The 56644-nt window shown below is 58.5% G+C and carries 53 protein-coding genes; 26 read left to right on the forward strand and 27 right to left on the reverse strand.

The genetic code is table 11. From position 1 onward, the window contains the following. Window positions 1-572 precede the first annotated feature (572 nt). The 3 genes from KY379_RS10655 (at window position 573) to KY379_RS10665 (ending at window position 2379) form a co-directional block, all read left to right on the forward strand. Entirely contained in the window at window positions 573-911 is a 339-nt protein-coding gene (locus tag KY379_RS10655) for a zinc ribbon domain-containing protein (RefSeq protein WP_071890582.1), read from the forward strand. Window positions 912-965: 54 nt separating this feature from the next. Then, window positions 966-1871 carry a cation diffusion facilitator family transporter gene (locus KY379_RS10660; RefSeq protein ID WP_010951438.1) on the forward strand — a complete coding sequence of 302 codons (906 nt, stop codon included), beginning with the start codon at window positions 966-968 and terminating at the stop codon, window positions 1869-1871. 157 nt (window positions 1872-2028) lie between these two features. Then, the gene (locus KY379_RS10665; protein ID WP_011953105.1) at window positions 2029-2379 is read left to right on the forward strand and encodes a DUF3147 family protein; all 351 of its coding nucleotides are present in this window, start codon (window positions 2029-2031) and stop codon (window positions 2377-2379) included. Window positions 2380-2411: 32 nt separating this feature from the next. Here the strand turns inward: KY379_RS10665 and KY379_RS10670 are convergent, their stop codons facing one another. Then, on the reverse strand, window positions 2412-2738 hold the full coding sequence (locus KY379_RS10670) for a DUF2790 domain-containing protein (RefSeq protein ID WP_011953106.1): 327 nt from the start codon (window positions 2736-2738) through the stop codon (window positions 2412-2414). 689 nt (window positions 2739-3427) lie between these two features. Between KY379_RS10670 and KY379_RS10675 the strand changes: the two genes are divergently transcribed. Together KY379_RS10675 and KY379_RS10680 are read left to right on the forward strand one after the other, a co-directional pair. Next, a complete protein-coding gene (locus KY379_RS10675; protein WP_003253457.1) occupies window positions 3428-4102 on the forward strand; it encodes a heavy metal response regulator transcription factor in 675 nt (224 codons plus the stop codon). Beyond that, window positions 4099-5517, forward strand: a complete 1419-nt coding sequence (locus KY379_RS10680; RefSeq protein ID WP_011953107.1) for a heavy metal sensor histidine kinase — start codon at window positions 4099-4101, stop codon at window positions 5515-5517. The genes KY379_RS10675 and KY379_RS10680 overlap by 4 nt, the downstream gene beginning before the upstream one ends. Window positions 5518-5574: 57 nt before the next feature. Here KY379_RS10680 and KY379_RS10685 read toward each other — a convergent pair whose 3' ends face one another. Then, complete coding sequence (locus tag KY379_RS10685; protein ID WP_010951442.1) at window positions 5575-6162, reverse strand: hypothetical protein; 588 nt, start codon at window positions 6160-6162, stop codon at window positions 5575-5577. A gap of 266 nt (window positions 6163-6428) precedes the next feature. On the opposite strand from KY379_RS10685, the gene KY379_RS10690 reads away from it, so the two are divergent. Further along, complete coding sequence (locus KY379_RS10690; protein ID WP_010951443.1) at window positions 6429-6650, forward strand: hypothetical protein; 222 nt, start codon at window positions 6429-6431, stop codon at window positions 6648-6650. Between the two features lie 82 nt (window positions 6651-6732). Here the strand turns inward: KY379_RS10690 and KY379_RS10695 are convergent, their stop codons facing one another. Genes KY379_RS10695 through KY379_RS10705 form a run of 3 tightly spaced genes read right to left on the reverse strand, consistent with a single transcriptional unit; the run spans window position 6733 to window position 9549 of the window. Continuing rightward, complete coding sequence (locus KY379_RS10695) at window positions 6733-8187, reverse strand: ArnT family glycosyltransferase (protein ID WP_261239779.1); 1455 nt, start codon at window positions 8185-8187, stop codon at window positions 6733-6735. Next, entirely contained in the window at window positions 8181-9164 is a 984-nt protein-coding gene (locus tag KY379_RS10700) for a glycosyltransferase family 2 protein (RefSeq protein ID WP_010951445.1), read from the reverse strand. Before KY379_RS10700 ends, KY379_RS10695 begins: the two co-directional genes overlap by 7 nt. Next, window positions 9130-9549, reverse strand: coding sequence for a GtrA family protein (locus KY379_RS10705; RefSeq protein WP_010951446.1), 420 nt, complete (start codon window positions 9547-9549; stop codon window positions 9130-9132). Before KY379_RS10705 ends, KY379_RS10700 begins: the two co-directional genes overlap by 35 nt. A gap of 257 nt (window positions 9550-9806) precedes the next feature. On the opposite strand from KY379_RS10705, the gene KY379_RS10710 reads away from it, so the two are divergent. From KY379_RS10710 to KY379_RS10725, 4 genes are all read left to right on the forward strand, one after another. Beyond that, a complete protein-coding gene (locus KY379_RS10710) occupies window positions 9807-10775 on the forward strand; it encodes a LysR family transcriptional regulator (protein WP_011953108.1) in 969 nt (322 codons plus the stop codon). 210 nt (window positions 10776-10985) lie between these two features. Beyond that, a complete protein-coding gene (locus KY379_RS10715) occupies window positions 10986-12293 on the forward strand; it encodes an OprO/OprP family phosphate-selective porin (protein ID WP_009395904.1) in 1308 nt (435 codons plus the stop codon). A gap of 298 nt (window positions 12294-12591) precedes the next feature. Then, window positions 12592-13617, forward strand: coding sequence for a hypothetical protein (locus KY379_RS10720; protein WP_011953109.1), 1026 nt, complete (start codon window positions 12592-12594; stop codon window positions 13615-13617). A gap of 127 nt (window positions 13618-13744) precedes the next feature. After that, a complete protein-coding gene (locus KY379_RS10725; RefSeq protein ID WP_010951451.1) occupies window positions 13745-13969 on the forward strand; it encodes a hypothetical protein in 225 nt (74 codons plus the stop codon). A gap of 92 nt (window positions 13970-14061) precedes the next feature. Here the strand turns inward: KY379_RS10725 and KY379_RS10730 are convergent, their stop codons facing one another. From KY379_RS10730 to KY379_RS10750, 5 genes are all read right to left on the reverse strand, one after another. Continuing rightward, window positions 14062-16059: a heavy metal translocating P-type ATPase gene (locus KY379_RS10730; protein WP_010951452.1), complete on the reverse strand. Its 1998-nt coding sequence runs from the start codon at window positions 16057-16059 to the stop codon at window positions 14062-14064. A 202-nt stretch (window positions 16060-16261) separates the two neighbouring features. Further along, window positions 16262-16585: a DUF2790 domain-containing protein gene (locus KY379_RS10735; RefSeq protein WP_003253432.1), complete on the reverse strand. Its 324-nt coding sequence runs from the start codon at window positions 16583-16585 to the stop codon at window positions 16262-16264. Window positions 16586-16747: 162 nt separating this feature from the next. After that, window positions 16748-19909: a CusA/CzcA family heavy metal efflux RND transporter gene (locus KY379_RS10740; RefSeq protein ID WP_010951454.1), complete on the reverse strand. Its 3162-nt coding sequence runs from the start codon at window positions 19907-19909 to the stop codon at window positions 16748-16750. Window positions 19910-19933: 24 nt separating this feature from the next. Next, window positions 19934-21184: an efflux RND transporter periplasmic adaptor subunit gene (locus tag KY379_RS10745; RefSeq protein ID WP_012269854.1), complete on the reverse strand. Its 1251-nt coding sequence runs from the start codon at window positions 21182-21184 to the stop codon at window positions 19934-19936. 68 nt (window positions 21185-21252) lie between these two features. Next, window positions 21253-22524 (reverse strand): TolC family protein, encoded by a 1272-nt coding sequence (locus KY379_RS10750; protein ID WP_010951456.1) that lies wholly within the window; start codon window positions 22522-22524, stop codon window positions 21253-21255. 403 nt (window positions 22525-22927) lie between these two features. On the opposite strand from KY379_RS10750, the gene KY379_RS10755 reads away from it, so the two are divergent. From KY379_RS10755 to KY379_RS10765, 3 genes are all read left to right on the forward strand, one after another. Further along, window positions 22928-24271, forward strand: a complete 1344-nt coding sequence (locus KY379_RS10755) for an OprD family porin (protein WP_003253422.1) — start codon at window positions 22928-22930, stop codon at window positions 24269-24271. 489 nt (window positions 24272-24760) lie between these two features. Further along, window positions 24761-25435, forward strand: a complete 675-nt coding sequence (locus tag KY379_RS10760) for a heavy metal response regulator transcription factor (protein WP_003253420.1) — start codon at window positions 24761-24763, stop codon at window positions 25433-25435. A 117-nt stretch (window positions 25436-25552) separates the two neighbouring features. Further along, window positions 25553-25876: a hypothetical protein gene (locus tag KY379_RS10765; RefSeq protein ID WP_010951457.1), complete on the forward strand. Its 324-nt coding sequence runs from the start codon at window positions 25553-25555 to the stop codon at window positions 25874-25876. A 101-nt stretch (window positions 25877-25977) separates the two neighbouring features. Here KY379_RS10765 and KY379_RS10770 read toward each other — a convergent pair whose 3' ends face one another. From KY379_RS10770 to KY379_RS10785, 4 genes are all read right to left on the reverse strand, one after another. After that, window positions 25978-26505, reverse strand: coding sequence for a hypothetical protein (locus KY379_RS10770; RefSeq protein WP_012269855.1), 528 nt, complete (start codon window positions 26503-26505; stop codon window positions 25978-25980). Window positions 26506-26694: 189 nt separating this feature from the next. Further along, window positions 26695-28092, reverse strand: coding sequence for a hypothetical protein (locus KY379_RS10775; RefSeq protein WP_223296393.1), 1398 nt, complete (start codon window positions 28090-28092; stop codon window positions 26695-26697). Between the two features lie 81 nt (window positions 28093-28173). Then, window positions 28174-28575: a hypothetical protein gene (locus KY379_RS10780; protein WP_012269857.1), complete on the reverse strand. Its 402-nt coding sequence runs from the start codon at window positions 28573-28575 to the stop codon at window positions 28174-28176. A gap of 769 nt (window positions 28576-29344) precedes the next feature. After that, a complete protein-coding gene (locus KY379_RS10785; protein ID WP_261239944.1) occupies window positions 29345-30214 on the reverse strand; it encodes a DMT family transporter in 870 nt (289 codons plus the stop codon). A 119-nt stretch (window positions 30215-30333) separates the two neighbouring features. Between KY379_RS10785 and KY379_RS10790 the strand changes: the two genes are divergently transcribed. Continuing rightward, window positions 30334-31722 carry a PLP-dependent aminotransferase family protein gene (locus tag KY379_RS10790; RefSeq protein ID WP_261239790.1) on the forward strand — a complete coding sequence of 463 codons (1389 nt, stop codon included), beginning with the start codon at window positions 30334-30336 and terminating at the stop codon, window positions 31720-31722. Window positions 31723-31926: 204 nt separating this feature from the next. Beyond that, complete coding sequence (locus KY379_RS10795) at window positions 31927-33537, forward strand: MFS transporter (RefSeq protein WP_261239791.1); 1611 nt, start codon at window positions 31927-31929, stop codon at window positions 33535-33537. A gap of 65 nt (window positions 33538-33602) precedes the next feature. Here KY379_RS10795 and KY379_RS10800 read toward each other — a convergent pair whose 3' ends face one another. Together KY379_RS10800 and KY379_RS10805 are read right to left on the reverse strand one after the other, a co-directional pair. Further along, window positions 33603-33998, reverse strand: a complete 396-nt coding sequence (locus KY379_RS10800; RefSeq protein WP_261239794.1) for an RcnB family protein — start codon at window positions 33996-33998, stop codon at window positions 33603-33605. Window positions 33999-34135: 137 nt separating this feature from the next. After that, complete coding sequence (locus KY379_RS10805; RefSeq protein WP_261239800.1) at window positions 34136-35440, reverse strand: sigma-54 interaction domain-containing protein; 1305 nt, start codon at window positions 35438-35440, stop codon at window positions 34136-34138. 223 nt (window positions 35441-35663) lie between these two features. On the opposite strand from KY379_RS10805, the gene KY379_RS10810 reads away from it, so the two are divergent. From KY379_RS10810 to KY379_RS10820, 3 genes are read left to right on the forward strand one after another with little or no spacing between them, the layout of a single operon-like run. Continuing rightward, on the forward strand, window positions 35664-36548 hold the full coding sequence (locus KY379_RS10810) for an MBL fold metallo-hydrolase (RefSeq protein WP_133325675.1): 885 nt from the start codon (window positions 35664-35666) through the stop codon (window positions 36546-36548). Between the two features lie 36 nt (window positions 36549-36584). Further along, window positions 36585-37856, forward strand: coding sequence for an FAD/NAD(P)-binding oxidoreductase (locus KY379_RS10815; RefSeq protein ID WP_261239801.1), 1272 nt, complete (start codon window positions 36585-36587; stop codon window positions 37854-37856). Next, on the forward strand, window positions 37853-38671 hold the full coding sequence (locus tag KY379_RS10820) for a sulfite exporter TauE/SafE family protein (protein WP_261239802.1): 819 nt from the start codon (window positions 37853-37855) through the stop codon (window positions 38669-38671). Before KY379_RS10815 ends, KY379_RS10820 begins: the two co-directional genes overlap by 4 nt. Here the strand turns inward: KY379_RS10820 and KY379_RS10825 are convergent. Then, window positions 38660-39547 (reverse strand): LysR family transcriptional regulator, encoded by an 888-nt coding sequence (locus KY379_RS10825; protein WP_133325681.1) that lies wholly within the window; start codon window positions 39545-39547, stop codon window positions 38660-38662. The genes KY379_RS10820 and KY379_RS10825 overlap by 12 nt on opposite strands. A gap of 119 nt (window positions 39548-39666) precedes the next feature. Here KY379_RS10825 and KY379_RS10830 point away from each other — a divergent pair, with 119 nt between their 5' ends. Further along, entirely contained in the window at window positions 39667-41313 is a 1647-nt protein-coding gene (locus tag KY379_RS10830) for a GMC family oxidoreductase (protein WP_261239803.1), read from the forward strand. Window positions 41314-41409: 96 nt separating this feature from the next. Continuing rightward, the gene (locus tag KY379_RS10835) at window positions 41410-43029 is read left to right on the forward strand and encodes an MFS transporter (protein ID WP_133325685.1); all 1620 of its coding nucleotides are present in this window, start codon (window positions 41410-41412) and stop codon (window positions 43027-43029) included. A 190-nt stretch (window positions 43030-43219) separates the two neighbouring features. Here the strand turns inward: KY379_RS10835 and KY379_RS10840 are convergent, their stop codons facing one another. The 4 genes from KY379_RS10840 to glyQ all read right to left on the reverse strand — a co-directional run bounded on the left by KY379_RS10840 (window position 43220) and on the right by glyQ (window position 47578). After that, on the reverse strand, window positions 43220-43990 hold the full coding sequence (locus KY379_RS10840) for a lysophospholipid acyltransferase family protein (RefSeq protein WP_133325687.1): 771 nt from the start codon (window positions 43988-43990) through the stop codon (window positions 43220-43222). A 61-nt stretch (window positions 43991-44051) separates the two neighbouring features. Continuing rightward, complete coding sequence (gene gmhB, locus KY379_RS10845; protein ID WP_196171447.1) at window positions 44052-44579, reverse strand: D-glycero-beta-D-manno-heptose 1,7-bisphosphate 7-phosphatase; 528 nt, start codon at window positions 44577-44579, stop codon at window positions 44052-44054. A 3-nt stretch (window positions 44580-44582) separates the two neighbouring features. After that, entirely contained in the window at window positions 44583-46634 is a 2052-nt protein-coding gene (glyS, locus tag KY379_RS10850) for a glycine--tRNA ligase subunit beta (protein WP_133325691.1), read from the reverse strand. After that, entirely contained in the window at window positions 46631-47578 is a 948-nt protein-coding gene (glyQ, locus tag KY379_RS10855; protein WP_133325693.1) for a glycine--tRNA ligase subunit alpha, read from the reverse strand. The genes glyS and glyQ overlap by 4 nt, the downstream gene beginning before the upstream one ends. An 83-nt stretch (window positions 47579-47661) precedes the next feature. Here glyQ and KY379_RS10860 point away from each other — a divergent pair, with 83 nt between their 5' ends. Both KY379_RS10860 and KY379_RS10865 read left to right on the forward strand, forming a co-directional pair. Continuing rightward, window positions 47662-48213 (forward strand): DNA-3-methyladenine glycosylase I, encoded by a 552-nt coding sequence (locus tag KY379_RS10860; RefSeq protein WP_133325695.1) that lies wholly within the window; start codon window positions 47662-47664, stop codon window positions 48211-48213. Window positions 48214-48254: 41 nt separating this feature from the next. Beyond that, window positions 48255-49142: a lysophospholipid acyltransferase gene (locus tag KY379_RS10865; RefSeq protein ID WP_133325697.1), complete on the forward strand. Its 888-nt coding sequence runs from the start codon at window positions 48255-48257 to the stop codon at window positions 49140-49142. Window positions 49143-49266: 124 nt separating this feature from the next. Here KY379_RS10865 and KY379_RS10870 read toward each other — a convergent pair whose 3' ends face one another. The 6 genes from KY379_RS10870 to KY379_RS10895 are packed head-to-tail and all read right to left on the reverse strand — an operon-like array spanning window position 49267 to window position 53999. Continuing rightward, complete coding sequence (locus tag KY379_RS10870; protein WP_133325699.1) at window positions 49267-49575, reverse strand: tetratricopeptide repeat protein; 309 nt, start codon at window positions 49573-49575, stop codon at window positions 49267-49269. Between the two features lie 13 nt (window positions 49576-49588). Further along, the gene (gene trkA, locus KY379_RS10875; protein WP_133325701.1) at window positions 49589-50962 is read right to left on the reverse strand and encodes a Trk system potassium transporter TrkA; all 1374 of its coding nucleotides are present in this window, start codon (window positions 50960-50962) and stop codon (window positions 49589-49591) included. A 23-nt stretch (window positions 50963-50985) separates the two neighbouring features. Then, a complete protein-coding gene (gene rsmB, locus KY379_RS10880) occupies window positions 50986-52296 on the reverse strand; it encodes a 16S rRNA (cytosine(967)-C(5))-methyltransferase RsmB (protein WP_261239822.1) in 1311 nt (436 codons plus the stop codon). Further along, on the reverse strand, window positions 52293-53225 hold the full coding sequence (gene fmt / locus KY379_RS10885; protein ID WP_133325705.1) for a methionyl-tRNA formyltransferase: 933 nt from the start codon (window positions 53223-53225) through the stop codon (window positions 52293-52295). Before fmt ends, rsmB begins: the two co-directional genes overlap by 4 nt. A 59-nt stretch (window positions 53226-53284) precedes the next feature. Further along, on the reverse strand, window positions 53285-53791 hold the full coding sequence (gene def / locus KY379_RS10890) for a peptide deformylase (protein ID WP_051097836.1): 507 nt from the start codon (window positions 53789-53791) through the stop codon (window positions 53285-53287). 4 nt (window positions 53792-53795) lie between these two features. Next, window positions 53796-53999 (reverse strand): hypothetical protein, encoded by a 204-nt coding sequence (locus KY379_RS10895; protein WP_196171450.1) that lies wholly within the window; start codon window positions 53997-53999, stop codon window positions 53796-53798. Between KY379_RS10895 and dprA the strand changes: the two genes are divergently transcribed. From dprA to KY379_RS10915, 4 genes are all read left to right on the forward strand, one after another. Further along, window positions 53998-55095 (forward strand): DNA-processing protein DprA, encoded by a 1098-nt coding sequence (gene dprA, locus KY379_RS10900; protein ID WP_261239826.1) that lies wholly within the window; start codon window positions 53998-54000, stop codon window positions 55093-55095. The genes KY379_RS10895 and dprA overlap by 2 nt on opposite strands. Before the next feature lie 40 nt (window positions 55096-55135). Next, window positions 55136-55693 carry an L-threonylcarbamoyladenylate synthase gene (locus KY379_RS10905; RefSeq protein ID WP_133325709.1) on the forward strand — a complete coding sequence of 186 codons (558 nt, stop codon included), beginning with the start codon at window positions 55136-55138 and terminating at the stop codon, window positions 55691-55693. Between the two features lie 380 nt (window positions 55694-56073). Further along, window positions 56074-56358: a type II toxin-antitoxin system Phd/YefM family antitoxin gene (locus KY379_RS10910; RefSeq protein ID WP_261239828.1), complete on the forward strand. Its 285-nt coding sequence runs from the start codon at window positions 56074-56076 to the stop codon at window positions 56356-56358. After that, the gene (locus KY379_RS10915) at window positions 56324-56632 is read left to right on the forward strand and encodes a Txe/YoeB family addiction module toxin (protein ID WP_261239829.1); all 309 of its coding nucleotides are present in this window, start codon (window positions 56324-56326) and stop codon (window positions 56630-56632) included. The genes KY379_RS10910 and KY379_RS10915 overlap by 35 nt, the downstream gene beginning before the upstream one ends. Window positions 56633-56644: the final 12 nt, after the last annotated feature.

The following is a 56644-nucleotide window of genomic DNA, read 5'->3' on the forward strand; positions in this document are numbered from 1 at the left end:
CGCTGACGACTCATGGCACCTCCTATTTGGGCCTCATTATGAGGCTTGGAGGTGTCTACGAAACTAGGGGCGATTCAGTCATTATCAAACTCTGGAAGCTGCTTATCCATGGCGGTAGCTATGGAGTTAGCGGGAGCTACAAGGCAAACCGTCGACAGATGCTGAGCGATTGCGCAATGTGCGGAGCGTCAGAGGCCTTAGGCCCCTAGGCGTTGGGGACGCTTAGTATGTGTGAGGCATAGGGATAAAAAGAGAAATGAATCTCGCTGAGCGCATTATTTCCGGGACCTGATAACGACACGATGACCTCGGGATTACAATGCTGACAGAAATCCAATTACTGCTGTTTTGATTGTCATTGATCACGCTATGATCAAAATTAGGGGGATACTACCCACCAAAAGCAATGCTCCGCTCAGCTAGATAAATTTAATTTCACAAACAAAACGGTTTCGTTTTGTCGTAGGCTAATTTTGAACTTTCAATTCAACTTACAAGTCTTTCTCGCGAGCAGAATATTATTTTCAACTTTTGCTCGTTAATATGTCACCCATCAATGAGGGGCGAATACCATGAGCTTTTTCAAAAACATCCTGGGCGGGCACCATGGCCGTGGAAACCACGGTGGAGGCAAGCACCACAGCGGGGGACATGGGGCCGAGCAATATGATCGCCATGGCCGGCAGCAGGGCTGCGACGGCGGTAATCAGGTGTATGACGGCGGGCGCCCTCCCACTCCTGCCCCCATCAAAGATCTGCAGGGCTGCAGGCAGTGCCGGACGGCCAACGATCCGTCAGCACGCTTTTGTCTAAACTGCGGAACACCGCTATCGAGTGGTTGCACCGCCTGCGGCTCGCTGCTGAGTGCAGGAGCAAGATTTTGCAGTCACTGTGGCCAAGCGACGCTCTAAGGCTAGGTAGACAGGAAGGCCAACGAGACCACAACCCTGCGCAAGGAGAAATACGTGGGTTCAAATCATGACCATGGCAGCGCTGCAGTACGCGAGGGGCATCAGAAGAAGCTAATCATGGCGCTCGGCTTGACTGGCAGCTTCATGATTGCAGAAGTGATCGGTGCGTGGATTACCGGCAGCCTGGCGCTGCTGTCGGACGCATCTCACATGTTCACAGATACTGCCGCCTTGGCGATCTCACTGATTGCACTTCAGATAGCCAAGCGGCCGGCGGATCAGAAAAGAACCTTCGGCTATGCGCGCCTGGAAATTCTGGCTTCGACGTTCAACGCCGTGCTGCTCTTCCTGGTGGCGATGTACATCTTGTATGAGGCCTACCAGCGCTTCTTCATGCCGGCGGAGATCGCTACCGGAGCGATGATGTGGATCGCAATCGCCGGCCTGATCATCAACCTAATTTCGATGCGCCTTCTGGCATCTGCGAGCAACGAAAGCCTCAACGTCAAAGGAGCCTACCTCGAAGTTTGGAGCGACATGCTCGGCTCGCTTGGCGTAATCATCGCGGCACTTATCATCCGCTTCACCGGCTGGACCTGGGTCGACACGATTGTCGCTGTGGCGATCGGCCTTTGGGTTCTGCCGCGGACGTGGCAGTTGCTTCGCGAAAGCCTGGGGATCCTCATGGAGGGTGTCCCGAGGGGGCTCGACGTTACGGCAATCGAGGCCACCATCCTCGGAGTAGATGGCGTGACGGACGTTCATGACTTGCACGTGTGGGCTGTCAGCAGTGGCAGTAACGTGATGACGTCGCACGTAGTGGTTCGGGATTCTGCAGATGGGGATGCTGTGTTGGCGGCCGTCGTGGATGCTGTCAGCGATGCATTCGAAATCCATCACTGCACCATCCAGATCGAGCGGGCAGCTTTCCACGAGAGCGTTCCCTCACCCTCGCACTGACCGATCGGTAAACACCATGCAAACACATCACCCTCCTGGCTGAGGGTGATGTTGCAAAAAAAATGCGGTGAGGGATGCCGTAAACGGCAGGAGCGCTTCAAGGGGGTTGGTGAATGGCTTCGCCTGCCCTCGTCAACAACCTCCAGAAGGCTCAGCGATGGCCTGGATCATCACGAAGTACCTACTCACTGCCGGTATAGTGATTCTCGTGTCAGAGCTGGCGAAACGCAGCGACAAGCTGGGCGGCTTGGTCGCCGCCCTACCCTTGGTCACGGTCGTGACGTTGGTCTGGCTCTATTTAGAGAACCAGAGCATGGAGAAGATCTCCAACCATGCTTGGTACACGTTCTGGTACGTGCTTCCGACCCTACCGATGTTTATTGCTTTTCCATTGCTGCTACCTAAGCTCGGCTTTTGGCCGACACTGATCAGCAGCATCCTCATCACAATGGCCAGCTTCGGAGGCTTCGCCATACTGCTGCGCCGGTTCGGCATTGAGCTTCTATGATCCGGTGGCCGCAGGGATCATCTTGATGAGTCTTAACGGCTATTAACACACTCGCCCTTCACCAGGTAGCGAACCATGTGCAGTTCGCCTTTCGAGTCTTCGTAGGTCATCATGCTTCTTACATTACCGCAGTACCGCACACTGGGTGATACATACACCAACTTACCAACGTCCAGGTCCATGCCATAGGCGTAGTCTTCTAGTTGAGGCATGGGCTTTTTTACGCGTTGAGCATAATCCGCTGTAGCCTCTCTAGCAGTACGCTCGATGCGTTTATTGATCTCCATACCGCTTTGGGCATTGGCTGTTAGTGATGTAAAGAGCAAAAACACGGCGATCGCTGATACAGTAGTGTTCATAAGAAGTCCCTTAATAAAAAAGCGCCCGTAGGGGGGCGCTAAAATTCACCTACCAAAGGAGCGTATGGTTTACAGGTGAATGCACTGGCGCGAACAACTGCTCGGTGCTCTTGCCAAGCTGCTTTGAAATGAGACAATTTCCAAAGCAGCGATGCCTCTTCCGCTGCCCTTAAACTAGCAAAGGAGGCTAACACCAAGATGATCGGGCAATTACAATTTGGACATGTAATAGATTGTAAGATAATTATTCGAGAGAATATCGAGCCGCCACGTGAACTAATTTGCAGAAAGGCGCTGCGGTTTGCGGCCGTGCATGGGGTCTGCCTGCGTGGCGCCCTCGATCCAAGGCCAGTACCAGTCCTTGCAAGCTAACGACCGAAATGCTGCCTGTCCTGGCCGATTCCACCTGCCAGGCGAATCTGTCATACACCGCCGCAGGCCCCAGAATCCGCTATGCTTAGGGGTGGAGCCTGCATGACTGTCAGAAATCTTGCGGCTACATTACAAATTTGTAGGATTTCGCCGCGGCCAGCTTCTTCGCGTTAAGATTCAAGCGTCCTCAGGTGACCCGGCGTATGGACAGAGGTAGCGACTACCACATGCCATACCCTCAGCCAAACTTTCGAACAGCCTGCAACCATAATCTTGGCGGATTAGGCCAACTCCTTCCTCACACCTTGAGATAAGTTATGCGCGTTCTAGTTGTGGAAGACGAAATTAAAACTGCCGAATATCTTCAGCAGGGCCTATCCGAAAGCGGGTATGTCGTAGATATCGTGCACAACGGTGTAGATGCTCTGCACTTGTTCAACACTAATGTCTATTCGTTGGTCCTCCTGGACGTGAACCTCCCGGGTATCGACGGCTGGGACCTGCTGGAAACCATCCGTAAGACCAGCCGGGTCCGCATCATCATGCTGACCGCCCGCGGACGCATCAATGACAAGCTCAAGGGCTTGGACGGCGGCGCGGATGACTACCTTGTGAAGCCATTCGAATTCCCTGAGCTGCTTGCTCGCATCCGTTCGCTGCAACGCCGTGGTGATGAGTTAGTCGAGAAGAGCTCGCTGAAAATTGCCGATCTGGAACTCGACTCCGTCCGCCATCGCGTCTTCCGCGGTGGCACACGCATCGATCTCACCACCAAGGAATTTGCGCTTCTGCACCTGCTCATGAGCCGAACGGGCGAAGCGCTGACTCGCTCTCAGATCATCTCGTTGGTCTGGGATATGAATTTCGATTGCGACACCAATGTCATCGATGTAGCCATCCGGCGCTTGCGCTCGAAGATCGATGACCCGTTTGAAACCAAGCTCATTCACACGCTTCGTGGCGTTGGGTACGTTTTTGAGGAACGCGCATGAGGCCATTCAGCCTGGCTGCAAAGCTGGGGTTAAAAGTTGGGTTGATGAGCGCAGCGTTGCTGCTTCTGTTCGCCACCTTTGGCTATCTGATGGTAGGCAAGGCTCTGGAAAGAAATGCCAGAGCAGACCTGGAAGTAAAGATGGCGGGGATGGCTCACAACCTGTCCACCATCCCGGACATCTCCGGCGTCAACGCGGATGCGCATCAGCTTGTCGATTTGGTCATGGGCCACAACAACCTGTATGTGAGCATATTCGATACCTCACAGAATCAGACTCCCCTGCTCTCGATTGGCTCGAAACAGGTCAATCTGGAGGTGCACAAGTTTCAGCCGGCGGCCCAGCCCAAAGAGCACGAATGGCGTGATACGCAGGACCGTCCTCTGCTGAGTGCTTCTCGAATCATGCGTTTGGGCGATGGAACAGAGGTCAGCGTCTATATGACCATGGACCAGTCATCCAGTGAGGCGCTGCTCGATGCGTTGCTGACCTGGGCCTTGATGATGTCCCCCGTCATCCTCGCACTGATCTTGGCCATTGGCTGGTGGACTGTGCGCAGAGGCCTGCTACCACTGACCAAGTTCCTCAAGATCGCCTCGAAAATCTCAACCGAGAGCCTCGACCATCGCCTTCCAACTGATGGGATGCCGGCAGAACTCAAAATGCTCGCCGACGGCATCAACATCATGCTGGCTCGCCTGGATGATGGGGTTCAGCAGCTCTCGCAGTTTTCTGACGACCTTGCTCACGAACTTCGAGCACCGCTTTCCAACCTGATGGGCAAGGCCCAGGTTGCCTTGACCAGAGAACGATCGCTTTCCGAGTACCGGGAGGTTCTGGAGTCGTGCACAGAAGAGCTGGACCGCATGAGCCGCATGGTTTCCGACATGCTGTTCTTGGCCCAGGTCAGTCATCCAGCATCAATGGTGGAGTTCGAATCCGTCTCCTTGGTCGACGAGGTTCAGCGAGTGTGCGAGCTCTTCAGCATTTCAGCAGAAGAAGGCGAGATTCAGCTGCAGATCTCCGGCAGTGATGACGTGGTGCGCGGGAATCGCCTGATGGTTCAACGTGCCGTCTCGAATCTGGTCTCGAACGCGATCCGTTACTGCCCTCGCGGCCGCACGGTCTACGTTAAGGTGCAGCATAGTGCGAGCGGTACGACGTTGAGTGTCGGCAACCCCGGCCGTGGTATTGCCAAGGAACACCACGCGCACTTGTTTGAGCGGTTCTACCGTGTGGACAAGAGCCGAGCACGGAGCGAAGGCGGTACCGGTCTTGGCTTGGCCATTGTGCAGTCGATCATGAGTCTGCACCAGGGATCGGCGAGCGTGGAGGTGACCGAAGAAAACTTCACCTGGTTCCACCTTCACTTTCCGGAAGCCCAGCAAATGCAGCCGGCAATGACCGCCGCTTAAATTGCGCAGACACGATTAGGCCCGTCAATCGACGGGCCTTTTGTTTGCCTCAATGCATCAGTGCCGAAGGACCACAGGGTCCATGGGCGACCGCAGAATCACCGACTTAATAATCTTCTGTTCGTCAGGATTGGCGTTTTTCCACAGGTGTGAGAAGTACTGAGCATTCACTTTCTCTTGAGCACTTACGCTGCCGGCGGCATCGATCAGGCGCATGGTCGAGTAGACACAGATCAGCGCCAGAATGAAGAACGCCGTGGCGACCACCATCACATAACGCTTGGCCAGCACCGGTGCCCGCTTGAGCTCCTGGATAGAGGCGTCCGCCGCCTTTGTCGCTGCTGTAAGCTCCGAGATCAGTGGCTGGATGGCGGTGTCGACTCCGCGGCATGCAGCTGAATACGCTGATGCAGCGGCGCGCAAGGCAACCTCCTCCGCGTTCGACCAAGCCTTCTCCGCCTTTCGCACCTCCTCCTGAATCTGCCGGCCGACAGCGTCCACCTGCTCCACCAGTTCGTTCGACCTCTCCAGAACAGCGCTGGAGGTGCGCGTCTGCGAGGTCAGCTCATCGAGCTGGACAGTGAGTTTTTCAGTGCAGCGGCGAAAGTCACCGATAGCAACTGCCCAGGGCTCTATGTCATTCATGGCTATCTCCTAGGGCGGCCAACAACGCCGCGCTGAATTAACGCGCTAGATATCAAAATTGTAATTTAAGAGAAAATTCGAAGTCGCCCTCGACAGTGCCGAGATAGACATGATCCTTCCAGATTTGAAGATTTAACGCATCCTATCTGCAGCCAAAATTACGGAATTGTAATTATTGACTCACCTTGTCGTTAGCTTCGCGTTCCTAAACTACAAACCAACAAAGGCCGCTAATCAGGTTGGCCTAGTATGAACCGAGGTTCACAATGAAATTTGTCAAATCTATCGCTATTGGCAGCCTGCTGCTGGGTCTCATGGGTACCGCTTACGCTGAAGGCGGCTTCGAGCGAACGAAACAGTTCAACGAGAACTTCCGAACCGAACAGGCTCGCCTATGGAGCGATGACTCTTCGGACCAGAACAAACAACAAGTCGCTCAAGAGCAAAAGAAAGAAAGCAAGGATGGTAAGGAACAAGCCGACAATTAATCGGCGGTTAAATAGGACTTCAAATGACGAAAGAAATCGACAAAAAAGCCAGGGTAAAACCTGGCTTTTTTGTGCTTGGAATTTAGCCTTCGTTCTTGCGAGGCGTTTCCGCATTGCTTTCTCCGGCCAGACCCTCGGCACCTTGTGCGGGGCGTTTCCAATGGCACAGCAGGAGCTGGCTGGCGTTCGCTTCGGTGATCGATGTGCAAGCTAGATCAGCGGGCAGACCATCCTTGCTGTCTCGCAAGCGCCTGGACAGATAGAACGAGCCATCCCGCGGCCACTTGGCAGGATCCTTGATGTTCTCGGACTTCCCGCTGCTGTAAAACTCCGACGAGTATGAGCGGCGGCCAGGATAGATCAGGGGAGCGGAATGAGCAGACTGCACATTGAGCCAGGCTTGAACCACATCCCGCTGATTCTGAGGGCGCTCCTCTAGTACCCCGGCGTAGATGATGCCCGCACCGATGATTGGCAACACCAATGCGCTCGCAGCGGCAGCCCAGGTGGTCTTCGGGCCAACTTCGCTGACCCGTGCAGACAGCAGCAATGCCCACGCTGGCAGCGCGGGTAGCAGGTAGGTCCACAGAATGTTGCCTGCAAATGTGAAGAAGACCGGTGTCGCCAAGGCCCACAGCCAGAGGTAGGCTTTGAAGCGCTGCATCGATCCACGCTTGCGGATCAACAGTGGTAGAAACAAGGCCCATGGCAGTAGCGACAATCCGAGCTGGATCCAGATGCTGCCGTACGGCTTGGCATGAGCACTACCATAGAGGTCCCCTGCCCAGTTACTGACGACGTAGCGGCTCCAGTGCTCACCAACGAAGAAGTACTCCATGAAGCCGGGCGTTTTCATCTCGGCCGCGACATACCATGGCACGGATATACCGAACATGAGTACAAGGCCGCTAATCCAGGGAAGCCTCAGTACCCGTCCCCATTCCTTGTAGATAACGAACCAGGCGAATGCCGGCGCCCCCATAAGCACCAGGGTCAGCGGCCCTTTGGCAAGCAAGCCCAGCCCGAGACCTGCGAACATCAGGTAGGCATCCGCCTTGCTGGCGCACTTCATCCAACGCCAGAAACCGTAGCTGGCCAGCAGAATCGAGAACGACAAAACAGGGTCAGTCAGCACAACACCGCTGGAGACCAGGCCAAGTGTGGTGCTGGAAAAAATAATGGCAGCCCAGATGCCGGCGTTACGAGAAATCTGCTGCGTGCCGAGTTTGATGATGATGAAACAGCTTGCCAGGTGGAGTAGCCACGCTGGGAAGCGCGCAGCGAACTCGTTAACGCCGAAGACCGTCATGCTCGCGGCCTGGGTCCAGAAGGACAACGGAGGCTTGCCCCAGAACGGTACCCCGTAGTCGAACATGGGCGTGATCCAGTCATTCAACTCGACCATCTTGCGAGCCATTTCAGCGTAACGGGCCTCAGATGTGTCCATCAGCGGGTAGATGCCCAGCCCCACCAAACGCAATAGCAAAATCAAACCCAGGACCCACCACAGCGTCCTCTCGTTCTTCAGGTTCAGCATTTCTTACCCTCGATCGAAGCCATCGAAGGGTGGAGTGACACGGGATCTGCCTTGTTGCTGTGCTTCAGGAAATAGAGAGGCCGGCGCTTCACTTCCGCGAGTGTCACGCCCAGGTACTCCCCCACCATGGCGACACCGACGCACATGAATGAAGCCATTCCGACGATCAGGTGATGGATGTCGAAACTGCCTGCCACAAGCGACGCAAGCATGTAGCAGATGCTGGAGACGAAAAGACCGAAACTGATGAGGCTGAAAATGCGCAGTGGTTTGCGAGAGAAGCTGACGATGCTCTCGATGGCCAGATTGAACAGGCCAGCTGCATTCCATTTGGTGCTCCCGGCATGGCGAACAGTGCGATTGTAGGGCAGTTCGATGGTACGAAAGCCTACCCAGCCGATCATGCCTTTGAGAATCCTGGAGCGTTCATCCAGGGCCCGCAGGGCTGCCAGCGGCGCAGGCCCAATCAATCGGAAATCGCTGACATCGGCCGGCATGTCCACCTTCTCCACCAGGCGCTGCATGACCCAGTAGTAAGCCCGGGCACTCATGCGCTTGAACCACGAATCACCGATTCTCAGGTTGCGCTGCATGTTCACCACGTCGTAGCCGCGTTGCCAGTAGTCCACCATGGCCGCGATGAGCTCTGGTGGATCCTGCAGGTCGACATCAATGAAGATCAGCGCACTGCCACGGGCATGGTCTATCCCGGCGCTCAGTGCAGCCTCTTTGCCGAAGTTGCGACTCAGGGACAGGCAACGTACAGATGACCCATCCTGATAGTGGCGAAGAATGTCGGCCGTCCGGTCATTACTGCCGTCGTCGACATAGAGGATTTCGCAGGAGACGGGTAAGCGCTTCACCACGCGGGTGATTCGCTGGTGGAACTCGGGGATGGTTTCCTCTTCCTGGAAGCAAGGGACCACGATGGTTAACAAGGGATCAGGGCGCTCGGGAAAGCGATGTAATGTCTGCATGATTGAATGTCCAAAAACGATGTGCAATGAATCCAAGTGCAGTGAGGCTTAAGGTCACTACGACTTGGGAGATGAGCGGTGACAGATTCGACTTGATGAGGAACCACATACCCACGCCATTGCCGAAGTTTGTGGTTAACGCGACCAGTGCAAACCTGACAGGCTGAAACTTACGAGAGCCATCTGCCACAAAACAGAGCGCCCTATTTCCAATGAAGCTCGCGATTGCGCCAACCATGCCGCCACAGATACTGGCCAGTAACGGAGTAACGAATTCTGTCGTAACCAGCAATAGGAACACCGCATAATGGACTCCCGTTGCTATGAAGCCGATCCCCAGATAACGAATCAGTAAGGTAGTAAGAGGTGGGGTTTGATTTTCCATGCCCAAAGCCTATGGAGGCAAAGGTGAAAAAATAGTGAACTAAATGTAAATGCGTAATTAGCCGAATCTATATATGGTAAGTAACAAGTCGGCGCACTAGGCTAGCACGCTACAATATCAGAGGGATTGCCTGAAAATTACGCTTTCGAAATAAAAGCCTTCCGATAACGCATGCATGACCCGTGGATTACAATGTTGACAAGATAAGGAAACACCGGGTGGCATTGAGATAGATTCCCCGAATTAAGGGGGACCTAATGGTTACACAAAATGAAACATATACAAGCAGCGTTGTTCCTTACAGCCCTGACATATTGGATGATTTGCCAATTGATGATCAGCTGGCCGTAGAGTTTTTCGCAACAGCACGTTGTGCCAGTTTCAAACAGGCTGCCCGAGGGCTCAATGTGCCAGTGGTAGGCCTGCGGAAACGCTTGGAGAAACTGGAAGAGCACATTGGTGCTCCCGTGTTTGTCTACAAACACAACAAGCTTGCCCTGACCCGCACAGGCGAGAGGGTCAGCCATTACCTGTGCCAGCTCTTCGGCCCAGACGGCCTTGGCAAGTCCGGTGAAAAGGAAGTCCCCAGGCTTACCATCGCGATCACAGAGCCAGTGCTGAACGACATCGTAAACCGCGATCTAGTCGCCTACGTGCGTGATCATGCCGAAATGCAGCTGGAAATCCATTCAGAATGCACAACGCAGATGCTTTCTGAGTGTGAAGTCGATGTGGGTATCGCTTTGGTGAGCCCAGATGATAAAGGCGCGCTTGATCGCCATCCTACGTATAGGTTTGAAAGGCTTGGCCGGATTGGGCACGCCCTGTTCATTTCCAGCCGCTATTCAAGAAGCGTCACCCTTCCAGTGGAGAGCTTGGATTTGCACAACTTCATGCTCGTTGTCCCTTGGGATGAAGAGATCTTGGCGGGCTCACGAAAGTGGGCATCGATAATGGCTGAGCATCAGGGCGGTACCACTCGGGTCAAGAGCTACAACCTATCACGAGGCCTTGTCGTTGGCGGTGCGTGTATTGGAGTGCTGCCCGACTACAGCCGAAAACTGGAGAGAAATATCCTACCCGTGCCGGGTTTCCTGGACGACCTGGAGGAGAAAGATGTCTATCTTGTTATCAAAACGAAGCTTGTCCGCAATCCGCAGGTTTTGGAAATTCGAAGATTGATCAAGAAGAGCTTCTTTGATAAGAAGGACTGGCTTGTTCGGTAACAGTTTTGTTAGGTTTCAAACTCCTCCGTTAACACTACAGAAACACAACTGTCATATTCGCTTGCAACCTAGTCAGAGTGCTTAGAACAAAGGCATCTTGTTACAGCGGGTGACAACCGTGGCCTGCTCCCATCTGCAAGATAAATTTAGGCCGGCGCAGGGCGAAATATAACGTCGGTAGCTAAGCACTTAACATACGAGAGGCAAGCAATGATCCGTTCTTCGAACATGCGGGAAAAGCTGTTGGCTGCCGCAATAATAGGCACATTTTCCTCGCAAGCATTCTCCGGAACAGTAACCACTGACGGAGCTGACATCGTTCTGAAGACCAAGGGCGGTCTTGAAGTATCGACTTCTGACAAGGAATTCAGTTTCAAACTGGGCGGCCGAGTTCAGGCCGACTACGGCCGTTTCGATGGTGTCTTCACCAAGAATGGCGATACCGCTGACGCAGGCTACTTCCGTCGCGCCTACCTTGAGCTCGGTGGCGTGCTGTACCGCGACTGGAAGTATCAGCTCAACTACGACCTTTCCCGCAACACGGGCAACGACTCCGACGGCTACTTCGACGAAGCCAGCCTGACCTACACGGGTTTCAAGCCGGTGCAACTGCGCTTTGGCCGTTTCTACACCGACTTCGGTCTTGAGAAAGCCACCAGTTCGAAGTGGACCACCGCCATGGAGCGGAACCTCTCGTACGACCTGGCGGACTGGATCAACGACAACGCCGGCATGGGTGTTCAAGCCACCAGCACCATCGCTGACATGGCTTATGTTTCCGGTAGCGTTTTCAGCGAAACCAATAACAACTCGGATGGCGACAGCACCAAGCGCTACAACGTACGTGGCGTGTTCGCACCGCTGCACAGTGATGGCAACGTCCTGCACGTCGGTGCTCAGTACGCTTACCGCGACCTCAAAAACAGTGCGGTCGATACCCGGATTCGTTCGCGTCTGGGCGTCCGCGGTGTAGATACCAATGGCGGCGGCGATGCCGGCACCAACGGCAACCGCATGCTGTTTGGCGGTGCTGCTGCACAAGATGGCCTGTGGAAGGACGACTCGGTCTGGGGTCTCGAAGGTGCCTGGGCCACCGGCCCGTTCTCGGTTCAAGCGGAATACCTTCGCCGCAAGCTGAAAGCTGACCAGGCCAACAACGACATGAAGGCCTCCGGTTACTACGCCCAGATGGCTTACACCCTGACCGGCGAGCCGCGTATCTACAAGCTCGATGGTGCCAAGTTCGACACTATCAAACCAGAGAACAAGGAACTGGGGGCCTGGGAAGTCTTCTACCGCTTTGACGATATCAAGGTCGAAGACGGCAACCTGGTCACCGCGGCGGACCAATCGAACGAGCGCAAGGCCAAGAGCCACACGGTGGGTGTGAACTGGTACGTCAACGAGGCGGTGAAAGTCAGTGCCAACTACATCAACGTGCGCACCGACAACAACGAGAACACCGTGGGCGACGACAGCGGCAATGCCATCGTGACCCGCCTGCAATACGTCTTCTGATCCCTCTCATCAGTCTGACGTGAGAAAGCCGGAAGCGCTCAACGTGCTTCCGGCTTTCCTGTTTCTGGAGGTGATCAAGCATGGAGCGCCCTCCTCCTACCTGCTTTCGCTTACCGATGACCGCTCTTGCCAAAGCTCGGCGAATCTGATGTGATTGCCGCGTCGGGCTTTGCATGGTGGCCGTGCAAGCAAATCAAACCTGACTCCTATTCATGATTGAACCTGATTCGACGTCCAGCTTCGCGTCTAACGGCCCTACAAGCGCAGCTACCCCAACGTCGCTCATTAGGGGATAGTCATGTCTGCAAAAAAGCTGCTTCAACCTCTCGCTGCTCAGCTGCACGCCTCGTTCTCGGCTTCTGGCCGCCCGTACTCTCATCTGCACCTCCACCAGCTGTTCCACGCGGCCATCGGCTCCGTTGCACCGCAAGTTGCCATCCAAGACAAGCTGCCAATTCAGGTCTGTCGTGACAACGAGACACGGCAGTACAACCTCTACGCGGCGGTCGAGCGGGCGAAAACGTGCTTAGGATTGACCGATCTTCAAGCAGTCGGTGTGGCTGAAGAAGTCATTGAGGTGCTACGAACTGCGGGAATCGGCGTGAACCAGGTTCGCCTGCTCCTTGACCCCTCCTTCAGCTCGAAGACTCGCAAAAAGGCCTTCAAGGCTCTCTGCAAGAACCTGGATCTGAACGAGCTAGGCGATCGCTTCGTCCCCAAGACTGCCACGTTGGCCATCGCTGCTGGTATTGCGCCGCCTCCCAAAATGTCGTGGAAGGATCGCTTCGCCCTGGCTGCAAATTCCCCCATGCGGGGGCCAAGCGAGCTCATCAGCATGGTCAACCGGGATGAGTGTTATCTGTGGGTATTCCCACCGACTGACCATCATGCGACGGCTCCAGCGACGCATGACCGTTTCTTTGGTGAAAAGACCCACCCGAGCGCAGAAATGGGCATGGGGTTCAGCATCATCGATTCCGGCTGGACCCGCCCCAAGTACCCGCTATCCAGGCAGTCACAAGAGACCTTCATCCAGTATTCGCTTTCTGCGCCGATGTGGTCCTGGCGCGCACAAAGTGACACCTGGCGCCTGGGAAACATCCTGCGTTCAAGAATCCTTGACGGGGCTCCTTGGCATAACGAGCCTCTGAGTGACGTGCTTCCGAGCGGCCTTAAATCCCTGCCCCGGATCTATGGGTGCGAAACCTGCCGAACGCTGTTCATTGAGAATCACAGCGACTACCCGGATGTACCCACTCAGTGCCAATGCGGTGAGGCGAGCAGCACGGGTGACCAAAACGAGTCATCTGCTCTCAATAGCTGATTTTCCTTACGGTGGCGGGCTGAGCCCCCCGTTAGGGATTGGCTATGGGAGCGGGATTCGCTCACCCCAAACCTGAAGGCGCCGCCACCTAACCGAGCGATATGAGCTGAATGCTCGCGGAGTAGATATGCAAAAGAGTAAAAACAAACAGGACACCCTGGCGGCGATCAATGCGCTTGTCGAGATTGCGTATGATCAGGGATTTGCGGACGGACACGGAGTCGGCAATCAAGTCGGTTTCGTAGCCGGTGTCATGAGCCTCAAAGCTGCATTGGCCTGCGGCTTACGGCATGGCTCACCTGAGTGCGGAAAGGCCCTTGAAAGCCTCAAGCGCATCGGGATCGACGAGTGAGAGAAAAGTACGGGTCGTGCGCTGATCGCGCACGACCCGTACTTCTACTTCAGGTCATTTCCCTGCTTAGCTTCATGATTGAAGCTCAGGGATCAGGTGCTTCTGCGGTAGGCCAACAGGCGCAAGGCGTTGAAGACGACCAACAGTGTGGAGCCCTCATGGATCGCAACAGCGGCACCAATGCTCAAGCCCATGATGGTGGACGGAACCAGGATGGCCACAATCCCCAAGCTGACGAACAGATTCTGGTGGATGATCGATCGCGTGTGACGGCTCAGCCCCACCGCAAATGGGAGTTGCCTGATGTCGTCAGCCATAAGCGCGATATCAGCCGTTTCCAGGGCAACATCAGATCCAGCAGCCCCCATTGCGATACCAACGCTCGAACTGGCCATGGCAGGGGCATCATTGACGCCGTCACCCACCATGGCCACCTTGGCGCTAAGGCGCAGGTTTTTGATGGCCTTGACCTTGTCTTCCGGCATCAGGTCTCCCCACGCTTCATCTAAGCCAACTTGTTTGGCTACAGCCTCTGCAACGCGGTTGTGGTCTCCAGAAATCATGACCATGCGTTCGATGCCCATCTCTCTAAGCTTCTGGAGTGCCTCTTTGGCCCCCTCCCGGGGTGTGTCCAATAGCCCGATAGCGCCCAGATCCTTGTCAGCACGCCGTACCACCATGGTGGTACGGCCTGACTGACGTAGACGCTCCGCAGCCTCCAGGGCTGCCTTGCTGAGTGCGGGAATACCATTGGTACCGAACATCTCGACCTTGCCAATCCAGACGAACTGCCCATCAAGCTCAGCACGCACGCCGCGGCCAATCATGTTGCTCATGTTCTTGGCTTGGAATCGGCGCCGTGTGCCAATCATCTCTTCACCGTCACGCACAATTGCCGCAGCCAGCGGATGGTCGCTCATCGACTCCACAGCGATGGCGACGTTTAGCAGATCCTCGATCTGCGTGCCGCCTATGGGTATTACATCGGTGATACGTGGGCGCCCTTCGGTCAGGGTACCGGTCTTGTCGAATGCCATGGCATTCAATGATCCAAGCTCTTCAAGTGGCGCACCGCCCTTGATCAGCACGCCACCTCGGGCTGCCCTGGCGATGCCAGAGAGAATGGCGCTTGGTGTAGCGATCGCGAGCGCGCAGGGGCTGGCTGCAACCAGTACGGCCATCGCCCGGTAGAACGAGTCACGGAACGGCTCGTCAAGGAAAATGCCGGCAAATAGCAGCCCGACTACCAGCAGTAAAACCAACGGGACGAATATGCGTTGGAAGCGGTCCGTGAATCGCTGGGTCGGTGACTTCCTGACTTCGGCTTCACTGACCATCTTGATGACCCGCGCCAAGGTACTCTCCGTAGAGCGCCGGGTTACCTCAACCTCGATGAGCGTTTCGCCATTGATGGTACCGGCGAAGACTTTCGAGGCTGCATCCACTGCATCTGGCTTGCTGCGTGCGAGTTCGGCATCAGGAACAGGTTGCTTGTCCACGGGGACGCTCTCACCGGTTACTGGCGCCTGGTTGATACTTGAGGAGCCTACGACTACAAAACCATCGGCCGGCAGGCGGTCATTGGGGCGCACGATGACAACGTCACCGGGAACCAGCAGCTCCACGGGCATCTCCACCGTGCCATTTGCTCTGCGTACGATCGCGGTGGCTGGTGCGAGCTTGGACAGTGCCTCAATCGCTTTCTTGGCCCGCCCCATCGCGTAGCTTTCAAGGGAATGCCCCAGACTGAACAGGAACAGCAGCAGAGCCCCCTCCGCCCAGGCGCCGATGCTCGCGGCACCGACTGCGGCGAGAAGCATCAGCGAGTCGATCTCGAAGCGTTTCTGACGGATGTTGGTAACCGCTTCCTTAGTGGTGAACCATCCACCGAACACGTAGGCCGACACGTACAGAATCAGAGGCAGACGATCAATCAGGCCAAGTTTTCCTGCGAGAGCTCCGGCACCCAGGAGAGCACCACAGATCAGCGCGAAAATCAGCTCTGTGTTCATTCCAAAAATGCCGCCATGCTCATGGCTATGACCTTCATGCCCGGCTTGGTCATCAGGGCGTTCAAGCAAACTCTTCATAACTCGTCCCTTCTGGGGTCAAGGCTTCCAATTGCCCTCTGCAGTTGGGGAGCCGTCTCTGTTGGTTGGCTAAGATCTATTGCACGGTTTGCCCGAGCCCAGGCGTTAACATTTCGAAGCTATGGGGTATCGGGCGTAATAAAAAATGCCAGGCACTGCCTGGCATTTATGAATTCTCTAATTGTTCTGTTCAAATCGTTTACTACTTGTTGTTGATGCATTGCGAATACATCGAGTAACGAACAGTCTTGAGCGTGCCCTGGGAGTCCTCGAAGGTCATCAACCGTGGATAGACCTGGCAGGTACGGGGGTCCTGCGACTGACGTACGAATTTCGCAACGTCTATCTTCATGCCATATTTGTAATCCTGAATCTCTGGCATTGGCTTGCCATTTTTCTCCGCGTACTTGGCCACTGCGGTCTGGTGTTCCTTGGTGTATTGAAGCTGCTTGCTCTCGGAGAAAGTGTTGGCCTGCGAAGCCACCGAGAAAACAACAAGTGCAGCAGCGATAATTAGCTTTTTCATAAAACCCTCTCAATTTCAAAACTTCTCGGGCGTAACCTTAGCAATGCATAGGCATCACCGGCATGACGAGAAACTTACAATTTTGAAAGGTAAGTGCATCTACTTCACTTTAAACAAAAAAGCCCACAACACGTGTTGTGGGCTTCTCTTTAGCGGAGGCTGTTAGCTAACCACTTCGGCCTCGTCGCCGTCTTCATCCTTGCGGTGTGCCCAGTGATACAGGGCAGGCAGTACCAGCAAGGTCAGTGCGGTGGAGGACAGGATCCCGCCAATCACCACCGTCGCCAATGGCCGCTGAACTTCGGCACCGGTGCCGGTGGCCAAAGCCATCGGGATGAAGCCCAGGGACGCTACCAAGGCTGTCATCAGAACAGGTCGCAGACGGGTCAATGCACCTTCATCGACTGCCTGTCTGAGCGTTCGTCCCTCCTCCCTTAGCCCGCGGATGAAGGCAATCATCACCAGGCCGTTCAGTACTGCAACGCCGGACAGTGCAATGAAGCCGACACCTGCCGAGATCGACAGTGGGATGTCCCGCAGCCACAACGCCACAACACCACCGGTGAGTGCGAATGGAATACCGGTGAAGACCAGCATGCCGTCCTTCAGGTTGTTGAACATCAGGAACAACAAGGTCATGACCAGCAGCAAGGCGACTGGAACAACGATCTGCAGGCGTTTGGCAGCCGACTGCAGCTGCTCGAACTGGCCCCCCCAAGTCGTCCAGTAGCCCGCAGGGATTTGCACCTTCTTGTCCAGCGATGCGGTCGCCTCCTCAACGAAGGACCCCAGATCGCGGCCTCGAACGTTGGCGCTGACGATAACCAGACGTTTGCCGTTCTCGCGGCTGATTTGGTTCGGGCCCAGTTGCAGGTCCAGATTGGCGACCTGGGACAGCGGGATGAAGCCGATCTGATTGGCACCCTGTGCCGCATTGGCAGGTACCGGGATCAGCAAGCTGGACATACCCGCTACGTCGGTGCGAACGGTCTCTGGTAGGCGTACTACCATGTCGAACCGACGGTCGCCCTCATACAGCGTGCCGGCCTGACGGCCACCCACGGCGATAGCGATCGAGTTCTGAACATCCGCGATGTTCAGGCCGTAGCGTGCTGCTTTTTCGCGGTCAATGTTGATGGTCAGCACCGGCAGGCCGGATGTCTGCTCAACTTTCACTTCCGATGAGCCCGGGACCGCTTTGAGCGCTGCCGCGATCTTGTTGGCGGTGTTGTTGAGCACGTCCATGTCATCGCCGAAGACTTTCACAGCGACGTCACTACGCACGCCCGAAATCAGCTCGTTGAAACGCAGTTGGATTGGCTGCGACAACTCGTAGTTGCTTCCTGGAACACCCGCTGCGGCCTTCTGCACTTCAGCAATCAGCTCATCACGAGGCTTCTTCGGGTTAGGCCACTGATCCTGAGGCTTGAGCATGATGTAGGCGTCAGAGGCGTTCGGCGGCATCGGGTCAGATGCAATTTCTGCGGTACCCGAGCGTGCGAACATCCGCTCAACTTCAGGCACCTGCGCAATCACCGCTTTCTCCAGACGCTGCTGCATCTCGACAGATTGAGTGAGGCTCGTTCCAGGCACACGCATGGCCTGCATCGCAAAGTCACCCTCACTGAGGCTTGGGATGAACTCGCTACCCATACGACTTGCCAGCAAACCACTGAGCACGACCAAGGCTACTGCGGCCGAGAAAGCGATGTTCCGATGTCCCAGCACCCATTGCAGAACCGGTTCATAGCGCAGTCGAGCTGTGCGCATGACCACGCCTTCCTCTTCCTTCACCTTGCCAGTGACGAACATGGCAATAGCTGCAGGAACAAAGGTAACGGACAGGACCATTGCACCCAGCAGCGCCATCACAACGGTGAAGGCCATCGGGTGGAACATTTTGCCTTCGACGCCGGTGAGGGCGAAGATCGGCAGGTACACCACCATGATGATCAGCTGACCGAAGATCAGCGGCCGGCGAGCTTCTCGCGCCGCGGCAAAGACCTCGTGGAAGCGTTCGGTTTTGGTGAGCATGCGGCCATGCTTATGTTGCGCATGAGCCAGTCGACGGATCGCGTTTTCTACAATAACCACGGCACCGTCGACGATGATGCCGAAGTCGAGTGCCCCCAAACTCATTAAGTTGGCACTGACCTTGTTGTTGAACATGCCTGTGAAGGTGAACAGCATGGACAGCGGAATCACCATCGCGGTGATCAGAGCCGCACGGATGTTGCCGAGGAACAGGAACAGAATGGCGATAACCAGGATCGCGCCTTCCACCAGGTTCTTCTTCACCGTCGCGATGGCTTTTTCAACCAGGTTGGTACGGTCGTAAACAGTCACAGCCACCACGCCCTTTGGCAGGGTGCGGTTGATGTCCGCCAATTTGGCGGCGACAGCTTGAGATACGGTGCGGCTGTTTTCACCAATCAGCATGAACACGGTACCGAGCACGACTTCGCGGCCGTTCTCAGTAGCAGCACCTGTACGGAGCTCTTTACCGATGCTGACGTCAGCAACGCTGCTGATGCGAATCGGTGCACCATCCACACTGGTGATCACGATGTTGGCGATGTCTTCGATATTGCCTACCTGACCCGGTGCACGGATGAGCAACTGTTCACCATTACGCTCGATGTAGCCGGCACCGACGTTGGCGTTGTTACTTTCCAACGCTGCGACCAGGTCATTGAGTGTCAGCTTGTAGGTAGCCAGGCGCTTTGGATCCGGCGCAACCAGGAACTGCTTGGCATAACCGCCGATGGTATTGATCTCGGCCACACCCGGGACGTTACGCAGCTGAGGCTTGATGATCCAGTCCTGGATCACGCGCAGGTCGGTCGGGGTGTACGGCGTACCGTCCTCTTTGACCGCGCCATCTTCGGCTTCAACAGTCCACAGGAAGATCTCGCCGAGGCCGGTAGATACCGGACCCATGACGGCCTCTACACCTTCTGGCAGCTGTTCCTTCGCAACCTGCAGCCGCTCGTTGATCAACTGGCGGGCAAAGAAGATGTCAGTGCCATCCTTGAAGATCACGGTGACCTGAGACAGGCCAGAGCGAGACAGGGAACGGGTCTGCTGAAGGCCCGGGAGACCGGCCATGGCCGTTTCAACTGGAAACGTGATCCGTTGTTCGGTTTCCAAGGGCGAGTAACCAGGCGCTGCAGTGTTGATCTGCACCTGGACGTTGGTGATATCGGGTACCGCATCGATGGGCAGCTTTTGATAGCTGTAGATACCGATACCCGCCATGATCAGAACGGCGATCATTACTACGATGCGCTGCTCGATGGCGAATCTGATGATACGTTCAAACATGAGAAATCATCCTGTCAGTTCGCATCAGTGACCGTGTTCGGCAGAAGCTTTGCCGAGCTCGGACTTGAGTGTGAAGCTGCCACTGGTTGCTACCTGGGCGCCGGCTTCAATACCGTCGATGATTTCCACGTACCCATTGTCGCGGCGACCCAGTTTTACCGGGCGGGTGTCAAAGCCATCTGGGGTGCGTACGAATACCGAAGGTTTGTCTTCAACGGTCTGCACAGCGTGCTCAGGGACCGCTACGGCAACTCGATCGGTCTGGAAGGTGACCGCAATGTTTACGAACAGGCCTGGACGCCAGGCGCCGTTGGGGTTGGTCAAGGTGACGCGGACAGTAGCTGCACGGTTTTGCTCGCCCAGCAGGCTGCCGACATAACCCACCTTCCCTTCGACCTCGACGTTCATGTCAGGCGAAGAGACTTTCACTGCACGGCCAGTCGTGACCTTGCCCAGATCTGTCGGCGGAACTGCGAAGGTCGCCCAGACCTGATTCAGGTCGGAAAGGATGAAGGCGTTGGTCGCCTCGCTGACGACTTCGCCGACGGTCAGGTGTTTCTCCACTACCACGGCGTCGAAGGGAGCGCGGAGCTCGTAACGATTACCGCCAACGGAGTTAACCGAGGCACCGATTGCGCCGACCTTCTGCTTGGCGTTGGCCAAGGAGATCTCCGCTTCTTGCAGCGCTTGGCGTGCTTGGAGGTAGTCTTGCTCTGCAGAGATCTTGTCCTGCCACAGTTGCTTCTCACGTTCGAAGGTCACACGCGCCAGTTCGACGCGACGCTGTGCGGCCTGTTGTTCGCTGCGCAGGTCAGAGATCTGCTGGCTGGCGATTACCGCGAGGACTTGCCCTTTCTTGACCGTCTCGCCCAGGTTGGCCTGGACAGCCTCAACAACGCCAGGAACACGAGGAACCACGTGGGCAGTACGATCTTCGTCGAAGCGAATTTCGCCAGGGAAGCTCACGACGGTACCGAGGTCACGAGGCGCTGCAGCTTCCAGGGCAACACCAGCGGCCTTGATCTGTTCAGCGCTGAGCGTCAGCTTGCCCTCTTCTTCACCGCCCTCTTCGCTGTGGCCTTCTTCACCATGGCCCTCATCACCTTCCTCTTTGGCGGCAGATGCGGCTTTCTTTTCGTCGCCATGGCCATCGTTAGCGCCATGCTCGGCAGTACTGGCGGCCTGCTGTCCGGAACTGTTGTTCCAGGCAAGGCTGCCAAATCCGAGGGCTGCCACAGCGGCTACCGCGAGGGCGATCTTGCGTTTGTTATCCATTGCTACTCCTGCTGATCGTAGGCACCGGCTTGTTCAAGGCTGTGTGCCGAAGAAAATGTTTGGCCCGTTCAGCGAGTGCCGGCGGTTGAGCCGACTTCGCCATAAACCCTTTCCACCTGCGCACGCGCATTGGTCGCCGCTGCCAACGATTCGAGGTATTGGCCACGAGCGACGATCAAGGTGCGCTGGGCATCCAGCACTTCGATGAAACCGAATTTGCCCATCTCGAAGCCGCGGGTTGCGGTCTCTACGGCTTGTTGGGCTGAAGGCAGAATGGTCTTGTCGTAGGACTCGACCTCCTGCATGGCGGTGGACCATTGGTTCAACGCGGTTTGGGTTTCGGTGCGCAGGCGCAGCTCAACAGCATTGCGCTGGTCCCGGGCCTGATCTGCACGACGAGAAGCGGAAAGAATGTTGCCCTGGTTACGATCGAACAGCGGCAAAGGCATAGACAGGCCCACAGTGTTGACCCGCTCGCGCACAGAGCGGTCGTACTGGCTACCTACACTGACAGTAAGGTTCGGGATACGCTGAGCTTTCTCTGAGCCGAGCGAGGCATCGCTCTTGTCTATCTGCACCACGGCCTGACGCATTTCTGCTGTTTGGTCGAGCTTAGCCAGCAGATCTTCAGTGCGAGGTGGCAAGCCCGGGGAGAGGGTTGGCGATTCGAGTCGATCAAACACGGTGACTGAGCTCCCGGTAATTTGAGCGAGCTGTTGGTAAGCGGTCGCTTTTTCCGTTTCTGCACGTCGAACTTGCAGCTGGGCTTCGGCCAGTTGCACTTGAGCGCGGGTCGCCTCCACTGGGGACGACTTACCTGCGCGAACACGGCCATCGACGATGCGAAGACCGCGCTCAGTCAGTTCGAGAGATTGCTTGGCCAGGTCGAGACCTGTCTGGGCCCGCAACGCGGCGTAAAAGGCTTGGACGACATCTGCACGCAGGCCGTTAACGCGACGGTCTAACTCAAGCTGTGCGGCGGTCTGCCCGTATGTGGCGACGTCAACACGAGCCCCCCGCTTACCGCCCAGCTCAAGGGTCTGGCTGAGAGAGACAGTCGTCTGGCTGGTGTTACGACGGGTGTCTTCCACGTCATACGAGATTGTGGGGTTGGGGATAAGCCCGGCCTGCTTGCGAGCACCATCAGCGATCCCAATTTCTTGCCTGGCCGCGGCCAGGTCTGGGTTGGCATCCATGGCCGTCGAAAGCGCCTGGGGCAAGCTGATGCTTTGGGCAAGGGCTGCAGGCGCCATCAACCCAGAGATGACTGCACAGAGTGCAGCGATCTTCCAGGGCGAGACGGGGGTCTTGGGTAAGACATTGCGGTTATACCGGGGCACTTTGATGGTCCTCGTGCACAAACTTCGATAAAGCTTGGCGAGAACGCCGAAACAGCTGCCAAGCCCCACTTGATTAGGTGATGGCACTCTAATGAGCGGTAGCTATCAGAGGGGTGGCTAGAAAATTACAATTCCGTAAGAATGTCCTGTAATGCCCGAAAATACTGGGAAACCAAACCCGACACGATGATTTCGTTACAAGCAACGGAGATGGCAAACACGCGGTGCGAAGGCCCGAACAACAGGTAGATGACGAAATTGTAATTTTCCTATCACCCCCCCGTTATCTTCGGCCTGCAAATATGAGCTCGCGCTACGCTAGGCGCGCCGCCTGGTCAGAACAATTAACGACACCCGCGCCGGTAAACATAATAAAAACTGCCGTGAATCAAAGGAGCATCGGATGAAAATCAAAGTACCACTGTATTTGGCGGCAGTTTCTGCGCTGTCTGGAAGCTATGCTATTTCGGCACAAGCTGAAGACAAGCCAGAAGGCTTCATTGAAGGCAGCAGCCTTACAGTGTTGAACCGTAACTTCTACTTCAACCGTGATAACCGCGACAGCACCGCCCCCACTTACAACAGTGGCAAGGGCAATACGAACGGCTACTCCGAAGCCTGGGCGCACGCGATCATCAGCAAATTCAACTCCGGGTTTACCCAAGGTACCGTTGGCTTTGGCGTTGATGCCTTTGCCATGATCGGCCTCAAGCTCGACACCGGTGATGGGCGCAACGGCGGCCGTAGCTCCTTCGACGTGCTGCCCGTTGATAACAAGGGTGAAGCTCGCGACGAATACACCAAGGTCGGCGGCGCAGCCAAAGTCCGCTTGTTCGATACCATCGTGAAAGTGGGTGATGTCTTCCCATCGACCCCGGTCGTCGCATCGGGTGACTCTCGCCTGCTGCCAGAGAGTTTCCGCGGTGTGACCGTTGAGAACACCAGCATCCAGGGCCTTACCCTCCAGGGTGGTCGTCTGCATGCGATGAGCCAGCCGGTCTCAAGCAACCTGAACGACAACTTCGTGACGTTCTACGGCGGCCCGGTCAACTCGCCATGGATCGGTTACGGTGGCGGTGACTACTCGATCAACGACAACTGGACTGTGAGCGTCTACGCCAGCCAGCTGAAAGACGTCTGGAATCAGTACTACGCCGGCACAAGCGTGGTTTACCCGCTGAGCGACGATCTGGCGCTGATCGGTGGCTTCAACTACTACAAAGCCGTAGATGAAGGTAAGAAGCGCCTGGGTGAATTCGACAACAACATCTGGAGTGCCAAGGTCGGTGTGCGTTACGGTGCCCACACCCTGGCCCTGTCGCATCAGCGCAACAACGGCGACGACGATTTCGACTACCTGCGTCAGTCGGACTCGATTTTCGTCGACAACTCCATCCAGTACAGCGACTTCAACTCGCCGAAAGAGCGTTCCTGGATGCTGCGCTATGACCTGAACTTCACCAGCTACGGCATTCCAGGCCTGACGTTCATGACGCGCTACGCCAGAGGCTCGGGTGCGGATTACTCGAACGCTAACCAGTTCTACATGCGCACCGACGACAACGGCAACCCGCTCGACAATCAGAAGCGTTGGGAGCGTGACGTCGAAGTCAAATACGTTGTCCAAACCGGTCCGGCAAAAGATCTGTCCTTCCGGTTGCGCCAGGCAACCACGCGTGCCACTGCTTTCGAATCGGATCTGGATGAAACTCGTGTAATCATCGAGTACCCGCTTTCGATTCTGTAATTCGCTAACTGGGCCAGTTATCCATTGGCGGGTCCTGTTAGTAAAACGAGCATTACGCATTCACCTTGAGTGGCTTAAGTGCTCCTTTGGTAAAAGGTGGATATTTGGCGCCCATTGGGCGCCTTTTTTTTGCCTAAAATTCAAGTAGGCGTTCGATTGTACGCATCGCATGCCGGTGAAGTTCATGACTACACCAATGACCAGTCTCTTCAATGTGAGCGACCTCGCCGTCATCTGAGCGGAACGAAGCCAGCACAAAGAAGAAAATAACCCAATACTTCATAAGGTCAAATCACCTGCTGGAGAGAGGGCCCGCAACTGTCAAACCCAAACCGCGACAAGATATACCGCCAGACTATCAACTGTATTACCTAGAAATTACAAATCCGTCATTTGAGCCCCGGCACGCTCATTTTGATTTACCATCCCTTTCAATAATGCCGGCGCGCGTGCGCGGTTAATTGCTCAGTGATATCGAGACAAAATCCCATGCGAATTCTGGTAATTGAGGATGAAGTAAAAACTGCGGAGTATGTGCGTCAAGGTCTGACGGAATGTGGCTATGTCGTAGATTGCGTCCACACCGGGTCAGATGGATTATTCTTGGCTAAGCAGCACGAATATGAGCTGATTATCCTGGATATAAATCTGCCAGAGATGGACGGTTGGCAGGTCCTTGAGTTGTTGCGTCGTAAAAACTGCCCTTCCCGTATCATGATGCTGACGGCGAGAAGCCGGCTGGCGGATAAGGTCCGGGGGCTGGAGAACGGAGCAGATGACTACCTGATCAAGCCATTTGAGTTCCCTGAGCTGCTGGCCCGGGTTCGCGCCTTGATGCGCAGGTCAGATCACCCTGCATCCGTAGAGGTCATTCGCGTCGCTGACCTGGAGCTTGATCAGAGCCGGCACAGGGCATTCAGGGACGGTCAGCGCATTGACCTGACCACGAAAGAATTCGCGTTACTGCATTACCTGATGCGTAATACCGGTGTGGTGCTGAGCCGCACCCAAATTATTTCGCAGGTTTGGGATATGAATTTTGACTGCGACACAAACGTTGTAGAGGTGTCGATTCGAAGACTCAGAGCCAAGATAGATGACCCTTTCGAGACCAAACTGATACATACGCTTCGGGGCGTAGGGTATGTGCTTGAAAAACGATAGTTGCCAAGCTCTCTAGTACCGAAAATCCGCTACATGCTCCCGTCGCTTGCGAACTTGAGGTTTCTGTTTACGATCCGCGGCGCTGATTCCTCACTCAACAAATGAGGTAGGCTGTACATGAGGTATAGCATTGATTATCAGCAGGTTTCGCAAGGACAATCCGATGCCAGCATTGATGCCTGTCCAGCTGACATTGTCTTCAACAGCGACCATGGCCTAGCTCTTATCCCGTGCGTTGGCGATGTTATCAACCTCCCCTCTACGGCGGTCAAAGAAGGGGTTTGCGGCATCGTTAGATCAAGGATTTTCAATTATCTCAGAGGTCCTGAAGAGCTGTACTGTCACGTCAATATTCTCGTTGAGGAGGCGGACATCAATTTCGAAAGTCTCATCTCGGAATACATGCGCAATCAGTCACGTGCTCGCTCGCCTTCTTCATAAAGTCGAAGGCGGGCCAGTCCATTAATGGTTGTGTATGGGTGAGGGTTCAGCAGAGCGAGCGCCTACTGAGCACCAGAGATGAATAGTCACAGCCTAGTGGTTTAACGCGGTACTGCTGGTGTACGCAGGGCCGGACTCATTGTTTTTTGAATGGCGCATTGCAGCACATAGAAATATAAAACCCCGGAAGCAAATACGATTGCGGACAGATAAGCAAACTCAGAGTCTAAAACCCCGGAAACCATATACAATTTAATCGTGATAGAACCCATAATAATTCCGGTACAGTACATGACGCCTGTGAACTGATTGCCCAAAAAACTCAGTATGCCGCTGAAGGCATTGTTCGCACTCAACAGCATTGCTTTCAGTATCGTCCAGCCGAGAACTGGCAGAAAAGCCTTGATCATGAAGGCGAATAACATCGACGATGCAAACAGTTTTATCGGGGTTTCTGCCCACGGCTTGATGGTGCCGTCTACTTCAACGCCGGTATACAAGATGATATTCAGAATAATCGCCATAAGGGTGCATATGCCGAGGCGTATCATTTCCCGCTTAAGCGGGGCCATCATTATCACTGCGTGAATCTTGTTTCCAAAGTATCGTTTTAGTCCTTGGATCGACATTTTTCTTCCTATGCTCTCGGGTATGACGCTGTTGTAGCGTTGTATGACGGTCATGCTTTTACCCGAAGAGAGGTGACGCTTCAACGGTCCTGAATTGCGCAGGGGATCTCATGTCCTTCCCCTGGCTGGGTAGCTTGCTGAGAAATTCTCATCTACCTGCGTGGCAACGATGCGGCCACCCCGCCGCCGTCAGAGCTCTGGAGGACTGGCTGCTGTCAGCAACTCATCGAGTGACGGAACCTTAGCGTTTGCACTGAGGACGAGTGTTCTGGATCGGAGTATGGATACATCAAAGAAAGATTCGCACTCGACTCTTCCGTTTACTTCTCTCCAGTGGGTGACTTCTGGTATCAACTCATTAGGCACCGGGTATAGTGCCATAGGGTTATGGAATACCTCCACTTCAGCAGACCACGGCTCGTAGCCATATTGCGGCCAGAGCTGACCGTAGTCGCTGGACGCTACATCCAACAGAAATGGGATACCTCGTGATGCTCCCGGAGAACGGTCGAAAAACTCACCAAACCGCAAGTATCGGTACCCGTCTAGATGAGCTCCACCTGAGATCGGCACTCGGCTGAGCTTTGGCACTGTGCAGGCATTGGTGAAAATGACCGCTGAAAGATGGGCATTTTCCATTAGCGTAAATAGGCCGTTGGGGCGCCCTGATAGCAGAGATGTCTCTTCCTCCACAGTTATCAGGTGCGTACCACGATGCGCAGATGAGTGAACTGCAAAGCCATAGAGATAGCTGATGAGCGACTCCCTGCTCCACAGCATTGAACTGGGCGCATGGAAATCGGCTAAGGCCAGAATGAGCGGCTTACCCTCCACGTGCGGTAGGGATTCGTAACGCTTGTCCAATTTGTTTTGGATGGTCCTCGCAAACCTTTCTGCAGCCGCTCCTAAGAAACGCTCATGTCGGTCAGCGGGTGGGGGGACCGGCGAGGCGCCAAAATGCTCATACCGCTCTTCCGGGTTGGCTGTCACTGCTTCAACCCAGGCCTCATCTCCCAGCCTATTCTCGATGTGAAAATCGGGTGATTCTTTAGGCTGGGTGACCAAGAGTCCCTGTTCACGAAAAATCGCTAATAGGTGGGCTTCCCAGAGGCGGGTGTGAAAATTCTCAGTCTGGCAATCGGGAACCCAATTTCTGTCTGGGGATGGCAGTGCGAGATACAGTTGATTCAGCGCCCACGCCCCAATACGGCGGCTTGGATCAAATAGTGATTTGAACACCACGCTTGGTGTGCGCTTACCCATTCTGCTTAGAGGAGCACGTCGTCGTTCACCTGAAGGGAGTGGAAGCGGATGGGCTTGGGTATAGAGAAAATGGCTGATTGAGGCGCGGGCTTCGGACTCGCCAGTGGTGCACTCACCATGGCTGAGGAGCACCCACACGCTATCGACACGACGCCGCAAGGTGACAATTCCGAAGCTGCCGGAATTGATATTTCGGGTTAGAGCGGCACAAGAAATTCCGTCCTCACTAAGCCATGCCCCTACTGGCGGGCTGTCCCCAAACCCCAACCCTCGTGGAAGCGACAAAGCGATTAGATCGAACATCGGCGCAGCAATTTCTTTCATTCGCTGATCTCGGCAGCCGTCAAAATGCATTCCATCAATGCCTCGGAGCGTGCCCGCCGGCGATGGCATCGGTGGAGGTACCTATTGAAGAAGGGGGCCTTGTTCCACCAGGACATCTCGGTTGGTGAAGATGGTCTCAATGGTTGCAGCCTCGGCAGCCACATGAGTCTTTCGCGTGATCTCTTCAAGGGCCAGTTCGAGCCGGTAGTCTTGGAAATACTCGTACAGCTTTTCAGAGCTCTCGGATATCTCCTCCCCACCATTCTTCGCGAACAAGATGTGGATGATCGCTGCGAGTGGGAGAGAGATGTCGAGATCCTTCTCTTCTGCATCTGAATCCGAGTTCAAACCGTCGAAATACCTCTCCAGATGACTCTGGAGCTCCTCAAGCCAGAACTGAGATAGGTTGCTTGGAAGGGAGCTTTCAGGCCCGGTCAGAAGGACTTCATCTCTGAATAGAGCCAGCAGATTGGGGTTTGCCATGGAGGACCTCACGATTAGATTTGAGAGCAACTGGTCAGCATAGTCCACCTCAAGATGACCACCTCCTTGACGCCCATCCTGGTGCTCCTGAGCATCAGACGAGTGAATCGCCCCGAAACCTGTAGATACAAAATGACCGCTTCTCGCCGTTAGCTGCCTTTCTTGAAGGACAGCTTTGGGTCGATAGCGGCCTTCGTGGAGGTTGGTGTCTACGGGGTCGGTTTAGTCAATCTGAATCTCCGGTTTCACCTCCGTGAGGCCGGCCATCGTCATGCATCAGATCTTGATTGACACGCGTGCCGCTTTGGATAGCCTTGCAATTGAGGGCTGCAACTGCGCATTTGTCGGGCCTGGGTACCAGCATGAGCCCCCCGCAATTTTGGCAGCAGAGGAAGCTGGTTCCTCTGAAGTAGTGACGGCGGGCATTGCCAGTCGGATTCTGAACCCAAGGTCGCCAGACTAGGAGCTAAAGGATCGCTGCGACTACTCCTCATCCCTTACCGAAAAGTCACGCGTCGGTCGTAAACGGCCCTTTCCAGGCCAATCAACTTTTGTGATTGGTGAGTAGGGATTTCTCGGCTTTTCTGTGAAAAGCACCCCTTCATTTCACAAAAAAAATGGCGAAGATTCCAATTTCACGGGGTCTGGCCTATCACCTATTTTGTGAACCTACATCGAGTGTAGGTTCACAGAAAATCTGCACGGTTTCCCCTTCAAGCCCGCACTAGCGGGCTTTTTTGTACCTGTGCACTCTGCAGCGGTGCCGTGGCTAGCGGGCGAACTTCTTCGCCCCGGCCACACACAGGACAGCTCCCAAAGTGACCACGAGCATCATCCAATTCACGTGCTCGTGAAGTAACAGTGCCGCTAACCCCAGCCCCATGAACGGCTGCAGGAGCTGCAGTTGACCAACAGCTGCAATGCCACCCTGGGCAAGTCCCCGGTACCAGAAGACGAATCCGATCAGCATGCTGAACAGCGACACATAACCAAGGCTGAACCATGCAGGGACGCTCACCTGGTCTAGCGCCTCAGCTGTGGGAAGACTGACAATGGTCATCAAAAGCATCAGGGGTAGCGCTGCTACCAAGGCCCAACTGATTACTTGCCATCCGCCCAATCTCAGGGAAAGCTTCGCACCCTCTGCGTAGCCCAAGCCGCATGCGATAACTGCAGCCATCATCAGCAGGTCACCGACTGCCGACCCCTCACCGGCGTTGCTCAACGCATATCCAACTACCAAGCTTGCACCGATGATCGAGAACAGCCAGAACAATGGCTGCGGCCGCTCTGCACCGCGTAGCACTGCAAAAATAGCCGTACAGAGTGGCAGCAGACCTACGAAGACGATGGAATGGGCGGAGGTGATGTGCTGAAGTGCCAGGGCTGTCAGCAATGGGAACCCAATCACCACCCCGAGCGCAGTAATGACCAGTGACAGCAAATCGGCTCGACTCGGTCGCGGCTGACGGAGTGCGATCAAGAAACCGATACCCAGTATGGCTGCGATGGTCGCCCTGGCACATGTCAGGAACGTCGGATCGAAGTCTGCCACTGCCACGCGCGTCGCCGGCAGCGATCCTGCAAAGATCGCGACCCCAATGAAGCCGTTTATCCACCCGCTCGTTGTTTTTTCCATCGCTAATCCCTCGTCTGTACGCAACCAGTAGATCACTGACGGACGAATCGAGGCCATGTACAATCCAGTACAGTTTGGCCGAACTGTTATACATAACAGACCAATACAATCGAGGTCCTATGAGACGCGACGGTACGCGAATCCAAACGGTCATGGACGAGATTCGTTCACGGATCACTGCTCGGATGTACTCGCCTGGCGCGAGGATTCCATCGGTTCGGGCGATGGCCAAGGCAGAGCAGGTCTCTGTCTCAACGGTGCTCGAGGCCTATGAGCGTTTGGCTGCAGAAGGCGCGTTGACCTCAAGGCCGGGGTCTGGGTTCTACGTAGCGGGCCCATCAGCTCCCCTGGCCTTGACCGAACTTGGGCCCAAACTCGACAGGGCTGTCGATCCTCTGTGGATCTCCCGGCAGTCTTTGGAAACCAGTTCCGATAGGCTCAAGCCAGGTTGCGGTTGGCTTCCTGCTTCGTGGATGTACGAAAGGGGTGTGCGAAAGGCGCTGCGAAGTGCTGCACGCTCCGAGACCTCGACGCTGACGGAGTACGCGTCACCCCTTGGCCACCTGCCCTTACGTCAGTTCCTGACCCGTCGTCTGGCGAACTTCGGAATCGACGCGCCATTCCAGAACATCATGCTCACCGAGTCCGGAACCCATTCAATCGATCTGATCTGCCGATTCTTCCTCGAACCTGGGGATACGGTACTCATCGATGATCCCTGCTACTTCAACTTTCAAGCCCTGCTGAAAGCTCACCGGGTGAATGTAATTGGGGTGCCCTATACCAAGTCGGGTCCGTGCGTGGAATCTTTCGGTGCAGCCTTGCAGGCACACTCGCCCCGTTTGTACATAACGAATTCCGGGATCCACAATCCTACCGGTGCAACTCTGTCTCCGGTTACTGCCCATAAACTGCTGAAGCTGGCTGATTCAACCAATTTGATCATTGTCGAAGATGACATCTTCGCAGACTTCGAGCATACGCCTGCTCCCAGGCTGGCGGCTTTTGACGGCCTGTCCCGCGTCATTCAGATTGGAAGTTTCTCCAAAACGGTTTCTGCCTCTGCCCGGTGCGGCTACATCGCTTCCAGGGAGGATTGGATCGAAGGGCTGATCGACCTCAAGATCGCGACCTCGTTTGGGGGAGGTAGACTCGCGGCTGATATCGTCTACCGGACTATTACCGACAGCGGCTATCGCAAGCACATGGAATGGATCCGAACCAGGCTATCCAGTGAAATGGACAAGACACTCAGCGCGCTCGAGGCGATTGGCATGAAACCTTGGTTACATCCCAAAGCCGGTATGTACGCGTGGTGTCAGCTCCCTCAAGCAAAGAACGCAGCTGGAATCGCCAAGGCTTGTCTTGCCCATGGTGTGGTACTGGCGCCTGGCAATGCATTCAGCCAGTCAATGTGCGCTGGGGACTATTTACGATTTAATGTCGCGCAGTGTGCCGATCCTCGGGTGTATGAAGTTCTGCAACGAGCCATGGACGGTCCGCACTGAACCGTTGATGTTCCACGTGGAACCTTTTGATGAGGCTGGTGGCCACAGGGTCAATTTGTCCATCCAGCCGAGACAGTCCTACTTGGCCAACCCGGTTTTTGCCAAGCGTCACTGTCAGTAGAGTGCTTTCATACCGCTCGGGCGAGGTTCCCCTTCAGGGAGAACGTCTCCTGATTCCTACCCCTCTTCCGAGGCCGCAACGATATGAGCACTTCGACTTCAGGCGCCTGGAGCCCCCTACGCAACCGCACATTCCGCATGCTGTGGATCGCCACCATCGCATCCAACATCGGTACATGGATGCACGAGGTGGGCGCTGGTTGGTTGATGACAACCCTGTCGGCCAACCCGCTGCACGTTGCGCTGATCCAGGTCGCCGGCTCTTTGCCCATGTTCTTCTTGGCCCTGCCAGCCGGTGCCGCAGCGGACATCATCGACAAACGTCGTTATCTGTTGCTGGTTCAGCTTTGGATGTCTGCAGTTGCGGTGGCACTGGCGAGCCTGACATTGCTCGGTGTGATGAGTGTGCCGTTGCTGCTCGTGCTGACGCTGGCGCTGGGTGTCGGCACGGCGTTGATGATGCCTGCCTGGAGTGCCCTCACTCCTGAGCTTGTCGGTCAGGCGGATCTGCCCAATGCGGTGGCCCTCTCCAGCGTGGGGATCAACGTATCGCGAGCGATAGGGCCAGCAATGGCCGGCGTGGTGGTCAGCCTGGTTGGGCCCTGGCTGACCTTTGCGCTCAATGCTGTGTCGTTCATTGGGGTCATCGTGGTGCTGTTCATGTGGAAGCGCGAGATCAAGGCGCCGCTGCTTCCGGCAGAGCGCTTCATGGGTGCGATGCGTACTGGCGTACGCTTTGCCCGCAGCTCGAAGCCGTTGCAGGCGGTACTGGTACGTGCCCTCGCCTTCTTTCTCTTCGCGAGCGCCGGCACGTCGCTGTTGCCATTGATCGTCCGTGGGGAGATGCATGGCAGCGCCGCTGACTTTGGGATATTGCTTGCCGCGATCGGGATTGGTGCCGTGTGTGGTGCAACACTGCTGCCGCGGCTGCGGGAGCGCCTCAGCCGTGATCGTCTGGTGATGATCGCGAGCCTGATGTATGCGGTGTTCCTGGTGCTGCTGGCCTCGGTGCGCAATTTCTATGTGTTGTTGCCGGCCATGCTGCTCAGTGGGGCGGCATGGATCGCGGTACTCTCCAACCTGCAAGTCGCCGCTCAGACCTCGGTACCCGCCTGGGTTCGGGCGCGTGCGTTGTCGGTCTACATCCTGGTGTTCTTCGGGGCCATGGCCGGTGGCGGTTTACTATGGGGGACGCTCGCCAGCCATGCATCGATCCCCTTGAGTCTGTTGTCGGCTGGCGGCGGACTCGCCTTGGCCACGCTGCTCTCTTGCCGGGTGACGTTGCCGGAAACACCTGCCGAGGAGCTCATGCCCTCGCTGCACTGGCCTGCACCGGTTATCGACGGTGAAATGGACCAAGAACGCGGCCCGATCATGGTCACCGTCGAATACCACATCGACCCGAGCAAAGCCGAGGCGTTTCTGGAGGCTGCCGCTGCTTTGCAAGCCATGCGCAAGCGCAACGGTGCACTGTCCTGGGGGCTAGTCCAGGATAGCGCTGAGCCTGCACTGTGGCAGGAGTTCTTCTTCGAGGAATCATGGCTCGAGCACTTGCGTCACCACCATCGCGTGACACGTGCGGAGCTGAAGATCGAAGCGCGCGTAAGGCGGTTTCAGAGCGAAGCGGTCCCGGTGAAAATTCGTCATCTTCTGGCGGCTAGCCATCAGCCTGCAGCACACAGGGCTTCTACCTGAGCCGGCTGATGACTGAGGCCGATCCAAATGAAAAAGCCCGCTTCTGCGGGCTTTTCCTTGGGCGATCAGTAACCCGGCAGAATGTTCATGATCACGCCGCTGGTGATGGCGACCAGGACATAGTCGCCGTTGATGTGCAACCAGCGATGGTCATGGGGAGGTGCTGGCAGGTGACGTGCGCGCCAGTCGGTTACCCAGTAACGGTCGCCGCGATAGCCACGGTCGACAACGTGGCTCCGTTTCCACTGAGTGTGCGGCACTGGCATTCCTGGCTGCGGGCGGTAGCTCGGATCGCGATAGCCGTGATCGTGGTCCGGTTTAGGGGCCTGCTGGTGACCTGGATGCTGGGCTTGATGCGGACGCCCCGGTTGGCCGCCTTGGGGCGGACCGGGTTGAGCGAAGCTGGCCAAAGGGGCGCTTATCATCAGCGCGGCGCAGATCACTTTAAGCGTCTTTTTCATCGGGTGTTCCTCTTCCTGTGAACGACCGGCAAGTACGTCGTCTATGCCTGGTGCGATGGCGTCATGAAAACACAGTTTCACAGGCGCCAACCTCAGCATCAGGTAAAGGTCCGGTAAAGGTATGTAAGGTCGCAAACTTACTTCGATCCCAGGCCCAAGGCTTTCAGGCGGCGATATAACGTGCGCTCGCTCAAACCCAGGTGCTGGGCCAGTTCACTGCGTGACCCCTGGAACTGTTCGAGCGCTTGCGCAAGGTCGCCCAGGTCTTTGCCGCCACGTCGGCGGATCCCGATGGAGGTGCCCGGTGGCCCAATATCCTCTGGCAAGTGTTCGGGTCGAATCAGCCCATCGTCGGCAAACAACCGGGCCCTCTCCAGTAGGTTGCGCAGTTCACGGATGTTGCCAGGAAACGCGTGCAGTGCCAGCCGCGCCAGCGCCGCTGCACCCAATTGCGCGGGCGGGTGACCCGGCATGCGCTGCAGCAGGCTTGCGGCCAGCAGCGGCAGATCCTCGACGCGCTCGCGCAACGCCGGCAGACGAATCGGAAAGCCGCTGATGCGGTAGTACAAGTCTTCGCGGAAGGTACCGGCGGCGACCATCTGCTTAAGCGGTTTGTGGGTCGCCGACACCAGTCGGAAGTCCGAATGCACGGTGCGAAGGCTGCCCACTGGGCGGAAGCTGCCGGACTCGATGAGGCGCAGCAGCTTGACCTGCATGGCCAATGGCACTTCGCCGATCTCATCGAGGAACAACGTCCCGCCATGCGCCGCTTCGGCCAGGCCGACCTTGCGTTGATTGGCGCCGGTGAAGGCGCCCTTCTCGTAGCCGAACAGCTCGCTCTCGAACAGCGATTCGGTCAGGCCGGTGCAATCGACCACCACGAGGGGACCATTGGCACGTGGACTACCCAGGTGGATGGCACGGGCGAACAGTTCCTTGCCGGTACCCGATTCGCCCTGTAGCAGTACCGGAATCTGCGCCGGTGCGGCGCGCTGCAGACTGGCCAATGCCGCCTTGAAGGCTGGTGCCCGGCCGACCAATCCGTGCTGCTGTGGTTGTGCCGAAGCCAAGGTGATGCTGGTCAGACGTTCGACGAAAGCGATGACACTGCTCTCTTCGTCGAGGATCGGACGCAGTTCCACGTCCACATGTTCTGGCCCGCGCGGGGTGTGGTGAATGTGCAGGACGCGCTCCGGCACCTTGCTGTCCCAGGCTTTGCGCATGGGGCAATCCTCGCCGGCTTGGTCACAGGGCACTGCGTAGTGATGGGAGACCCTGTGGCACTTTTCGCCAAGCGGTGCGCGCTCGGCATCGCCGAACTGGCGGCGATAGGCAGCGTTTGCCGCGAGGATGTTGTAGTCGGTGTCCAGCACGATGGTGGGTAAGGCATCGTGCTCGAGGTAGGAGACCAAGGCGAGGATGATCGAATGGGGCGCAGGCATGGCGACAACTCTTGGATAACCTGGATGAGCGTAACAGCCACTGCCAAACACTGCCATTGGCTGACAGTCGACTGCCAACCTGACTGCCAATGTACGCGGGGCTGGTCGGTGGCGGCCCCGTTTCACGGGCTCGGGCCGAGCAAAATCCCTGGCATGCATCTTGATAAACCACTGGATACGGCCTAGGCCTCTATAAGCCCTGGTGGACAATCTGGAGAGCGTGATGATCATCGGCAACAACCTTCACGTGGATGCCTTCTACGACAAGGCAACCTCGACCATCAGTTACCTGGTATTGGACCTTGAAACCCACCAGTGCGCGCTGATCGACAGCGTGCTCGACTACGACCCCAAATCCGGTCGGACCAGCACCGCCAGTGCGGACCGCATGATCGAGCGGGTGACCGAACTCGATGGCAAGGTGCATTGGATACTGGAAACCCATGTGCACGCCGACCATCTCTCGGCGGCGGCCTACCTCAAGGAAAAGCTCGGTGGCCATACTGCCATCGGCGCACACATCACCCAGGTTCAGCAGACATTCGGTACGCTGTTCAACGCCGAACCGGAGTTTGCCCGTGACGGTAGCCAGTTCGATGTGCTGCTCGAAGACGAGGAAGGGTTCCGCATCGGCAACCTGCATGCCCGCGCTTTGCATACGCCCGGGCATACCCCGGCGTGCATGAGCTTCGTCGTCGAGGACAGTGGCGAAAAAGCGGTATTCGTCGGCGATACCCTGTTCATGCCCGACTACGGCACTGCGCGCTGCGACTTCCCTGGAGCCGATGCCCGTACCTTGTACCGCTCGATCCGCCGCCTGCTGGCCTTTCCCGATCAGACTCGGTTGTTCATGTGCCACGACTACCTGCCTGGCGGACGTGAAATGCAGTACGTCACCACCGTGGCTGAGCAGCGCGCCCGCAACATTCATATCCATCAGGGTATCGACGAGGACAGCTTCGTGGCCATGCGCGAGGCCCGTGACAAGACCCTCGACATGCCGGTGCTGATCCTGCCTTCGGTGCAGGTGAACATGCGCAGCGGCCACTTCCCCGCCCCGGAAGACAATGGGGTGAGCTACCTGAAGATCCCGCTGAACAAGCTCTGAGCGCCCCGCCCTCACCATAATCCAGGATTCATTGCCATGCCTGCCTTGCTGTCCCCTTCCCCTACCGAGCACCATCAGGTGCTCATCGTCGGTGCCGGCGCTGCCGGTGTCGCTACGGCTTCCAGCCTCTTGGCGCGCGAGCCGTCGTTGGATATCGCGCTGATCGACCCTGCCGACGTGCATTACTACCAGCCCGGCTGGACCATGGTCGGCGCCGGCGTGTTCGACGCATCGGACACCGCCCGCAGCATGGCCTCGGCCATCCCTCGAGGCGTGCGCTGGATCAAGGCGCGTGTGCAAAGCTTCGACCCGAGCGGTCGGCAGGTGATGCTCGAAGAAGGTCGTGCCATCGCTTATGACCAACTGGTGGTCTGCCCTGGGCTGAAGCTGGACTGGGACGCCATCGATGGGCTGAGTGAGACCCTCGGCCGCCACGGCGTGACCTCCAACTACCGCTATGACCTGGCACCCTACACCTGGAAATTGGTGCAGACCCTCAAGCAGGGCCAAGCGCTGTTCACCCAACCGCCGATGCCGATAAAGTGCGCTGGCGCGCCGCAGAAGGCCCTGTACCTGTCGTGTGACCACTGGCTGCGCAATGGGCACCTGGGCGCCATCAAGCCGCAATTCTTCAACGCCGGTGCGGTGCTGTTCGGCGTGCCCGATTACGTGCCTGCTTTGATGCGCTACATCGACAAGTATGGCGTCGACCTCAACTACCACCATCGCCTGGTCGCGGTGGATGGGCCCGGACAACGCGCCACCTTCGTGCGCACCCTGGCCGATGGCAGCAGCGAGACCTTCACCCAGGCCTTCGACATGCTGCACGTCGTACCGCCCCAGGTGGCCCCGGACTTCATCCGCCAAAGCCCTCTGGCCGACGCCGCCGGCTGGGTCGACGTCGACCCCTACACCCTGCGCCACCGCCAGTTCGATAACGTCCATGGTCTGGGCGACGTCGCCAATACCAGCAATGCCAAGACCGCCGCCGCTGCCCGCAAGCAGGCCCCGGTGGTGGCCAATAATGTGTTGGTGGCGTTGGGCCGCTTGCCGACCTTGGCCCAGTACGACGGCTATGGCTCATGCCCGCTCACCGTCGAACGCGGCAAGATCGTGCTGGCCGAATTCACCTATGGCGGGAAGGTCGCGCCCAGTTTTCCGCGCTGGCTGCTCGATGGGCGGCAACCAACCCGTCTGGCCTGGCTGCTGAAAGCCCGCGTGCTGCCACCGCTGTACTGGCAGGCGATGCTCAAGGGCCGAGAATGGCTGGCGCGGCCACAGCCGTTGGCCGTCGAGACGACACAGTGATCGCGCATCAATTGCTGGGGGCCGGCTTGGGCGCGATCATCGGCGCGGTGCTGGCTTTGACCGGCGCCGGGGGCGGAATCCTGGCGGTACCCTTGCTGGTGTTCGGACTTGGCCTGTCGATGGCCGAGGCGGCGCCCATCGGGTTGCTCGCTGTCGGCCTGGCGGCTGCGGTCGGGGCTGGGCTGGGCCTGCGCGAAGGTCTGGTGCGTTATCGCGCCGCGTGTTTCATCGCGCTGATCGGTATCGTGGCGGCACCCTTGGGTCTGATGCTCGCGCACCGTGTGCCCAATACACCGTTGGCACTGGTCTTCGCCGGGGTGCTGGTCTATGCCTGCTTGCGCATCTGGCGCAAGGCAGGCAAGGAACTGCGCGGTGAGCACAACGATGCCCATCGCTACATCGAACCCTGCGTGCTCAATCCACTGCAGGGCCGCCTGCGCTGGACACTGCCCTGCGCACGAGCCCTGGCATTCACGGGCGCATTGTCCGGGCTGCTGTCCGGCCTGCTCGGCGTGGGAGGCGGTTTCGTGATCATCCCGGCGTTGAACCGCTATACCAACCTGCGCATGAAGAGCATCGTCTCGACATCGCTGGCCGTGATCGCACTGGTGTCCATCGGCAGCGTGATCAGTGCCAGCCTCGCAGGTGTGATGCACTGGCGCATTGGGGCGCCGTTCGCCGCAGGCGCGGTGCTCGGTTTGCTGCTGGCACGGCCACTGGCGAGCAAGATTGCCGGCCCGCGGCTGCAGCAGTCGTTCGCCCTGGCCGGTTGGCTGGCAGCGCTACTGCTCGCCGGCAAGGCATTACTCGGCTAGCAGTTCGGCCTGCTCGGCGGCGCACAGCGCCAGCAGGTAATCCCACACCACTCGCAGTCGAACCGACTTGTGCAGTTCGCGGCGGGTACAGATCCAGTAGCTGCGCTGAATGGTCTCGCTGGGCAGCACCCGCACCAGTGCCGGGTCGTGGCGGGCCATGTAGTTGGGCAGTACGGCGATGCCCAGGCCGGCTCGCGCCGCCTGCTGTTGGGCTATCACGCTGGTGCTGCGAAAAGCCACGTTGGGGGCTCGGCAGAAACTGTTGAGAAACAGCAGTTCCTGGCTGAACAGGAGATCGTCGACGTAGCCGATCCAACTATGCCGGGCCAGGTCTTCGCGGTTGTTCAGTGCTGGTGCCCGGTCGAGATAGGCCTGGCTGGCGTACAGTGCCAGCCGGTAGTCGGTGAGTTTGCGAGTGATCAGAAGGTCGGCGCTGGGCCGCTCCAGGTGGATGCTGATCTCGGCCTCGCGGTTGAGGATGCTGACGAAGCGCGGTACCGCCACCAGCTCCACTTCCAGCCCCGGGTAGCGGCTGAACAGTTCGCTCATGCGCGGGGTGAAGAACATGATGCCAATACCCTCGGTAACCCCCAGGCGGATCTTGCCCAGTGGCGTGATGGCCTGGGTGATCTCCTCCTGCGCCAGCAGGGCGACGTTTTCCATGGCTTCAGCGTGCTTGAGCAAGGCCTGGCCCGAAGGAGTCAGTTCGTACCCTTGAGCGTGCTGCATAAACAGCGGGGTGCCGAGGCTCTTCTCGATGCTTTCGATATGCCGGGCTACGGTGCTGTGGGTGGTATTGAGGCGCTTGGCGGCAGTGAGCAGGCGGCCGCTGCGCTGTAACTCGAGGAAAAACCGCAGATCGTTCCAGTCGAACATACTGATCCTTATAGCTGTGCTAAAACGCACAACGGCTGCGCGAAATCTCGTCTTTATTTAGCGAAATTACTCACTAAGCTGTTCCGGGACAAGAATAAAAAACAGGCCCGAGGTTGCCCATGCCATCAGCCGAAACTGTCTACGACTATGTGGTCGTGGGTGCCGGTCCCGCCGGTTGCCTGCTGGCCAATCGTTTGTCCGCCGACCCTTCCTGCCGCGTCCTGCTGCTCGAAGCGGGTGGCCGTGACAACTATCCCTGGATCCATATTCCCGTCGGATACCTTTACTGCATCGGCAACCCACGCACCGATTGGTGCTTCAAGACCGAGGCACAGCCTGGCCTGGGCGGTCGCAGCCTGGGTTATCCACGGGGCAAGGTGTTGGGCGGCTGTTCGTCGATCAACGGCATGATCTACATGCGCGGTCAGGCCGCCGACTACGACCTTTGGGCCAAGCAAGGCAACGAAGGCTGGGCCTGGAAGGATGTGCTCCCGCTGTTCAAGACCAGTGAAAACCACTTTGCCGGTGCCAGCGAGCATCATGGCGGCGCTGGCGAATGGCGGGTCGAGCGCCAGCGCTACAGCTGGCCGATCCTCGATGCCTTTCGCGATGCTGCCGAGCAAAGCGGCATCGCCAAGGTTGACGACTTCAACACCGGCGACAACCAGGGTTGTGGATACTTTCAGGTCAACCAGCGCAGTGGCGTGCGCTGGAACGCGTCGAAGGCCTTCCTGCGGCCAATCGAGAACCGTCCCAATCTCACGGTGCTTACCGGTGTCCAGGTCGATCAGGTCTTGCTCAACAATACCCGCGCCCGTGCTGTGAAGGCCTTCTGGCAAGGCGCCTGGCACGAGTTCGGGGCGCGGCGCGAGATCATCCTGTGCGCCGGAGCGATCGGTTCTCCCGGCATTCTCCAACGCTCGGGGATCGGGCCGCGCAAACTGCTGGACAGCCTCGGGATCGCCGTACGCCATGAAATGCCCGGCGTTGGTGGCAACCTGCAGGACCACCTGCAACTGCGCCTGATCTATCAGATTCGCAACACCCGCACCCTCAACCAAATGGCCAACAGCCTTTGGGGCAAGATGGGTATGGGCCTGCGCTACCTCTACGACCGCAGTGGCCCGCTGGCCATGGCACCCAGCCAGCTGGGAGCCTTCGTACGTTCCAGCCCCGATCAGCCGACGGCGAACCTGCAATACCACGTGCAACCCTTGTCACTGGAGCGTTTCGGCGAACCGTTGCACCGCTTCCCGGCCTTCACCGCCTCGGTGTGCAACCTGCGCCCGGCCAGCCGTGGGCGCGTCGACATCAGCAGCGCCGACATGAACAGTGCGCCGCTGATCGACCCCAATTACCTCAGCGACCCACAGGACTTGCGGGTCGCTGCCGATGCCATCCGCCTTACCCGGCGCATCGTCCAGGCCCCGGCGCTGGCGGCGTTCGCGCCGCAGGAATATCTCCCGGGCCCTGCCCTGCAAACCGAGCAGGATCTGTTCGAGGCCGCAGGCCGTATCGGCACCACCATCTTCCACCCGGTGGGTACCTGTCGCATGGGCAATGGCGCGCTGGACGTTGTGGATAACCAATTGCGTGTCCACGGCATTCCCGGCCTGCGCGTGGCAGATGCTTCGATCATGCCGCAGATCACCTCCGGCAATACCTGTTCACCCACGTTGATGATCGCCGAGAAGGCGGCTGAACTCATTCTCAAGGGAGCGCCCACCCAGACCTACCTGAATCAAGACGCAATACCGACGCCCTGACCGGGTGCGTGCAACACCGGCAGCCTGCGGTCGGAGGCTGCCGACAGTGGAACAACAAGAATAATCACTGTGGCCTGCGGGCCGAGGACAGCAACGATGTCGGATTACATCCAAGAGCAGGGTGCGACGGCCAGCAGCTCCAGCCGTCGCGAAGAGCGCAAGATCATTTTCGCGTCATCCCTCGGGACGGTTTTCGAGTGGTATGACTTTTTTCTCTATGGCGCGCTGGCAGCGGTCATCAGCAAGCAGTTTTTCGCTGGTGTGAACGACACCACCGCCTTCATCTTCGCCCTGATGGCCTTTGCCGCTGGCTTCCTGGTCAGGCCATTCGGGGCACTGGTATTCGGTCGCCTCGGTGACATGATCGGGCGTAAGTACACCTTCCTGATCACCATCGTGCTGATGGGGTTGTCGACATTCGCGGTCGGTCTGCTGCCGACCTACGCCAGTATTGGCATCGCTGCGCCGATCATCCTCGTGGCGTTGCGCATGCTTCAGGGCCTGGCCCTGGGCGGCGAGTACGGCGGTGCGGCGACCTACGTGGCCGAGCATGCTCCACCTGGCAAGCGCGGCTTCCACACCGGATTCATCCAGTCCACCGCCACCTTGGGACTGCTGCTATCGCTGGTGGTGGTACTGGCCAGCCGCTACATCACTGGCGACCAGTTCGAAACCTGGGGCTGGCGCCTGCCCTTCCTGCTGTCGATCATCCTGCTGGGCATCTCCACCTGGATCCGTATGAGCATGCACGAATCGCCGGCGTTCGTGAAAATGAAGGCCCAGGGCAAGGTGAGCAAATCGCCGATTCGTGAGTCGTTCACCTCGTGGCCGAACCTGAAGGTGGTGCTCACCGCCCTGTTCAGCATCAACGCAGGCCAAGCCGTGACCTTCTATACGGCGCAGTTCTACGTGCTGTTCTTCCTCACCCAGATGCTCAAGATGGATGCGGCGCAGGCCAATACCCTGTTGATCATCAGTGTGGTGATCGGTGCGCCGTTCTTCGTGTTCTTTGGCTGGTTGTCCGACCGGATCGGTCGCAAGCCGATCCTGATGATTGGATTGTTGCTGGCCACCGTGTGCTATTTCCCGATGTTCAAGGCCCTGAGCCATTACGCCAACCCGCAGATCGACGCGGCCAGCCGCCAGGCTCCTATCGTGGTCAGCGCCGACCCGCAAGGTTGCACCTTCCAGTTCGATCCGGTCGGCAAGGCGCGCTTCGACAGCCCGTGCGACAAGGTCAAGACCTTCCTGGTGAAGCAAGGCTTGCCGTACAGCTCGGTGAGCGCGGCCGGTAGTGAGGTGGTGGTGAAGATAGGCGAGACCAGCATCAACGGTTTCGACGAGGCGGCCATGCGGGCAGCCATCGAGCAGGCTGGATACCCGGCCAAGGCAGATCCGGCGCAGGTCAACGAGTTGATGGTGGTGGTGCTGATCGTGGCGATGATCCTGATCGCGACCATGACCTATGGGCCGCTGGCGGCGGTGATGGTCGAGTTGTTCCCGACCCGTATCCGCTACACCTCCATGTCCCTGCCTTACCATATCGGCAATGGCTGGTTCGGTGGTTTCCTGCCTACCGTATCGTTCGCCCTGGTGGTGTATACCGGCGATATCTTCTACGGGCTGTGGTATCCAGTGCTGGTCACCGGCATCAGTCTGGTGGTGGGGATCTTCTGCCTTAAAGAAACCAAGGATGTGGATATCGACAAGGTCTGAGGAGCGGCCCTATCGGCGGCGAGACCCTATAAAAAAACCGGCTGTAAAAGCCGGTTTTCTTATGCCCCGAAAAAACTTATGCACGATTCTCGGAAAAAATTCATACAGGGAAATAAATAGCTAAATCAAAGAGTTAGAGTTAAATCCAAGTATTCCATCCAAAAATTGCACACAAGTTATCCACAGATCGTCAGGCAATCTGCTCTTCCGGTTTCTCGTTCACCGGCGGCAGCGAACCCATGGCCCGTTGGGTAGCCTCGTTCCAGGCTGCGGCGCGATCGTTGAGCTCGGCGATGGCGCGTGGCCCGGTGCCGTTGGCGTACATCGGCTCGCCAATCACCACCTCGATGGTACCCGAGCGTTTGCCCCATCCTGCCTTGGGCCAGAACTTACCGGCGTTGTGGGCAATCGGCAGCACTGGCAGCCCGGCATTCACCGCCAGGGCGGTGCCGCCGCGGGAGAACTTGCCTACGGTGCCGAACGGTACACGGGTACCCTCCGGGAAGATCAATACCCAGACACTTTGCTTGAGTAACTCGTCGCCTTTGCTGGCGACTTGGCGCAAGGCCTCCTTGGGGTTATCGCGGTCAATGGCGATGGGGCGCAACATGGCCATGGCCCAGCCGAAGAAGGGGACGTAGAGCAGTTCGCGCTTGAGCACCTGGCTCAGGGGCGAGAAGTAGGCCGACAGGAAAAAGGTTTCCCAGGTGCTCTGGTGATTGGACAGAATCACGCACGGCGTGCTCGGCACGTTTTCAGCACCGGTGATCTTGTAGTCGATGCCCAATACGACGCGCGCCAGCAACACGGCGAAGCGGCACCAGTAGACGTTGATGAAGCGATAGCGCTTGGGGAATGACAGAAACGGCGCGATAAAGAAGCTCAGAGAGCACCACAGCAATGAACTGGTGCCCAGTAGCAGGTAAAAAAGAAAGATTCTGATCGCCTGCAGGATCGACATAGTGGCATGTACCGTTGCGGGCTCGCCCGCCTGAAGGAAAGCGCGCCAATCGGCGCACTATTTAAATTAGTTCTCTGGCGATAGCCGCCAGATCGTCGAAAATCAGTGTAGAGTCGGGAACGCCTTTTTCCAGGGTCCTTTCGCCTTTGCCGGTTTTGACCAACACCGGCTGGGCACCCACAGACAGGGCTGCCTCCAGGTCACCTTTGCTGTCGCCGACGAACCATACGTCGCGCAGCTCGGTCTGGTAGTGCTCTGCAATCGCCAGCAACATGCCAGGCTTGGGCTTGCGGCACTCGCAACCGTCGTCCGGGCCGTGCGGGCAATACACGATGTAGCCCACCTCGCCACCCTGCTCGGCCACCAGCGCGCGCAGACGCGTGTGCATGGCCTCGAGGGTGTCCAGCGGGTAGTAGCCACGGGCAATGCCGGACTGGTTGGTGGCCACCGCCACCGTCCAGCCGGCCTTGCTCAACTGCGCGATAGCCTCGACCGAGCCAGGGATCGGGATCCACTCTTCCAGCGTCTTGATGTAGGCGTCGGAGTCATAGTTGATCACTCCGTCACGGTCGAGAATCAGCAGTTTCAAGACTTACCCCAGCAGCGAAATATCGGCCACGCCCAGGAACAGGCCGCGCAGGCGGCTGAGCAGGGCATAACGGTTGGCGCGGACCTTGGCGTCCTCGGCGTTGACCATCACCGCTTCGAAGAAGGCATCGACCGGGTCACGCAGGGCTGCCAGGCGAGCCAGCGATTCGCTGTACTGGCGCGCTGCGGCCATCGGCTGCACGGCTTGGTCGGCCTGCTGGATGGCCGAGTACAAGGAGAACTCGTTGGCGTTGTCGAAGTACTTCGGCTCGACCTGGTCGGCGATGGCGCCTTCGGCCTTGCTCAGCAGGTTCGACACGCGCTTGTTCACCGCTGCCAGGGCTTCGGCTTCCGGCAGCTTGCGGAAAGCCTGCACGGCCTGCACGCGCTGGTCGAAGTCCAGGGCCGAACCCGGCTTCAGGGCACGCACCGACAGGTAGGTGGCGACATCGATGCCTTCGTCTTCGTAACGCGCACGCAGGCGGTCGAAGATGAATTCCAGCACCTGGTCGGACAGGCCGGCGGCCTTGACCTTGGCACCGAACTGCTTGACCGCGAACTCGACCGCGGTGGTCAGGTCCAGGTCCAGCTGCTTCTCGATGAGGATACGCAGTACGCCCAGGGCCGCGCGGCGCAGGGCATAGGGGTCTTTGCTGCCGGTCGGCAGCATGCCGATACCGAAGATGCCGACCAGGGTGTCGAGCTTGTCGGCGATGGCCACGGCGGCACCGGTCAGGGTCTGCGGGAGTTCGGCACCGGCACCGCGCGGCATGTACTGCTCGTTCAGAGCCAGGGCGACGTCTTCCGGTTCACCGTCGTTGATCGCGTAGTAGTAACCGGCAACGCCCTGCATTTCCGGGAATTCGCCGACCATTTCGGTGGCCAGGTCGCACTTCGACAGCAGACCGGCGCGGCCTGCGCGCTGAGCGTTGCCACCGATCAGCGGAGCGATGAACGCGGCCAGTTTGGAAACACGCTCGGCTTTGTCGTACACAGTGCCAAGCTGAGCCTGGAACACCACGTTCTTGAGACGTTCGTTGAAGGTTTCCAGCGGCTGCTTCTTGTCCTGCTTGAAGAAGAACTCGGCGTCGGTCAGGCGTGGGCGCACGACCTTCTCGTTACCCTGCACGATCTGCTTGGGATCACGGCTCTCGACGTTGGCCACGGTGATGAAGCGCGGCAGCAGCTTGCCTTCGCTGTCGAGCAGGCAGAAGTACTTCTGGTTGTCCTGCATGGTGGTGATCAGGGCTTCCTGCGGCACTTCGAGGAAACGCTCCTCGAACGAGCACACCAGCGGCACCGGCCATTCCACCAAGGCGGTCACTTCGTCGAGCAGCGACGGCGGCACGATGGCGCTGCCTTCCTGCTGCAGGGCCAGTTCGGCGGTACGCTTGGCGATCAGCTCGCGACGCTCGGCGAAATCGGCCAGCACGTAGGCTTTGCGCAAGTCTTCGACGTAGTTGGCCGGCGCGGAGATGACCACGTTTTCCGGATGGTGGAAGCGGTGGCCACGGGATTGGCGACCGGCCTTCTGCGAGAGGATGGTGCAGTCGACGATCTGGTCGCCGAGCAGCATCACCAGCCACTGGGTCGGACGCACGAACTCTTCACGGCTGGCAGCCCAGCGCATGCGCTTGGGGATCGGCAGGTCGTTCAGCGAGTCCTCGACGATGGTGGGCAGCAGGCTGACGGTGGCTTTGCCCGGGATGTGCTGGGAGAAGCGCAGCTTGGCGCCGCTCTGGTCGATTTCCGACAGCTCCACGCCGCACTTCTTGGCGAAGCCCAGGGCAGCCTGGGTCGGCTCGCCGTCCTTGAAGGCCGCCTGCATGGGCGGGCCGTCGATGTTGATGCTGCGGTCGGGCTGTTGCACGTCGAGCTGACGGATCAGCACCGCCAGGCGGCGTGGCGCGGCATATACCTGCTTGCCGGTGTAGTTCAGGCCGGCGGCCTGCAGACCTTTCTCGATGCCGGCCAGGAAGGCATCGCCCAGGCTCGCCAGGGCTTTGGGTGGCAGCTCTTCGGTGCCCAGTTCTACCAGGAAATCTTGAGCACTCATTGTGCAGCCTCCAGCTTCGCCAACACTTCGTCACGCAGTTCAGGGGTGGCCATCGGGAAGCCCAGGCGTGCACGGGCTTGCAGATAGCTTTGCGCCACGTCCCGGGCCAGGGTACGCACGCGCAGGATGTAACGCTGGCGCTCGGTCACCGAGATGGCGCGGCGCGCATCGAGCAGGTTGAAGGTGTGCGACGCCTTCAGGACCATTTCATAGGTCGGCAGCGGCAGCTCCAGCTTGATCAGGCGGTTGGCTTCGCTTTCGTAGAAGTCGAACAGCTCGAACAGCTTCTCGACGTTGGCGTGCTCGAAGTTGTAGGTCGACTGCTCCACTTCGTTCTGGTGGAACACGTCGCCGTAGGTGACCTTGCCGAACGGTCCGTCGGCCCAGACCAGGTCGTACACCGAGTCGACGCCCTGGATGTACATGGCCAGGCGCTCGAGGCCGTAGGTGATTTCACCGGTGACCGGGTAGCACTCGATGCCACCGACCTGCTGGAAGTAGGTGAACTGGGTGACTTCCATGCCGTTGAGCCAGATTTCCCAGCCCAGGCCCCAGGCGCCCAGGGTCGGCGACTCCCAATTGTCTTCGACGAAGCGAATGTCGTGGACCAGCGGATCCAGGCCAATGGCTTTCAGCGAGCCGAGGTACAGCTCCTGGAAGTTGGCCGGGTTCGGCTTGAGCACCACCTGGAACTGATAGTAGTGCTGCAGGCGGTTGGGGTTCTCGCCATACCGGCCGTCGCCAGGGCGGCGGCTAGGCTGCACATAGGCGGCGTTCCAGGTTTCCGGGCCGACGGCGCGCAGGAATGTAGCGGTGTGGAAAGTGCCGGCGCCTACTTCCATATCGTAGGGCTGAAGCACCACACAACCTTGCTCGGCCCAGTAGTTCTGCAGGGCGAGGATCAGGTCTTGGAAGGTACGCACGGCTGGCGTAGGCTGGCTCACGAAATTCACCTGTATCTGGGGATGCGGATGTAAAGAGCGGGAGTATAACCTGATTCGCTTCGCCCTCTACTCATTGGAGCCTTATGCCACGCTGCTTTTGGTGTACCGACGATCCGTTGTACCAGGCCTACCACGACCAGGAGTGGGGAACGCCGCAGCGTGACCCGGCGTTGCTGTTCGAGATGCTTTTGCTCGAAGGGTTCCAGGCTGGCCTTTCCTGGATCACCGTGCTGCGTAAACGCGAGCGCTATCGCGAGGTGCTGCACGGCTTCGATCCGGTGGCCCTGGCGCAGTTGAGCGACGAACGGATCGCTGAGTTGATGCTCGACGCCGGGATCATCCGCAACCGCCTCAAACTTAACGCCGTGCGGCGTAACGCCCGGGCTTGGCTGGCTGTGGATAACCCCGCCGAGTGGCTCTGGTCGTTCGTCGGCGGCGTGCCCAGGATCAACCATTTCAAGAGTCGCGACCAAGTGCCGGCAGTCACCGATGAAGCCAAGGCCATGAGCAAGGCGTTGCGCAAGGCCGGCTTCACCTTCGTCGGCCCGACCATCTGCTACGCCTTCATGCAGGCCACCGGCATGGTCATGGACCATACCATCGACTGTGATCGCTACGCCGCGCTGGCGCGCTGAAAGGGTACAATGCGCGCCTTGCTGAAATAAGGAATCCGCCTGTGGAAAAGTTCAAAGGCGCCCTGATGGTCGGGGTGCTGCGTCTGTTTGCCAAGCTGCCCTGGGGCGCGGTGCAGCGCGTGGGTGCCGGCATCGGCTGGCTGATGTGGAAAATCCCCAACGGTTCGCGCAACGTGGTTCGCATCAACCTGGCCAAGTGCTTCCCGGAGATGGATCCGGTCGAACGTGAGCAGTTGGTGGGCCGTGCATTGAAGGACATCGGCAAGTCGTTCACCGAGAGCGCCTGCGCCTGGATCTGGCCACCGCAGCGGTCGCTGGAGCTGGTCAAGGAAGTGCATGGCCTGGAAGTGCTGGAGCAGGCCCTGGCCTCGGGCAAGGGCGTGGTCGGTATCACCAGCCACCTGGGCAACTGGGAAGTGCTCAACCACTTCTATTGCAGCCAGTGCAAGCCGATCATCTTCTACCGCCCGCCCAAGCTCAAGGCGGTCGATGACCTGCTGCGCGAGCAGCGTGTGCAAATGGGCAACCGCGTCGCGCCTTCGACCAAGGAAGGCATTCTCAGCGTGATCAAGGAAGTGCGCCGTGGCGGTCAGGTGGGCATTCCTGCCGACCCGGAGCCTGCCGAATCGGCGGGGGTGTTCGTGCCGTTCCTCGGCACCCAGGCGCTGACCAGCAAGTTCGTGCCGAACATGCTGGCCGGTGGCAAGGCCGTCGGGGTGTTCCTGCATGCCCTGCGCCTGCCCGACGGGTCGGGCTTCAAGGTATTCCTGGAGGCAGCCCCGGAAGCGATGTACAGCACAGATGTCACCGAATCGGCGGCGGCCATGAGCAAGGTGGTCGAGCGTTATGTGCGCGAGTATCCGAGCCAGTACATGTGGAGCATGAAGCGCTTCAAGAAGCGCCCGGCTGGCGAGCCGCGCTGGTATTGAGATCCTGGGGGCGCTTGGCGCCCCTTTCGCGACACAAGGCCGCTCCCACATCGATCGGTGTATGCAGGACCTTTGTGGGAGCGGGTTTGTCCCGCGAATGGGCTACGAAGTAGCCCCAGCCATCTCAGGCTTTATCGAGCTTCTTCAGGAACACCGCCATCTCTTTTTCGGCCTGCTTGTCGCCATGGGCCTGGGCCGCGACGATCCCGTCTTCCCAAGCCTTGCGCGCCGCCGTCAGGTCGCCCTGCAACTGATAGGCCTTGCCCAGCAGTTTCCATGCCGCGGAATACTTGGGGTCCTGCTCCACGCAGCGGGCCAGGTGCAGCGCCGCCTCGGCGCCGTTGCCCTCGTCCAGCCAGGCCTTGCCCAGGCCAAAGCGCAACAGCGGGTTATCCACACCCTTGGCGAGCATCTTCTCCAGCGATTCACGCATGCCCTGCTCTCCTTTAGAAGAAACTCAGCCCCACGTGGAACAACTTTTCCACGTCGCGGATATGCTTTTTATCCACAACGAACAAGATCACATGGTCGCCCGACTCGATCACCGTGTCATCGTGGGCGATCAGCACCTCTTCGTCGCGGATGATCGCGCCGATGGTGGTGCCCGGCGGCAACGAGATATCTTCGATGGCCTTGCCCACCACCTTGCTCGACTTGGCGTCGCCATGGGCCACCGCTTCGATCGCCTCGGCGGCACCGCGGCGCAGCGAGTGCACGCTGACGATGTCGCCACGGCGCACGTGGGCCAGCAAGGTGCCGATGGTGGCCAGCTGCGGGCTGATGGCGATGTCGATCTCGCCGCCTTGCACTAGGTCGACATAGGCCGGGTTGTTGATGATGGTCATCACTTTGCGTGCGCCCAGGCGCTTGGCCAACAGCGAGGACATGATGTTGGCCTCGTCATCGTTGGTCAGGGCCAGGAAGATATCGGCGTCGGCGATGTTCTCTTCGAGCATCAGGTCCTTGTCCGAGGCGCTGCCCTGCAGCACCACGGTGCTTTCCAGGGTGTCGGAGAGGTAGCGGCAACGCGCCGGGCTCATCTCGATGATCTTCACCTGGTAGCGGCTTTCGATAGCCTCGGCCAGGCGTTCGCCGATCTGGCCGCCGCCGGCGATGACCACGCGCTTGTTGGTTTCGTCCAGACGCCGCAGCTCGCCCATCACCGCGCGGATGTCCTTGCGCGCGGCAATGAAGAACACTTCATCGTCGGCTTCGATCAAGGTGTCGCCGCGTGGGGTGATCGGCCGGTCGCGGCGGAAGATCGCCGCCACACGGGTGTCGACGTTGGGCATGTGGGCGCGGATCTGGCGCAGCTGCTGGCCCACCAGCGGGCCGCCGTAGTAGGCCTTGACCGCCACCAGCTGGGCCTTGCCTTCGGCGAAGTCGATCACCTGCAGCGAGCCTGGGTGTTCGATCAGCCGCTTGATGTAGTTGGTCACCACCTGTTCCGGGCTGATCAGCACGTCGACCGGAATGTGGTCGTTGTCGAACAGCTCCTCACGGCTCAGATAGGAAGATTCGCGCACCCGGGCGATCTTGGTCGGTGTGTGGAACAGCGAGTAGGCGACCTGGCAGGCCACCATGTTGGTCTCGTCGCTGTTGGTCACCGCCACCAGCATGTCGGCATCGTCGGCACCGGCCTGGCGCAGCACCGTGGGCAGAGAGCCACGCCCCTGCACGGTGCGGATGTCGAGGCGGTCGCCGAGGTCGCGCAGGCGGTCGCCGTCGGTGTCGACCACGGTGATGTCGTTGGCTTCGCTCGCCAGGTGCTCGGCCAATGTTCCGCCGACTTGTCCTGCGCCGAGGATGATGATCTTCATCCGCTACTCCCTAACCTTGGTTCTTACCCGCGTGACGCGGCGATCTTGATCAGCTTGGCATAGTAGAAGCCATCGTGGCCGCCTTCCTGGGCCAGCAACTGGCGGCCATGGGGCTGGCGCAGGCCGGCCTCGGTGGCCAGGTCCAGCTCGCGGGCGCCTGGAGTGCGGGCAAGGAACGCGTCGACGACTTCGGTGTTTTCCGTCGGCAGGCTGGAGCAGGTGGCGTACAGCAACATGCCCCCCACTTCCAGGGTCGGCCACAAGGCGTCGAGCAGCTGGCCTTGCAGCGCCGCCAGTGCCGGAATGTCATCGGTCTGGCGGGTCAGCTTGATGTCCGGGTGGCGGCGGATCACCCCAGTGGCCGAACAGGGGGCATCGAGCAGGATGCGCTGGAATGGCTTGCCATCCCACCAACTGGCGGTATCTCGGGCATCGCAGGCGATCAGCTCGGCGTCGAGCTGGAGACGGTCGAGGTTCTCGCGTACGCGGGCCAGGCGCTTGGCTTCGAGGTCGATGGCCACCACGTGGGCCAGGCCGGCTTCAGCTTCGAGCAGGTGGCAAGTTTTGCCACCCGGGGCGCAGCAGGCGTCGAGCACACGCTGGCCGGGGGCCAGTTCGAGCAGGTCGGCGGCCAGTTGTGCGGCTTCGTCCTGTACGCTCACCCATCCCTCGGCGAAGCCGGGCAGGCCACGTACGTCGCAGGCTTGGCTCAGGACGATGGCGTCGCTGCCGTATTGGCAGGCGCTGGCATCGATCCCCGCCTTGGCCAGCAAGGCCAGATAGGCGTCACGCGTGTGGTGGCGGCGGTTGACGCGCAGGATCATCGGCGGGTGGGCATTGTTGGCGGCACAGATGGCCTCCCACTGCTCCGGCCAGAAAGCCTTCAGGGACTTTTGCAGCCAGCGCGGGTGAGCGGTGCGTACCACCGGGTCGCGGTCCATGTCGGCGAGCAAAGCCTCGCCTTCACGCTGGGCCCGGCGCAGCACGGCATTGAGCAGCCCCTTGGCCCATGGCTTCTTCAGCTTGTCGGCGCAGCCGACCGTCTCGCCAATGGCGGCGTGGGCCGGAATGCGGGTGTAGAACAGTTGGTACAGGCCGACCAGCAGCAACGCCTGCACATCGGCGTCGGCAGCCTTGAACGGCTTCTGCAGCAGCTGTGCGGCCAGCAGGTCGAGGCGTGGCTGCCAGCGGGCGGTGCCGAACGCCAGGTCCTGGGTCAGGCCCCGGTCGCGCTCATCGACCTTGTCCAGCTGCGCCGGGAGCGAGCTGTTCAGCGACGCCTTGCCACTGAGGACGGCGGCCAGCGCGCGGGCAGCGGCGAGACGTGGATTCATTGGCCCAATACCTTGCCAGCGGCGAATTTCTCGCGGCGGCTGTTGAACAGGTCGCTGAAGTTGAGCGCCTTGCCTCCAGGCAGTTGCAGGCGGGTCAGGCTCAGGGCCTGGTCGGCGCAGGCGACCACCACGCCGTCCTTGCTGGCATCGAGAATCTCGCCCGGCGCGCCCTTGCCTGTGGACAACTTGGCGGCCAGGACCTTCACGCTTTCGCCATCCAGGGTGCTGTGGCACACCGGCCAGGGGTTGAAGGCGCGAATCAGGCGCTCCAGTTCGCTCGCCGGGCGGTTCCAGTCGATGCGCGCTTCATCCTTGTTCAGCTTGTGTGCATAGGTGGCCAGGGCATCGTCCTGTACTTCACCCTGCAGACTACCGTCGGCCAGGCCGGCGATGGCCTGCAGTACGGCGGGCGGGCCCATTTCGGCGAGGCGGTCGTGCAGGCTGCCGCCGGTATCCTCGGCACTGATCGGGGTGACCACCTTGAGCAACATGGGGCCGGTGTCCAGGCCCGCTTCCATGCGCATCACGGTCACGCCGCTCTCGGCATCGCCCGCTTCGACGGCACGCTGGATCGGCGCCGCGCCGCGCCAGCGAGGCAGCAACGAGGCGTGACTGTTGATACAGCCCAGGCGCGGGATATCCAACACCGCCTGGGGCAAGATCAGGCCGTAGGCCACCACCACCATGAGGTCTGGGGCGAGCGCGGCGAGTTCGGCCTGGGCCTCGGCGTTGCGCAGGGTCGGCGGTTGCAGCACGGGAATGTCATGGGCCACGGCCAACTGTTTTACCGGGCTCGGCATGAGCTTCTGACCACGGCCTGCGGGCCGGTCAGGTTGGGTGTAGACGGCCACGATCTCGTAGGGGCTGTCGAGCAGGGCCTTGAGGTGTTCGGCGGCAAACTCTGGAGTGCCTGCAAAGACGATGCGCATGGAGTTCTCGCTTCAAAAAAGAAAAAGGCTTGCCGGAGCAAGCCTTCTGGAAGGTGGGATCAGGCTTGCTGGCGGTGCTGCTTTTCCAGCTTCTTCTTGATCCGGTCGCGCTTGAGCTGCGACAGATAGTCGACGAACAGCTTGCCGTTGAGGTGATCGAACTCGTGCTGTACGCAGACCGCCAGCAGCCCCTCGCATTCCAGTTCGTACGGTTTGCCGTCGCGGTCCTGAGCCTTGACCCGGACCCGCAGCGGACGGTCGACGTTCTCGTAGAAGCCCGGTACCGACAGGCAGCCTTCCTGGTACTGGCCCATGTCGTGGGTCAGTTCCTCGACCGTGGGATTGATGAAGACCCGCGGCTCGCTGCGGTCTTCGCTGAGGTCCATGACCACGACCTGCTTATGCACGTTGACCTGGGTCGCGGCCAGGCCGATGCCGGGGGCTTCGTACATGGTTTCAAACATGTCGTCGATCAGCTGGCGCAGGGCGTCGTCGAACTCCGTCACCGGTTTGGCGATGGTGCGCAGGCGCGGGTCCGGGAATTCGAGAATGTTCAAAATGGCCATAGGGTCAGGCAGTCACTGTGCGTTCGGTTGAAAACTGAACACACATAATAAAGGGAATCGAGGATTTCGGCACCTGGCAAGCTCGACTAGGGTGTCTATGGGTGCGATAGCTGCCAATCAATGGACAGCTTTTCAAACTGTTACCCACAAAGTTATCCACAGCTTGTGCCACGTCAATGGCCCCTTTTCGATCAAGGATGATCTTCATGTCGACCTACCATTCGTCGCCTTGCCCGCCCGCCGAGCTGGAGGCGCGGTTGCGTCTGCACCGCCTTCCGGAAGTGGGATTGCGTCGCTTCAGCACTCTGCTTCAAGCCTTCGGCAGTGCCTCTTCGGCGCTCAGTGCACCGGCCAGTGCCTGGCGCTCGTTGGGCGTGCCGCAAGCCGCTATCGATGCCCGACGCTGCCCCCTCGTGCGTGATGGCGCCCTGGCCGCGCTGGCCTGGATAGAGCGTCCCGGCCAGCATTTACTGATGTGGGACGGCCCTGGGTACCCCGCTTTGCTGGCAGAGATCGACGATCCTCCACCGCTGCTTTTCGTCGCTGGCGATCCTGCTCTGCTCGAGCGTCCGCAGTTGGCTATCGTGGGCAGCAGACGTGCTTCACCGACCGCGCTGGACACCGCCAGGGCATTTTCCCGCCACCTGGCCCAGGCCGGTTTTACCATCACCAGCGGCCTTGCTCTGGGCATCGACGGCGCCGCTCATCGGGCGGCCCTGCAGGTCGGGGGCAGCACGATTGGGGTGCTTGGCACCGGCTTGCAAAAACTTTATCCACAACGCCATCTTGAGCTGGCCGGGGCAATGCTCGACAGCGGCGGAGCGCTGGTTTCCGAATACCCACTGGACGCCGGGCCACAACCGGGCAACTTCCCCAGGCGCAATCGCATCATCAGTGGCCTGTCGCTGGGCGTTCTGGTGATCGAGGCGAGTCTGGCCAGCGGCTCGCTGATTACCGCGCGTTTGGCGGCCGAACAAGGCCGCGAGGTGTACGCCTTGCCCGGTTCGATCCATCATCCCGGGGCCAAGGGTTGCCACCAGCTGATCCGTGATGGTGCGCTGCTGGTGGAAGACGTCGGGCAGATACTCGACAGCCTGCAAGGTTGGCAGAACGTGCCACCAGCCGTTGTGGAAAACCCCGCTCATCCCCTGCTCGTCTTATTGCATGCCGAACCGCAGAGCAGTGAGAGCCTGGCCCTGCGCAGCCGGCAGCCGCTGGCCAAGGTGCTGGCGCAGTTGACCGAACTCGAGCTCAATGGCCAGGTCAGCAATGAAGCTGGACGTTGGTTTGCCCGCTTGGGCTAAGTACACTGCGCCCATAGCTTAAATGGCGGAGAGACATTACATGGTCAGCAGTTGGCGTGTGCAGCAAGCCGCGCGTGAAGTTCGGGCGGGCGCAGTGATTGCCTACCCCACGGAGGCGGTCTGGGGCTTGGGCTGCGATCCTTGGAACGAGGATGCGGTGTATCGCCTGCTGGCGCTCAAGTCGCGGCCTGTGGATAAGGGCTTGATCCTGGTCGCCGACAACATCCGTCAATTCGATTTTCTCTTCGAGGACTTCCCCACCGAGTGGATCGACCGCATGGGCAGCACCTGGCCTGGGCCCAACACCTGGTTGGTGCCGCATCAGGACCTGTTGCCGGAGTGGGTGACGGGGCAACATGACACCGTGGCCTTGCGGGTCAGCGATCACCCGTTGGTGCGCGAATTGTGCGCGCTGGTGGGGCCGTTGATTTCCACGTCGTGCAATCCAGGCGGGCGCCCGGCGGCGAAGACCCGGTTGCGGGTCGAGCAGTATTTCCACGGCGAGCTGGATCTGGTGTTGGGTGGGGCGCTGGGGGGGCGCAAGAACCCGAGTGTGATTCGGGATCTTGTCACTGGCGAGGTCGTGCGTCCGGGGTGATGGCTGCGAGGGCTTTGCCCTCGTTTCGTGATGCACATTCAGCGCCATTATACGGTTTGGGTGCCGTTCAGGCCTGGCTGTCCTTGTATGGCCGATGGCTCTGTTTCGAATGGTTGCCCGGCTTAAAGCTTGGGAAATGTCCTAACAATCCCTTCGAATTCCATCACCTTTCATTCACGGCGGCACCCAACCTACCATTTCCAGCCTCAAAGTATCCGACCGTGGGATGTTGATGATTGTACATAGGCTTGTACAATGTTCGTGTTGGCGCCTGCTCGATGTTCTTTTGTCAGTAGCCATCAAGCCTATTGCCCAGCCAGCAACCCTGCCTGGGCCGAGAAAAACCTGATCCAGGCTCTGCCTGGGAAGGATTTGAAACAATGCATGTACTGACTTTTAGCCAGGCTCGCGCCGACCTGAAGCAGACGATGGATGACGTATGCCGGGACCACGAGCCCGCAATTATCACCCGCCAGCGCGGTGAACCGGTGGTCATGATTTCGCTCGAGGACTACAACGGGATGCAAGAGACCCTTTACCTGTTGGGATCGTCGGCTAATGCCAAGCGCTTGCGTGCCTCCATTGATCAGCTGCAGTCGGGTAGAGCTCCTATCCATGAACTGTCCATCGATGAACATGAAGTCAAAACAGCGCAACAAGACTGAAGCTAGAAATGCTGTAAGCGTTGCGTTCACTTCGGAAGGTTGGGAAGACTACTGCCATTGGAGGGATGCTGACGCGGGTGTGTTCGCGACGATCAACGCACTGATCAGGGAGTGCCTGCGTACGCCATTTAAAGGCACCGGCAAGCCTGAGCCACTCAAGGGCGACCTTTCAGGATTCTGGTCTCGTCGCATTACTCGCGAACATCGTTTGGTCTACCTCTTTGAAGGAAGCCAGATGACGATTTTGCAGTGTCGCTATCACTACGACGATTGATAGCACCGCGCG

Origin of the sequence: Pseudomonas sp. HD6422 (genome assembly GCF_025377065.1) — a bacterium.
Lineage (GTDB): Bacteria > Pseudomonadota > Gammaproteobacteria > Pseudomonadales > Pseudomonadaceae > Aquipseudomonas > Aquipseudomonas putida_U.

Bases quoted from the DNA above. Each gene is read 5' to 3' on its own strand.
- KY379_RS10675 (WP_003253457.1), top strand. From the start codon at position 3,428: ATGCGCGTTCTAGTTGTGGAAGACGAAATTAAAACTGCCGAATATCTT.
- KY379_RS10705 (WP_010951446.1), bottom strand. From the start codon at position 9,549: ATGGAAAATCAAACCCCACCTCTTACTACCTTACTGATTCGTTATCTG.
- KY379_RS10800 (WP_261239794.1), bottom strand. From the start codon at position 33,998: ATGAAAAAGACGCTTAAAGTGATCTGCGCCGCGCTGATGATAAGCGCC.
- KY379_RS10735 (WP_003253432.1), bottom strand. From the start codon at position 16,585: ATGAAAAAGCTAATTATCGCTGCTGCACTTGTTGTTTTCTCGGTGGCT.
- trkA (WP_133325701.1), bottom strand. From the start codon at position 50,962: ATGAAGATCATCATCCTCGGCGCAGGACAAGTCGGCGGAACATTGGCC.
- KY379_RS10670 (WP_011953106.1), bottom strand. From the start codon at position 2,738: ATGAACACTACTGTATCAGCGATCGCCGTGTTTTTGCTCTTTACATCA.
- KY379_RS10710 (WP_011953108.1), top strand. From the start codon at position 9,807: ATGGTTACACAAAATGAAACATATACAAGCAGCGTTGTTCCTTACAGC.
- glyS (WP_133325691.1), bottom strand. From the start codon at position 46,634: ATGAGTGCTCAAGATTTCCTGGTAGAACTGGGCACCGAAGAGCTGCCA.
- KY379_RS10690 (WP_010951443.1), top strand. From the start codon at position 6,429: ATGAAATTTGTCAAATCTATCGCTATTGGCAGCCTGCTGCTGGGTCTC.
- KY379_RS10720 (WP_011953109.1), top strand. From the start codon at position 12,592: ATGTCTGCAAAAAAGCTGCTTCAACCTCTCGCTGCTCAGCTGCACGCC.
- KY379_RS10815 (WP_261239801.1), top strand. From the start codon at position 36,585: ATGCCTGCCTTGCTGTCCCCTTCCCCTACCGAGCACCATCAGGTGCTC.
- KY379_RS10840 (WP_133325687.1), bottom strand. From the start codon at position 43,990: ATGTCGATCCTGCAGGCGATCAGAATCTTTCTTTTTTACCTGCTACTG.
- KY379_RS10835 (WP_133325685.1), top strand. From the start codon at position 41,410: ATGTCGGATTACATCCAAGAGCAGGGTGCGACGGCCAGCAGCTCCAGC.
- KY379_RS10770 (WP_012269855.1), bottom strand. From the start codon at position 26,505: ATGTCGATCCAAGGACTAAAACGATACTTTGGAAACAAGATTCACGCA.
- KY379_RS10680 (WP_011953107.1), top strand. From the start codon at position 4,099: ATGAGGCCATTCAGCCTGGCTGCAAAGCTGGGGTTAAAAGTTGGGTTG.
- KY379_RS10755 (WP_003253422.1), top strand. From the start codon at position 22,928: ATGAAAATCAAAGTACCACTGTATTTGGCGGCAGTTTCTGCGCTGTCT.
- KY379_RS10830 (WP_261239803.1), top strand. From the start codon at position 39,667: ATGCCATCAGCCGAAACTGTCTACGACTATGTGGTCGTGGGTGCCGGT.
- KY379_RS10775 (WP_223296393.1), bottom strand. From the start codon at position 28,092: ATGAAAGAAATTGCTGCGCCGATGTTCGATCTAATCGCTTTGTCGCTT.
- KY379_RS10910 (WP_261239828.1), top strand. From the start codon at position 56,074: ATGCATGTACTGACTTTTAGCCAGGCTCGCGCCGACCTGAAGCAGACG.
- dprA (WP_261239826.1), top strand. From the start codon at position 53,998: ATGTCGACCTACCATTCGTCGCCTTGCCCGCCCGCCGAGCTGGAGGCG.
- fmt (WP_133325705.1), bottom strand. From the start codon at position 53,225: ATGCGCATCGTCTTTGCAGGCACTCCAGAGTTTGCCGCCGAACACCTC.
- KY379_RS10665 (WP_011953105.1), top strand. From the start codon at position 2,029: ATGGCCTGGATCATCACGAAGTACCTACTCACTGCCGGTATAGTGATT.
- KY379_RS10895 (WP_196171450.1), bottom strand. From the start codon at position 53,999: ATGAAGATCATCCTTGATCGAAAAGGGGCCATTGACGTGGCACAAGCT.
- KY379_RS10655 (WP_071890582.1), top strand. From the start codon at position 573: ATGAGCTTTTTCAAAAACATCCTGGGCGGGCACCATGGCCGTGGAAAC.
- KY379_RS10790 (WP_261239790.1), top strand. From the start codon at position 30,334: ATGAGACGCGACGGTACGCGAATCCAAACGGTCATGGACGAGATTCGT.
- KY379_RS10805 (WP_261239800.1), bottom strand. From the start codon at position 35,440: ATGCCTGCGCCCCATTCGATCATCCTCGCCTTGGTCTCCTACCTCGAG.
- KY379_RS10795 (WP_261239791.1), top strand. From the start codon at position 31,927: ATGAGCACTTCGACTTCAGGCGCCTGGAGCCCCCTACGCAACCGCACA.
- def (WP_051097836.1), bottom strand. From the start codon at position 53,791: ATGGCCATTTTGAACATTCTCGAATTCCCGGACCCGCGCCTGCGCACC.
- KY379_RS10685 (WP_010951442.1), bottom strand. From the start codon at position 6,162: ATGAATGACATAGAGCCCTGGGCAGTTGCTATCGGTGACTTTCGCCGC.
- KY379_RS10765 (WP_010951457.1), top strand. From the start codon at position 25,553: ATGAGGTATAGCATTGATTATCAGCAGGTTTCGCAAGGACAATCCGAT.
- KY379_RS10695 (WP_261239779.1), bottom strand. From the start codon at position 8,187: ATGCTGAACCTGAAGAACGAGAGGACGCTGTGGTGGGTCCTGGGTTTG.
- KY379_RS10905 (WP_133325709.1), top strand. From the start codon at position 55,136: ATGGTCAGCAGTTGGCGTGTGCAGCAAGCCGCGCGTGAAGTTCGGGCG.
- KY379_RS10785 (WP_261239944.1), bottom strand. From the start codon at position 30,214: ATGGAAAAAACAACGAGCGGGTGGATAAACGGCTTCATTGGGGTCGCG.
- KY379_RS10700 (WP_010951445.1), bottom strand. From the start codon at position 9,164: ATGCAGACATTACATCGCTTTCCCGAGCGCCCTGATCCCTTGTTAACC.
- KY379_RS10780 (WP_012269857.1), bottom strand. From the start codon at position 28,575: ATGGCAAACCCCAATCTGCTGGCTCTATTCAGAGATGAAGTCCTTCTG.
- KY379_RS10730 (WP_010951452.1), bottom strand. From the start codon at position 16,059: ATGAAGAGTTTGCTTGAACGCCCTGATGACCAAGCCGGGCATGAAGGT.
- rsmB (WP_261239822.1), bottom strand. From the start codon at position 52,296: ATGAATCCACGTCTCGCCGCTGCCCGCGCGCTGGCCGCCGTCCTCAGT.
- KY379_RS10860 (WP_133325695.1), top strand. From the start codon at position 47,662: ATGCCACGCTGCTTTTGGTGTACCGACGATCCGTTGTACCAGGCCTAC.
- KY379_RS10760 (WP_003253420.1), top strand. From the start codon at position 24,761: ATGCGAATTCTGGTAATTGAGGATGAAGTAAAAACTGCGGAGTATGTG.
- KY379_RS10715 (WP_009395904.1), top strand. From the start codon at position 10,986: ATGATCCGTTCTTCGAACATGCGGGAAAAGCTGTTGGCTGCCGCAATA.
- KY379_RS10825 (WP_133325681.1), bottom strand. From the start codon at position 39,547: ATGTTCGACTGGAACGATCTGCGGTTTTTCCTCGAGTTACAGCGCAGC.
- KY379_RS10915 (WP_261239829.1), top strand. From the start codon at position 56,324: ATGAACATGAAGTCAAAACAGCGCAACAAGACTGAAGCTAGAAATGCT.
- KY379_RS10740 (WP_010951454.1), bottom strand. From the start codon at position 19,909: ATGTTTGAACGTATCATCAGATTCGCCATCGAGCAGCGCATCGTAGTA.
- KY379_RS10745 (WP_012269854.1), bottom strand. From the start codon at position 21,184: ATGGATAACAAACGCAAGATCGCCCTCGCGGTAGCCGCTGTGGCAGCC.
- KY379_RS10725 (WP_010951451.1), top strand. From the start codon at position 13,745: ATGCAAAAGAGTAAAAACAAACAGGACACCCTGGCGGCGATCAATGCG.
- KY379_RS10870 (WP_133325699.1), bottom strand. From the start codon at position 49,575: ATGCGTGAATCGCTGGAGAAGATGCTCGCCAAGGGTGTGGATAACCCG.
- KY379_RS10810 (WP_133325675.1), top strand. From the start codon at position 35,664: ATGATCATCGGCAACAACCTTCACGTGGATGCCTTCTACGACAAGGCA.